Here is a 57,671-nt window from a genome sequence, read left to right as displayed (position 1 = left end):
TTAGCACCTGGATAATCCGTGCCTATGAATTTAAAGGGACGCCGTTCAAAATATCAAATACCGCTTATCAGAATATGTCGTTTGCCATACGTAACCTGTTTTTGGAAACCTCCAAGGGTACATTAATTCCAAATTCGGCCTCGGGTAGGGCACCATTTCAGTCCAGCATATCTGTTGCTGCTTTAAACGTGAGGCAGCTTGTTGAGGTTGGTGGCGATTTGACGGGTCAGGCCTACGAGCCACAACTGGCAGCATTTTATAATTACATTTTTAAAACCAATACTTATGCGGTAACCACACCCAACCTGGATGGATTTTATCAGTTAAATTATTCGCAAACCGGCATACAGCGTAAAAATAATTGGGTGGCTGTTATGCGGGGATTAACGGACCGCATGTTTGGTTCTGAGATCTATACCGGAGCAAATCGATATGGCCGTTATCAGAGTTACGGTGCACTTGAAGTATTATACGACGGTAACCTCACCTCTACAGGGTATATAAGCGCCGGTGCGGGATGGGATTGGAATATGATGCCCGGAACAACCAGTGTAAAACAAAGCTGGACGCTGTTACAGCCTCTTATTTCGGGTACAGCTTCAGAATATCAGGGCGACGCCTTTGCCGGTGCGTTAAGTATGGGCAATAATGGTATTTTTGGGATGAACTTTACGCAAAACCCCGGCACCCGTTATGCAACAAGCGGCCTCAACTTCAGGAAGTCGGTTTTTACATTTGATAGTGTAATGGTGTGTTTGGGTAGCGGAATTATTGCTTCAAATACAACAGATCCGGTAATAACAACTTTGTTTCAGAGCGTAAGTACAGCAACCGATCCGGCAATTTATATAAATTCTGCAACGGCGCAGTCTGCCGCAACAGATCAAACACTATCTACAACTTCATCATCTCAATGGCTGGTGAACGGGCAAACAACAGGCTTTTATATACCACAAGGAAACGGTAGTATCCGGGTTTTCCGGGGCACCCAAACCACACCCATAAATTCGGTAGATAATGCTACCACCACCGCTACAGCAAATGTTAGTAAATCCTGGTTTGAACATGGCACGCAGCCATCTGGCGCAAAATACCAATTTGTAGTTGTACCGGCGGTTACCCCGGCGAAGATGCAGGCACTAGCCACTTCTTTCTCGTCTGGAAGTTATTATTCAATATTAAAACAGACTGATTCTGTACATGCAGTGCTTTACATTCCGCAACAGCTTACTTCTTACGTGTGTTTTTTACCTAAGACGGATATCAATACAGGTTATTTGCAGAGTATATCAAATCGTGCGTTGGTTGGCATCCGCGAAAGTGCCGATTCTTTATTTATTTCTGTTGCAAATCCCGATCTAAAAGCTGTTGACAATGCCGCCAGTACTTGGGTATCTACCGCCAGTACAATTTCGTTGGGCATAACCGGCCTATGGCATGCAGTGGATAATGCTACTGGCGCGGGCATTACTTTAAACACTAATTCTTCAACGGTAAGCTTTACGGTACATGATGGTTTTCCGGCTACGTTAACTTTAGTTAAGAATGAGATCATACCCGGAGCAATGTTGCCCTTATCGGCTCAAAGTAAAGCCAAAGATGCTGTCCTTTCCTGGGGTGTTACGGCTAATAGCTCAACCAATAAATTTACTGTTATGCGCAGCACTGATGGTAAAAATTACAACGAGATTGCTTCGGTTAACGCCAATTCGGGTTCAAGTTATCAATACACCGATAGCCGTGTTTTATCAGATGCAACACAAGTATACTATTACATAAGAGCTGCGAATAAAGATGGGGCAACTTCTGACGGTAACGTGGCAACGGTGAAATTGAGTTTGAATAATGCTTCTTCCACCTCAACATCCAATCCTGTCAAAAGCGGCGCAACCTTTAACATATCGCCCAACCCTACTAACAGTAAGGCAACTATCAGTCTAAATGCAAAAAAAACGGAATCTGCATATGTTAAAGTTATCAATGCAAAGGGTGAAATTGTTTGGCAAGCTACTAAAATGCTGTCTGAAGGGTTAAATACCATTGAGGTCGATCTTTCAGGCCGCCCGCCAGGCACTTATGTGGTTTATTTGAGCCGCTCGGGTGTACAGGGCTTAGGGAAAATTATCAAATTGTAAACCATCGCATTTTAACGGAGGCAATAACTAAATCAACAAACATTACGATAAATAACTCGGGTTAAACTTTTTATTACACCCTGATAGTGAGACGGAATATGGTAAAACAGCCGCTACATATGGCATGTAAATTTATGACTAAAAGCACAATTTACAGAATCAGCATACTTGCAATAGCTTTCTTCCTAACCTGCAATTTAAATCTTAGGGCACAACAACCATCGGTTATTAACTGGAAACACTTTTTATCTGGAAGTGATATGGTTTATGATACTCTTACTACCGCATGGCATGAGGGTGCATTTACAGGCAACGGCTTACTTGGCACAATGATCTATCTTAATGATGCCAACTCCATCCGTATGGATATTGGCCGCACCGATGTGCGCGATCATCGTATCGATTCGATGCCCGCCTTGTTTGCCAAAGCCCGATTGCCAATAGGGCATTTTATTATAAAGCCCCTGGGGAAAATTAAAAAAATAACAGCAAGGCTTGATCTTTGGAATGCCGAACTGAGAGGTAGTATACTTACAGATAAAGGTGCTATATCGTTTACCGAGCTTACCTTTTCGCAAACTAATATCATTTATTTTGATGCTGCCTGTACCGGCCAGGAAGCAGGTTTTACCTGGGAGTGGGTTGCTGATGAACCAGTTAGTCCGCGCGCAAAGACACATGGAAGGCCAGCAAATTATACAGCAAACCCCGAAGCCATAAAAAGTGTTAGAGCTGATATAAATTTGTATAACCAGCAATTATATGCCGGCGGAGGCTTTACCACCGCATGGAAAAAAATACCCGGTAGATCAGGATGTAAATATCTCATTACCGTAGCAAATTCGCTAAAAGATAAACAATCTGTCGGTCAGGCTTTTACCCTTCTTTCCCGTTTTAATGCGGTTCAAATAAAAGCAGCTATTCAAGATCATAGGGACTGGTGGCATAACTACTATAAAAAAAGCTTTATTGCCATACCAGATAAACGTATCGAAAGCTTCTATTGGATTCAGCAATACAAACTTGCATCAGCAACTCGCGCAAATAAGCCAGCGTTGGATCTTATAGGCCCGTGGTTAAAGCCAACACCGTGGCCTGCATACTGGTATAATTTAAATATTCAGTTAACATACAGTCCGTTGTACACTTCAAATAGGTTGGATATTGCCAGTTCGCTGATTAACATGATCGATGCTAATAAAGACAATCTAGTGAAAAATGTACCTCAGGAGTACCGGTATAATTCTGCGGCTATTGGTAGGGCAGGCGGCGATGATATGCTTGCGTCAATCGATTTGAAACGTGGCAGTTTCGAAAACGTATCAGACGGATATGCTGAACTGGGCAACCTAACCTGGATACTTTATTATTATTGGGAACAATACCGGTACAGCATGGATCAAAAACTGGCCGATAATTTATTCCCGTTATTAAAACGCAGTATTAATTATTACCTGCATCTCCTTGAAAAAGATGCAACGGGGCAATGGCATTTGTCTGTAAAAACGTATTCGCCAGAATATCCCGGAGGAACAGGATATGATACCAATTATTCGCTTGCGCTGTTGCGGTGGGGATGCAAAATTTTGCTACAATTAAATAGCGAACTTAAACAGAACGATCCTCTTGCAACACAATGGAACGATGTATTGCAAAACCTCACACCTTATCCACAAGATGCCAATGGATATATGATAGCTAAAGATATACCTTTCAATCAGTCGCACCGGCATTACTCGCATTTGCTGATGATCTATCCCTTGTACGAAATTAACTGGGATAATATAGCCGACCGAGAAGTAATTAGCAAATCATTAGCACGGTGGCATAGTTTTCCGCAATCCTTGCAGGGATATTCTTATACCGGCGGCGGATCTATTTATGCCATGATGGGCGAAGGCGATAAAACACTTAACTGCCTTAATCAGCTTATAGATAAATATGTAAAGCCCAATACCATGTACCTGGAAAGTGGTCCCGTTATAGAAACGCCGTTAGCAGCTTGCGCCACTATACAAGAAATGTACCTGCAATATTGGAATAATACCGCGAGGGTTTTTCCGGCTCTGCCGGCCATCTGGAAGGATGCTTCATTTGAAAACTTGCGCACCGAGGGCGCATTCCTTCTTAGTGCGGTGCGTAAAAATGGCCTTACCAAATGGGTGAAGATAGAAAGTTTGCATGGCGGTTCACTTGATATAAAGCCCGGTATGGTTGGCGAAATAAAAGTACAAAGCAAGCAGCAGGTACAAATAACAAATAAAGGTAACGGTACTTATAGTTTAAATATGCCGCAGGGATGTGTAGCTTACTTGTATAGCCGGTCGGAAGATCTTAGCTATAAAATTGCGTATACCAATGGTGATAATATTAAGCGTAATTTTTTCGGTAAGCATAGGTAATGTTACAAGCTGCATATCCGCTCTTGTTGCGTTTAAATGTTGGCTCACATACCATTAATTATTAGTAAGCCACCTTTAAGTTATTTCATTATTCATTAAGCCTTATTATGAAGATTTTTAGAACCTTGTATTTTAGTTTATTGCTGTTTACGATAGCCGATACCTGCTGCGCCCAGCAATTAACCTGGACAGTTGTTGAACCCGGAATATGGAAAGCTGTTGCAGGTAATCCGGATGGGTTAGACCTGCTCAAAACGGCAGGGGCGGTGCCATACCATGCAGGCCTGGCCGAAATGGGAACTACGGAGTTCCCGTTGCCACAAGATGAGATCAAGGCCACAATAATAGACGGCAAAACATATCTGCGTTTTCCATTAGATACCCAAGAGCAGCTTTATGGCTTCGGCTTAAATTTTCAAACAATACATCAGCGTGGTAAAATCATAACCCTGCATGTGGATAATTATGCAGGCAGGGATGGTGGGCATACTCATTGCCCAACACCTTTTTATGTTTCTACCAAGGGCTATGGCGTTTTTATCAACAGCGCCCGTTACATTAAGGTTTATGCCGGCACCGCGGTAAGGGTGGATAGTAAAACGCCGCCGGAAATAAAGGATCGTAATTTGGATAAAGACTGGAAACCGAACCCATATTCAGACGCGGTAGAAATGCTTGTGCCAGCCTCAGGAGCAGAAATTTATGTGTTTGGCGGCCCTACTATGATGAATGTGGTACAGCGTTATAATTTACTAAACGGCGGTGGCTGTTTACCTCCGCGCTGGGGCCTTGGATTTACCCAACGGATGCAACGGTTAGCCGACGCTGCAAGTGTTGCCGCCGAAGCCCAGGCTTTTGAAGACAAAGGATATCCGCTGGATTTTATAGGACTTGAACCTGGTTGGCAAAGCAAATCTTACCCTTGTACTTTTGAGTGGGACAAAACCCGTTTCCCCCAGCCGAAGGCTTTTGTGCAAGATATGCTGAAAAAAAATATCCGCATTAATTTGTGGACCAACCCTTATGTTTCGCCACAGGCTCCCGTTTATAACAACATATTACCTTATATAGCAACCCACACCGTATGGAACGGGGCAGTTGTTGATTTAACCCTACCTAAAGCCAGGGATTTGTTTTTTGGTGCGCTGGATAAAAATAAAATAGACATAGGAGTAGGTGGTTATAAAATTGACGAGGTTGATGGTGGCGATGCTTATTTATGGCCAGATGTGGCCATTTTTCCATCTGGCAATAGTGCTGAGGAATTGCGCCAAACTTACGGGCTGATGATGCAGCGCTATGTTACAGAACTATACCACAGTCGGAACCAGCGGACTTATGGATTGGTGAGAGCATCAAACGGAGGAGGAGCATCACTGCCCTATGTGATCTATAATGATTATTATAATCACCAGGATTTTATTACCGCGCTTATCAATAGCGGATTTGCTGGGGTGTTGTGGACGCCCGAGGTGCGCTCCTCTAAAACTGCTGAAGAGTGGCTACGCAGATTTCAATCGAATATTTTTTCGCCAATGGCTATGATCAACGCCTGGGCTAGCGGCACAAAGCCCTGGAGTTATCCCGAAGTTGCCGAACAGATAAAGCAATTGGCAAACTTGAGGATGCAGATGATGCCCTATTGGTACAGCGAGTTTGCCAAATATCATTTTAAAGGCATACCTCCGTTCAGGGCGATGAATCTTGAGCCGGGCTTCCAGAGTATGCCGGCAGAAAAGCCGGTTGAAAAAGAGAAAATAAACCTGGAAGAAAATCCGTACGAAAGCGTTGTGCTGAAAGAGATAAAAGACCAGTATATGGCAGGCGAAAATATTTTGGTAGCCCCCATGTTTACCGGCGAAACAAGGCGCACTGTAATATTACCCAGAGGTAAATGGTACGATTTCTATACCGGCAAATTTGCAGGTGACGGACAGGTGATCACGGTAATACCGGGCCTTGATAAAATACCGGTTTATGTTAAAGATGGCGGTATTATTCCCATGATGCCATCTATGCTTCATGCGCCCCAAATTAACCAGCAAGTAGATATCGAGGTGCGATATTATGGCGAAATGCCGGGTTATTATAAGTTGTACGACGATGATGGCGAGACTTTTAATTATGAGAGTGGTGCATACAGTTTCAGGGAAATAAAAGTAACAAAGGCCAATGGTAAAATAATTGGCAGTATCAGCAACGCAGTTGCCGGTAAGCCTAATACGGTTGGTAAAGTAACATTTAAAATGATGACCAATTAATTGTTTTATGGTAGACATCTAAATTTTACGGTTGTTTGAGAGAACGAAGTTTTAGATAACAGGAGTGCCTGGCCGAGGCATCAATAAGAATTTGATGCAGGCCAGGTTTTTTTGAATACTAGATGAGAAACTTATACTCTTATTTGGGAAGTTAAATTTAGTTTGCCGCCGACTGGTTATTTTATAAAAGGCAATATATATGTAAAAAAAGTATCCGGAAGGTTGTAACTGTAAAATGATATCGGTAAAGCATATTGAGGCATCGGAAAAATTATAAAAAATATTGATGCCAGCCAATCGGTTTTATCAATCGCAAGCTCAAAAACTACAGAAGTTTCAATCAATCAATTAGATGAAAAATGTATAAAAAAATATTATCACTTGCTTTTATCCTCGTCAGCCTTCAGGGTATGGCCCAGAAAAAGAAAGCGCTTTTTATTATTGTGGACGGCGTTCCGGCAGATGTAATGGAAAAAATAGATCCGCCGTATATGAAAGCCATTGCCGCTGATGGCGCTTATTTACGGATGCATCAAGGTGGAGACCTGGGTACCTATAATGAAACGCCTACCATTTCTTCCCCGGGTTACGCTAATGTGGTCACCGGTGTTTGGTTGAATAAGCATAATGTGAAGGACAACCAGATCAAAGATCCCGATTATCATTATCCAACAATTTTCAAACTGTTTAAAAATCAGTATCCCGGTAAAAAAATCGGCGTTTATTCAACTTGGGAAGATAACCGGACCAAACTGTTGGGCGATGGCCTGCCGCAAACCGGTAACCTTAAAGTAGACATTCATTACGATGGTTATGAAAGAGATACGGTTAGGTTTAAAGTAGATGAGTTTGGCGACAAGTTTTACCAGATTGATAAATTGGTTGCCACTGAGGCTGCAGGTTCCATCAAACGTGATGCGCCCGATCTGTCATGGGTTTATTTGGAGGAGACGGATAGTAAGGGGCACCGTTTTGGCGATAGTCCCGGATATGTTGATGCCCTCAAACGCGTGGATAAGGAAATAGGTTTGATCTACGAAGCCATCAGATACCGCGAGCAGCATTTTCATGAAGACTGGTTGTTGCTGATCACCACAGACCACGGACGAACAGAATTGGATGGAAAAAAACATGGCGGTCAAACAGACCGCCAACGGAATACCTGGCTGGTTACCAATAAGAAAAATCTGAATGCCTATGCCACTACCTATAACCCTTCGGCAGTTGATCTGTTGCCCACCATTACAAGATTTATGAATGTTAAACCTGCTAAAGAGATACAATATGAACTGGATGGAACACCTTTAATGGGGCCTGTTTCTGTTGCGGAACTGCATTCTTATTTCGTGCAAGGTAATCTGGTTGTAACCTGGAAAGCACTTGACAAGATTGGTAACGTAAAAATTTGGGTGGCAACAACCAATAATTATAAAACGGGCGGCAAAGATAATTACATGTTGCTTGGTGAATTTCCGGTTGGACAGAAACACGCAACGGTTGATGTAAGCAGATACCCCTCATCCTTTTATAAGTTGGTGGTTGAAGCCCCGCACAATATGCTTAACACCTGGGTAACACCAGCGCCGGTGTCGGCTAAATGAAAACCACTATTGGCTAAATAGATATCTTCTTATAATAAAAGATTGGTTGGCCATCGTTCAGCCTATTGTTTTAAAGTATTTACGCACATATTTGCGAAAGCAACAAAGTAAATTTCGTTAAGCGGTTTTTGGTAATATTTAGTTGGTGTTGGTCGGTTAATAGCCTGGTAACAATGCGGCCATTCGCCTTCCTTAAATTACTATGTATTTAACTATAAATCTTTTTTAACTTTAGGGTAATAAAGGTTACAATTAACTTGCTAGCGCTGTATGAAAAAGATCTTAATTCTTATTATTTTACAGTTCATTTTAGTAAACCTATCGTTTAGCCAGTTTTCTTTTGATCATGTTTCTGTAAGTAACGGCCTTTCCCAAAGTACAGTGCTATCTGTACTTAAAGATAGCAGAGGGTACATGTGGTTTGGTACCCGCGACAGGCTTAACCGATATGACGCACGGAACATCAAAATTTACAACTATAACCCAGCCGATTCCAGTAGTATCAGCTGTAATGACTACGTTTTTTTTGTTTTTGAAGATCAAGGGAAAAATATCTGGATAGGTACATCAAGAGGCTTAAACAGGTATATTCCCGAAAGCGATTCATTTGAACGTATTTTACAAAAAAACATAGATCCGGGTAGTTTAAACAGCAACAATATTTACTGTAGCTATCAGGACGCCAGTGGGCGGCTTTGGTTTGGGGGCGATAAGGGCATTAATATGTTAAGTTCTTCAACATCGCGTAAGTTTATCCATTTTTATAAGGGTACTCTAACTAAAGCGGGTTTAGCCGGTAATCAAATATATGCCATTTGCCAGGATCGCGCTCAGAATATTTGGGTAGGAACTACAGAGGGGCTAACCCGCATTAGTTTTAAAAACGGGAAGTATGTATTTAAAAATTTCACCAGTTCGCCAACGGACCCTGATGGCTTGGATGGTAATTCCGTAAAAACGATAATTGAAGACCGTAAAGGAAACATCTGTATTGGCACCGAAACCGGCGGGCTCAATTTGTTTAACCCCAAAACGTCTAAGTTTAGTCATTTTAAGCACGAGCCTTCAAATAGCAATAGTTTGATTAATAATGATATACGTAAAATTATAACTGATAAAAACGGCGTATTATGGATAGGAACAATGGACGGGTTAAACCTGTTTGATGAGGATAAAAAGGAATTTAAACTATATCAGCACGATATCGAAAATCGCAATAGTTTAAGCGATAACTCTATTAAAGATATTTATATCGACAATTATGGCACAGTTTGGATTGGCACCATGTTCGGGGGTGTCAATATTATTCATCCTAACGCAATACCGTTTACTATTTACCAGGCAAGCAAGTATAAAAATAGTATTAGCGGAAACGTTGTTAGTACGATTATTGGAGACGCGAAACAAAATCTTTGGATAGGTACAGAAGGAAAAGGTATAAACTATTTTGATAAAAAAAACCAACTTTTTACTCATTATAACAACGACCCTAAAAATGCCGGTAGCATAAGTGCCAACTTTGTAAAGGCTATCTTTAAAGATGGCGATAATAACATTTGGATAGGTTTACACCGAGGAGGTTTAGATCTGTTTCAGCCTTCGTCCAATTCATTTAAACATCACCGCCATAACGAGTCTGACCCATATTCAATAAGCAGCGATATTGTGAGTTGTATATTTGAGGATAGCTTTCACAGATTTTGGGTTGGTACGTCCAAAGGGCTTGATATTTTCGATAAAAGGTTGCATCAATTCCGTAACTATATAAATAGCCCTTCAACACCACTACGTTTGAGCAGTTATGGTATCAGGTGTATATATGAAGATAGCCACCATAATATATGGGTGGGTACAACCGGCGGACTTAACTTAATGAAAGCCGGTTCAACCACATTTACCTGGTTTAAAATAGATGAAACGGATGAGAAAACTTTAAGAAAGGGATATATTAATTGTATTAATGAAGATAGTGATGGTGCCATTTGGGTAGGTTCTTTTCATGGTGGGTTAAGCCGCTATGATCCGCAAACACAAACCTTTAAAACCTATAAAATGCAATCCGGCTTACCCAGCGACAACGTACTGAACATACAATCATCCGAAAATCATTGTCTTTGGGTTAGTACTGATAATGGCTTAGCAAAATTTAATACAGTTACCCAAAAATTTAAAAGTTATGCCGTTGCCGATGGTTTGCCTACAAATGAATTCAGCTACAATTCATCATTCAAAGATGCAAGTGGTAATTTATATTTCGGCAGCTATAACGGATTGATCAGTTTTAATCCCAGGCAGATCAAAGAAAGCGGGATAGCGTCACCTGTTAGATTCACAAGCCTCAAGTTATTTAATCAGCCTGTCGGTATTAAAGACAATACGAACCTGCTTAAACAAGATATCAGTTTAACCCAAAGCATCACTTTTACCGCCGCGCAAAATGTTTTCAGCATCGATTTTGCCGCTCTGGATTATAACCAGCAAGGCGGCGGCCAATACATGTACAAGCTGCAAGGCTTCGAAAAAAACTGGAACTATGTTAAGGTACCCAATGCCACCTACACCAACTTACCCGCTGGCGATTACGATCTGTTGGTAAAGGCCGGTAATAATGATGGGTATTGGACTAACGACGTAACAAGTGTGCATATCGTGATATTACCACCGCTATATAAAACCTGGTGGGCATATTTTATTTATGCGATATGCTTTGCAGGAGTACTCTTCCTACTTATTCGTTTTTTTAGAAGGCAGGCGAGGCTTGAACGCGACCTTTATTACGAACACCTGAATAGCGAGCGCCAACAAGAAGTTCATCGGATGAAACTTGATTTTTTCACCAAGGTATCGCACGAAATCAGAACACCGCTTACTTTGATATTGGCACCCGTTGAAAAAATGATTGACCTAACTGTGGACAATAGTTTGATTGGCCGCCAGCTTGTATATGTAAAGCAGAATACCGACCGTTTGATGCGCCTGGTTAACGAGCTGCTTGATTTTAGAACCATTGAAACAGGGCATATGATGCTTCATGTTGCTGAGCTGGATATTGTAAAGTTTTGCTACGATGTGTATATGTCGTTTGAGAGTGTAAGTGCCGCTAAAAACATTAACTACCAATTTCATTCGCCCAGCGAAAATGTTTTCGTTTATTTTGATGCCCCTCAATTTGAAAAAGTACTATTTAATATTCTATCCAATGCCTTTAAATTCACACCGGCCGAAGGCACAATCATCATGCGGGTAGATTCTCAACCAGATTCGGTAAACATCATCATTACCGATAACGGAGATGGGATATCCTCGGCGGCACAGCAATTTATCTTCGATGAATTTTATCAGGATAAGCAATCTTCCAAGTCTTCCGGATGGGGCATAGGCTTAGCGCTGGCAAAAAATATTACCGAATTACACAAAGGAAAGATTACTGTTAAAAGTACGGTCGCTACAGAAGATAATTCAGGCAGCACATGCTTCGAGGTTTCATTATTAAAAGGGAAGGAGCATTTTTCTGAAGATGAATTTGCCGATGTATTAATACAACATCGTAAACCGCTTGAGCCCGATTACCCGGCAGCTATTTTGCACATACCTGTGCCCGAGTTTAACAACAAAGAAAAACAGTTGTTGTTAATAGTAGAGGATAATGATGAAGTAAGGGGCTTTATTAAAGAATCATTGAGCGAAGTATATGAGATAATTGAAAGTACCAACGGTTTGGACGGCTGGGATATGGCTTGCAAGATCATTCCAGATTTGATAGTGAGCGATGTAACTATGCCTGTAATGGATGGTTTGGAGTTTTGCTCCAAATTGAAAACAGACGATAGGACCAGCCATATCCCTGTAATATTGCTCACGGCCAAAGCTGCGCATTCTTATCAGTTACAGGGTTTGGAAACAGGGGCAGACGTTTATTTAACTAAGCCGTTTAGTATGCAGGTATTAAAGTTAAATATTCGTAATTTAATTTTAGCCCGGCATGCCATGCGGAAAAAATATGCCCAGCAGATTACTTTAATACCCAAAAACAAAATCATCGAATCGCCTGACGAAAAGTTTTTGAACAAGCTGATGGATATTGTTGAACGCAAAATGGAAGATCCGGACTTTGATGTGATTAGCTTAGTGAACGATATTGCAATGAGCCAAACCGTGTTATATCGCAAAATTAAAGCCCTCACGGGCTTAAACATTGCCGATTTTATTAAATCGGCACGTTTAAAACAGGCAGCTTTACTATTGGCTCAAAATAAGTTAAGCGTTGCCGATGTTGCCTACAACGTGGGTTTTAAAGACAGGAAATATTTTAGTAAAGAGTTTAAAAAGCAATTTGGCAAAGTGCCATCTGAATACGCAAGAGACGCTCAACCAACGTCTATTTGATGTTTTTTTGATGATTGGCCGATAACCCACCCTAAAAAGGTTGAAATTTCACCCCTCCCACAGTAAATAGAATCTCAAATTTGCTTTTAGGGTAATTGCTGCTTTAGTGTACTGAAATACATTATACAGTATTACCTCTATATCCAAATACTGTATAATGATGAGATCGACTATCCGCTTTAAACGTGCTACTTTAAGCATGTGTGCTTTGCTTTTTATGCTAACCTGTATGGGTTTAAAGACCGACCCTCCGATATATAAAGACGGGTGGATTGATTTAAATAAAAATGGCAAAAAAGATATATATGAAGATAGCACCCAACCTATTAACGCCCGTATTGATGACCTGTTGAAGCAGATGACACTGGAGGAGAAAACCTGCCAGCTTGCTACCTTATATGGCTATAAAAGGATATTAGCGGATTCGTTGCCGACGGCTGAATGGAAAAATGAGATCTGGAAAGATGGCATTGCCAATATTGACGAGCATTTAAACGGGTTTATTGGCTGGGGCAAAACATCAGATTCGCCATTGGTAACAGATATTAAAAAGCACGTTTGGGCCATGAACCAAACCCAGCGCTTCTTTATTGAGCAAACCAGGCTTGGCATTCCGGCGGATTTTACTAACGAGGGTATACGGGGCGTTGAGGCTTATGAATCAACGGCTTTCCCAACCCAATTAAATATGGGGATGACCTGGGATAAACCCCTGGTTAACGAAATGGGAAAAATAACCGGCTCCGAAGCAAGGGCGCTTGGCTACACCAACGTTTACGCACCCATTTTAGATGTAGCCCGCGACCAGCGTTGGGGAAGGCTTGAAGAAGTTTATGGTGAAGATCCTTATTTGGTGGCCCGCTTAGGTGTTGAGATGGCTAAGGGTATGCAGCAAAATAACCAGATAGCCGCTACCGCCAAACACTTTGCTGTATACAGCGCCAACAAAGGTGCGCGCGAAGGACTTGCCCGTACCGACCCGCAAGTAGCACCGCGCGAAGTGGAAAATATACTATTGTATCCTTTTAAAAAGGTTATACAGGAGGCTGATTTAATGGGGGTTATGAGTTCGTATAATGATTACGACGGTATTCCTATTTCGGGAAGCGAATACTGGCTTATACAACGTTTGCGGGTAGAGTTTGGATTTAAGGGCTATGTAGTGAGCGACAGCGACGCGCTTGAATACCTGTATAACAAGCACCACGTTGCTTCTGATTTAAAAGATGCGGTTTTACAAGCCTTTATGGCTGGCATGAATGTGCGTACCACATTTAGAAAACCCGATAGCATCATCATTTATGCCCGCCAACTGGTTAAAGAAGGCAAATTACCCATTGATACTGTTAACAGCCGGGTACGCGATGTATTGCGCGTTAAATTTAAACTTGGTTTGTTTGACCATCCGTACGTGAAGGATGCCAGCGCAAGCGCTAAGTTTGTTAATTCGGCAGCACATCAGGTTGTAGCGTTGCAGGCTTCAAAAGAAAGCATCGTTCTGTTAAAAAACAAAGCTAATATTTTACCTTTCTCCAAACAGTCAATAGTTGCTGTAATAGGCCCCAATGCAGTTAACGACGATTACGCTCATACGCATTATGGTCCATTGGCTTCAAAAAGTATCAACGTATTGCAGGGCATTCAAAATAAGCTCGGCGCAAACCATGTAATGTATGCGCTTGGCTGTAATTTGGTTGACAAAACCTGGCCCGAAAGCGAAATTATGCCGCAAGACCCGGATGAAAGGGAACAGGCCATGATTGATAGTGCTGCAACCGTGGCTTCACGGGCGGATGTTGCCATTGTTGTGCTCGGCGGCAACACACAAACTGCAGGCGAAAATAAAAGCCGCACCAATCTGGATCTTCCGGGTTACCAATTGCGGTTGGTTAAGGCTATAAAAGCAAAGGGCAAACCCGTTGTTGTTGTTTTAATAGGCTCCCAGCCCATGACCATTAACTGGATTGATCAAAATATTGACGGCATCGTTTACGCAGGCTACCCGGGCACACAGGGCGGAACCGCATTGGCCGATGTGTTGTTTGGTGATTATAATCCGGGTGGTAAGCTTACCTTAACCTTCCCAAAATCGGTTGGGCAGTTACCTTTTAATTTCCCAACCAAACCTAATTCGGAAACTGACGAGGGCGAACTGGCAAAAATAAAGGGTTTGTTATACCCGTTTGGCTTCGGCTTGAGCTATACCACCTTTGCATACAGTAATTTAAAAATAAGCCCTGCCGTACAGGATATCGATCATAATATTACCGTAACTTTTAATGTTACCAATACCGGCAAAATAGCCGGAGATGAAGTAGTTCAATTATATACCCGCGATGTTTTGAGCAGTGTTACAACATACGAGAAAAACCTGCGTGGTTTTGACAGGGTAAACTTAAAGCCCGGCGAAACCAAACAGGTATCGTTCACTATAGTGCCCGATGACCTGAAGCTATATAATAGGCAAATGCAGCATGTTGTTGAACCTGGAGATTTTAAAATAATGGTAGGTTCATCGTCGGACGATATTAAGTTGAACGGCAAATTTGAGATGGTAAAGAGCGGTGCTGTTATAGGGAGTGCATTGAGGTAATTATTAAAGTTATACAAAAAATAGCTATGGAAATTTCTAAAAAGCTGTTTAACAAAACTGCGTTAATATTTGTATTGAGTTTGGCAACTGTACAAGGCGCAATGGCGCAACAAGCCAAGGCAAATAAAGAGGAAGCCAACCGCATAAAAATGGAGCATGACCAGATTGGTATAACCGAGGATAAAAAATCGGGGTATACACATACCACTAATGCGGGTGCACAATGGTTTCCGCAGGCAGATTTTGGGTTATTTATACATTGGAGTATAGCTTCTATAAAAGAAGTTGACCTATCATGGCCGATGATGGCCGGTACACAAATAGGCTGGACACGGCCCATGCCCGATTCGGCAATGGTAGCCAAATTTATAAAGGATGGAGATTATTTTGCAGGGCATCACTGCGAAGTAGACAATTCGTGCTTAACACCAAACCAATACTGGGAACAGGCAAAGGATTTTAACCCGCAAAGTTACGATGCTGATAAATGGATAAAGGCCGCAAAGGAAGCCGGAATGGTTTACGCCGTATTAACTACCCGCCACCACGATGGTTTTGCCATGTGGCCGAGCCGTTACGGAAACTTCAACACCAAAAACTACATGGGAGGGCGCGACCTGGTAAAAGAGTTTGTGGCTGCCTGCCATAAATACGGCATAAAGGTGGGCCTATATTACTCGGGACCGGACTGGTATTTTAATAAGGATTATCAAAGCTTTATGTATTATGGCGTAGGTAAAAATTACCCTAACATACCCGAACTGGATGCCAACCTCAAGCCCCGCACTACTACCAGAACCGCAGAAGAAAAACAAGTACATTACGAAGCGGTAGCAGCCTATATAAAGGGCCAGGTGCAAGAGCTACTTACCAACTATGGCAAGGTAGATATGATATGGTTCGACGGTTCGCCGGACATCCCGAAAGGAAACCCGGCCTGGAAAAATTGTATCACAATGGAGCAAATACACCAATTGCAACCCGGCATAGTGGTAAGCCCACGTTTTTTTGGCTATGGCGACTATAAAACATTTGAGGGTGATAAAAGCGTACCCACAACCAAGCAAGACGGCTGGGCCGAACTTTGCATGACGAGTGCAAATGGCTGGGGATATACCAAATCCCCATTAAAAACCACCGCTTACATGTTAGATAAGCTGGTTAACTGCCGCGCGCTGAATACCAATTTGCTGTTAAACTTTGGTCCCGATAAAACCGGGGTGTTTAACAGCCAGCAATACCAACGCTTTGCCGAAATAGCGGCCTGGATGAAAGTGAACGGTGAAGCGGTTAGGGGTACGGCTGCCATAAACGCCGCAGAATATTCGTCGGTGCCGGCAACTGCTAAGGATAAATACCGTTACATTTTCCTATCGCCTAACGCAAAAGGGGCAGATGCTAAGGACGAAACCATAACTTTTAAAACAACGGCTAACCCCAAAAATGTAAAGATGCTTTTGGGCGATACAAAGCTAAATTATAAGGTACAAAACGGATTAATATCAGTGACTGTTCCGGGCAAATTACGCAGTCAATCTGTTGGTGTTGTTGCCATTGAGTTATAGGTTGTTAACAACAGGTGCAAATGGCATAAAATGCTCCGAAAACTCTAAAAATAAACACTCGACGAAATTTCAACCCCATTTACACCAATAAATCACCCCTGTTTTGAGTAAAATAATTTCACATTCGCTTTATACCAAAATTAACTTTTAAAAGCATGAAGAAATTTTACCCAAAGAGTACATTGATGATGTTGAGATACGATTTTTTTCCTTTAGTAAAAAAATCGAAACATTTCCGATCCGCTTACCACCCAGGCGGCACATTACAGGATTGTTATAATAAATAAAAAAAATCACCTAACTAAAAACCAAATAAATGGAGCCCCAAAACCTAAACTCTAACTGGAAACATTTTAAGGTGTTTCTGCATTTTAAAACACTCTTTATCTTATTGATATTTATGCTGTCGGCAGATAGCTTATTTAGTCAAACAAAAGGCATTAAAATTAGCGGTGTTGTTACCGATGCGCAAAGGCAGCCATTAATAGGCGTAACCGTAAGGGTAAAGAGCGCCCAAACGGCTACCAGTACCGATGCCAACGGGAAGTATCAAATTACCGTTGCAGATAATTCGGCAATACTGGCATTTAGCTATCTGGGTTTTGTTACACAACAGCAGGCCGTAAATGGCAAAAGCATTATTAATGTTGCCCTTGCCGAAGAATCATCGGGTTTAAACGAAGTTGTTGTAATTGGTTACGGTACATCAAAGAAAAAAGACCTTACCGGTTCGGTTGCCCAGGTTAACATGCCCGACCTTACTAAGGCTCCGGTTATGTCGATAGACCAGGCGCTTGCCGGCCGCGTTGCGGGTGTACAGGTTAACTCTTCGGATGGGCAGCCGGGCTCGGCGGTGAATATTGTTATCCGCGGTGCTAATTCAATTACCCAGGATAACTCGCCTCTATATGTTGTTGATGGTTTCCCGATAGAGGGATTTAACCTTAACACGTTTAACCCCCAGGATATTGAATCGATAGATGTGCTCAAGGATGCATCGTCAACAGCTATTTACGGTGCAAGGGGCGCAAACGGTATAATCATAATAACCACCAAAAAAGGCAAAGCAGGCAGTCCGCAAACTACTTTTACCACCACACAGAGTTTTAGTAAAAACACTAAAACCATGAAACTGATGGATGCCTACGAGTTTTTGAAATACCAGATAGAGCTTACCCCCGGTTTAGGGAGCGCGGCAGCACCAACACCAACCTACACTTACCTAACCGCACCGGGAAAAACGCTCGACGATTATAAGGATTACCCTGCAACAGACTGGCAATCGCCATTTTTTAAAACCGGGAGTCTGCGCAATTACTCGTTGGCGGTTCGTGGCGGTACTAAGGAAACATTGTACTCGGTTTCGGGCTCGGTTGATAACCTGGACGGAACAATATTAGCCACTAGCTATAAGCGCTACCAGGGCCGTATAACCTTGGATCAAAACTTAACCAACAAGGTGAAAGTTGGCGTCAACGCAAACTATGCCTATTTATCGCAAGCCGGTAACTCGGTAAGTGCCTCAACAAACAGCGGCACAACCAATATACTTTATAGTGTATGGGGCTACAACCCGCTATCGGCCTTTAGCAGCGACCAGGCCATTGATGCAACCACCGCTACCGCTAACGATTATAAATTTAACCCGGTATTGAATCAGGAAAATCTGGTTCGTAACGTTAAAACCAACAGTTTAAATGTAAACACTTACTTATTATACGCTATTACACCCGATCTGACCTTAAAGGTTACCGGTGTGTTGAATAACAGTACAGTAAATAACGAAAACTTTAACAACAGCAACACGTACTATGGTAGCCCACTAACCAATGCAGGCCAAACCAGTGGTGTAAATGGTTCGGTATTAACCTCTAAAACCAATAACTGGGCTAACGAAAACACGTTAACCTATTCGCATATCTTCAATAAGGTTCATAATATTAATGTTGTGGGCGGTTTTTCCGAACTGGGTATCACATCCAGCACTTCGGGTTTTGGCGCTAACTTTTTGCCAAACGAATCGTTAGGCATAAACGGCCTTGACGAAGGTACCATAAACCCGGCGTTAACAAAACAAACCAGTTCGTTATCTAACGGAGCTTCCTTTTTAGGTCGTATAAATTATAATTACAACTCTAAATATTACCTCACCTTGTCGTACAGGGCCGATGGCTCATCTAAGTTCAGTGAGAAAAACCATTGGAGTTATTTCCCATCGGGAGCTTTAGCATGGCGCTTTAAGCAGGAAAGCTTTTTAAAGGATGCGCAATGGTTATCTGAAGGCAAATTAAGACTGGGCTATGGCAAAACCGGGAATAACCGGGTAAGCGATTTTCCATACCTGTCAACATCGGGTGTAACGCCGGCAAAAAGCTATTCGTTTAACAATACTTATATATCCAGCATCATACCATTAACCATAGGTAACCCCGATTTAAAATGGGAAACTACCGACCAGTATAATGTTGGTATCGACGCAGGTTTTTTAAATAACCGCATCAGCTTAACCGCCGATGTGTATCGTAAAACAACTAAAAATTTGTTGCTTAACGCAACCTTACCAACATCAACCGGTTATACATCGGCATTTGAGAATGTTGGAAGCGTACAAAACCAGGGGCTGGAGTTAACCCTGAATACGGTTAATATTGACTCGAAACAATTTAAATGGACAAGCAGTATCAACATATCTTTTAACCAAAACAAGGTACTTGCATTGGCCAATAACCAGGAATCGATGACTACGGCTTTGGCATGGGATAATGGCTGGTCGGCCATACCAGGCTATATTGCTAAAGTAGGGCAACCGTTGGGTTTAATGTACGGCTACCTTGCCGATGGCGTTTACCAATACAGCGATTTTAATAAAACATCAACAGGTACCTACGTTTTAAAGGATAATGTGCCTACCAATGGCAATACCCGTACAACCATTCAGCCGGGCGATATTAAATACAAGGATATTAATGGCGACGGCGTGGTTAACGCATCTGACTATACCATTATCGGTCGTTCGTTGCCTATCCACACCGGGGGTTTCAATAATAATTTTACTTATAAAAATTTCGATCTTAATATTTTCTTCCAATGGTCATACGGTAACAATATTCAGGATGCCAATAACATTCTTTTTAATGCCAAAGGTGGTACATACCTGGAGGCCTTTGCAAGTTATGCCGACAGGTGGTCGCCAACAAACCAAAATTCTACCATTAACCGTGCGGGTGGGTATTTTGGAGGAGGATACTCTTCAAATACCGTTCAGGACGGATCGTACCTGCGTTTAAAAACTGCATCGTTGGGTTACAATATTCCCAAAAAATGGTTAAAACGCATTAATGTATCATCGTTAAGGGTATATGCTTCGGGCCAGAATTTATTGACCTGGACAAATTATACAGGCCTTGACCCGGAAGTGAGTACTTATAATTCGGTGTTAACGGGAGGGTTTGATTATAGCGCTTATCCGCGGGCCCGTACCATAGCATTTGGTGTTAACCTTACTTTGTAAAATTTAGCAATGAGCAATATGAAAAGGATATTATACATAGTGGTAATTGTGCTTGGCATTAGCGCAGTTTCGTGTAAAAAGTTTTTAAATACAGTACCAACAGATTCGCTGGTGCAAACAGAATATTACAACACCGAGGCCAAACTGAATGAGGCGCTGGCTGGGGTTTATCAGCCACTTTCGTCGTCGGGTATATATGGCGACAACATGTTCGACGAACTTGGTGCCAGTACCGATGAGGGTTTTTATGCCCGTTCGGCCCAAACTACGGGCATTATGGTTTATAATTTTGACTATGGCAACAGCGATGTCAACAACTTTTGGACACAGCTGTATGTTGGTATTGAACGTGCCAATATTTTGATCCAAAATATTAATATAGCCAAAATGGACGAAACCAAACGGCAGGTTATTTTAGGTGAGGCGTTGTTTTTGCGCGGATATTACTATTTTTTACTGGTGAGTAACTTTGGTGATGTTCCATTAAGAACGGTTCCTACACCATCGGTTTACGATGTAAATGTGATACGTAGCCCCGCCAAACAGGTTTACGCCCAAATATTGGCCGACATGACCGCTGCCGAAGGCAAGGTAAGTTCCATTACTGCTATAGGTTACGGTGGGCACGTTTCAACTACGGCGGTAGAGGGTATATTGGCCAGGGTGTGTTTAACTATGGCTGGAATGCCTTTAAATGATGAATCTAAATACGCCGATGCTTTGTTATGGGCAAAAAAGGTGCAGGCCTCGGGCATACACAGCCTTAATCCAAGCTACAAACAAATGTTTGTAAACCTGCACCAGGATGTTTACGATATTAAAGAAAGCATGTGGGAGGTTGAAAATAAAGGAACCGATGCCGATGGTTTGGGTAATACTAACAGGTTGGGTAATACAAATGGTATAGCTTATTCTGCAAATAACAACTATCCGGGATATAGTTATGCTTTCATCAATACAACGGCCAAATTATTCAACCTGTACCCGGCTGGCGATATACGCCGTGATTGGGCTATCGCACCGTACAGCTACAATGCCGCCACCACACCGGTATCATACAGTTTTTTTGCTTCTTCATCCATTTATAACCGTAATGTCGGGAAATTTCGCCGGGAGTACGAGTTAACACTTGTGAGGAGTAAAAACACTACGCCTATTAACTTCCCAATTTTGCGTTATGCCGATGTATTGCTGATGCTGGCCGAAGCTGAAAATCATATTAACGGCCCAACCAGCATAGCTTACGATGCTATAAACCAGGTGCGCAGGCGCGGTTTTGGGTTAAACCCGGCTACTCCTACAGTTTCGGTAAGTGTGGTTAACACTTTAACACTGGCTACAGCGGGCAACACGGGCTATTTAACCACTGTGCCAAACATCCCGGTAACGTTTACCGGCGGCGGCGGCACAGGGGCCACAGGTATGGCCAGCGTAGCATCAACAGGTAAAATAACCGGTATAACCGTGCTTACGCCTGGCAGCGGCTACACATCGGTACCAACCGTAAGTATAGGCACCGCGTGGGCGGCCAATACGGCATACGTTACAGGTACGCAGGTTTACAATGGCAACAACCTTTATACTGTTACCACAGCGGGCACATCAACTGCTACGGGGCCAACGCAAACTTCGGGAGCATCGGTAGCAGCTACTACGGGTGCTGTGTTTACCTATGCGGGCGCAAAGGCAACTGCTACGGCAACCATTGCAACATCGGCGGTTGATTTAATCGGGTTAAACCAGGGTTCATTTTTAACAGCTCTGCAGGATGAGCGGTCGAGAGAGCTTTGCTACGAATCGTTACGGAAACCCGATTTAATAAGGTGGGGAATTTGGGTATCAACCATGAATAATTTGGCTGCCGATATGAAAGCCAATGCGGGTACCACGTATTCGTATGGCGCGCTGGCTGGTTCAAATATTACCAGCCGCAACCTATTATTCCCGATACCAGCTTCGGAGATAACGGTTAACAATTTAGCTACGCAAAACCCGGGTTGGTAATTAAGCACAAATTAAAAAGATACTTAATCAAAATATTATGCGCAATAGATATTTTATTATAACAGCACTATTACTGGCCTGCGTGGCCTGTAGTAAACAAATAGCAGTAAAGCCCGTAACGTTTGATGCCGCCAGTTTTAAAAACAACGGCACCGCAACAACAACCTTTACCAATAAAGATACCGTTCAATTTCGTTTTACAGGTAACCCGGATGAGATCACATTTTTCTCGGGCGAGGCCGGGAAAAACTATGATTACCGGAACCGTACCAGCGTTGCAGGTACACCTAATTTACAGTTTAGCACCATCAGGGCAACGGGTGCGCAGGCTAATTCGTTAGCGGTACTGGTATCAACAGATTTTAAGGGCGTAGTGGCCAATATGGTTTATGGTGTACTAACCCGCGACACGGTTACTACCAATGCCAACATAGCAGCCGCCACCTGGACGGATATTACCGGCCGCGCAACACTTTCTACCGGAGCCACTACAGCCGTGGCCTCGGGAGTTATTGATCTGTCGGATTTTTTAACACAAGCCAAGCCCGTTTACATTGCCTTTAAATACACCGCCACAGCCGGAACCATCCAAAATAAATGGACGGTTAGTGCATTATCGGTTAACAATGTACTGGCCGACGGCAGCAGCTACGTTGTGGCCAATTTAAATGCGCCTACAACATCGTACACCAATTATGGTAATGTAACTTACGCACCGGGTTGGGCTGTATCATACGATGTGGCAAAAAACGCCAACAAATACGCCTGGGTTTTTACCGACAAAACATCGTTAGTAATAACCGGGGCAACTACCGTACCCCTTGCCACAGCCCCGGCAGAGGCATGGGCAGTAATGGGCCCGGTTGATTTAACACGTGTTACACCGGATGCAGGTGTTGCTATCAAGGCAATTTCGGCAACGTTAACTGGTTACTCCTACAATTACACTACAGCAGGTACGTATAATGCTGTATTTGTAGCATCAAACGTTACTAACAGCGGTATCAGCAGCGTTGTTAAAACAATACCTGTAACGGTTACTCCCTAATTAAAGCATATCAAAAGCCAATTAGAGCAGGATATTTTAACATATAGATGAACAAAAAAAACATTATTATAGGTTTAACAGCATTGGTTGCCACAATGCAGCCAAAAATTACCGTTGCCAACACTTTGGCAACGGTAATTGATAGCGCAGACGTAACTAAACCCGTGGCACCGCTTGTACCGTTGGATATGCAAAGGGTTGCCGAGGTTGCGGCAATGCTGCCGCTAACGCCACAAGGTTTTGGTGATACTTACCACAACCGTTTGGCATGGGGTAAGTTATATAGCAATGTAAAATACCATAAAGTTATAAGTACTGCCGAGGCGCTGTTAAACAAGCCCTTCCCGGCATGGAACGATGCTGCGTATTTGATGTACTTTACCAAAGGCACCAGGCCCGAAGGTGAGAAAATGATGGGCAACAGGTTAGGCTGGCTGGCTCCGCTGGTTTGGGCCGAGTGCCTGGAGAACAAAGGCAGGTTTGTGCCAACCATCCAAATGGTGCTGAACGAGCTGATCCATCAAAAATCGTGGTCGTTGCCGGCGCATGATAAAAAGAAACAGAATATTGACGGCCGTAATTACACGGTTGATCTTGGCGCTGCCGGGTTTGCCCACAATGTAGCACAGGCTGTTTATTTGTTAGATGACAAGCTAACGCCACAACTACGCGCCGATGTTTTAGCCGAAATGGAAAAGCATGTTTTTAAGCCCGTTCTACAGTCGGTTGCTACGGGGAATAACAATAGTTATTGGCTAACTGTAACCAGTAACTGGAACTCCGTTTGTTTGGCCGGGGTTACCGGGGCGGCTTTAGCTATCATTCCGGATAGGGAAGAGCGGGGCAAATTTGTAACCATCGCCGAAAGGTACGCTAAAAACAGTGTTGCCGGGTTTACCAACGAGGGCTATTGCACCGAAGGTTTAGGGTATTATGATTATGGCTTTAGTAAATATATTTTGCTGCGCGAAAACATTTGGCAGGCTACAAACAAAACCATAAACCTGTTTGCCGACCCTAAGATAAAACGCATTGCAAGCTATGTACCCAACCTGGAAATTATAAATAATGTTTACCCCAACATTGCCGATTGCCATGTGGGCGTAAAAGCGCCTGCCGCCCTGCTTTGGTATTGCAGCCGTAATTTAGGCTTGGGATTGCAAAAATACGACAGCCTTACCTTTGCCGGCGGAACAGCCACCCTTACCGACGATGTGATGCGCGCCTTCCCAAACTCGGCTTCCCAAAGTAAGGTTAACAGCAATACATCGGCATTAGCTTTTGGTTTGCGCTCGTACTTTAAACAGGCGGGTGTATTGATTGAACGGCCGCTTGCAGGTTCAAAAGCAAATATAGGCGCAGCTTTAAAGGGCGGTAATAATAACGAGATACATAACCATAATGATGTTGGCTCGTTTAGCGTGGTGGTAGGTGATGAAATGCTGATGGGCGACCCCGGTGGGCCATCATTTTATACAGCCAAAACCTTTGGCCCCGAAAGGTATAGTTATAAACTGCTTTCATCCTATGGGCACCCCGTGCCTTTGGTGGCAGGTGTGGAGCAACAGGAAGGCGCTGCTTCAGAAGCCAAGGTGTTAAATGCCACTTTTACCGATAAGCAGGACGAGTTTGTGATGGATATTTCGTCGGCATACCCCGTACCTGCATTGAGCAAGCTCGTGCGCACTTTTACGTATAACCGTGATGATGCGGGTTTTTTAACTGTGAAAGACGATTTTGCCTTTAAAACCAATCAGAAATTTGAGTTTACACTGATAACCCGCGCCCAGTGGAAACAAATAGCCCCAAACCAGATTGAGTTTGATGGCAAAACACAAAAAATGATAGCTACCATCAGCACCAAAAGCGGCTTCGCCGTAAAGGCCGAAACTATTGTGGAAGATGCACCTGCCTTTAAGCGGATAGGTATTGTATTGCCACCAGCAGAAGCAGGGGCAATAACGGTAACTTTTAGGCCTGTAAAATAATTAAAAATGAAAAAAATTTTGGTTTTAGTTTCTTTAATGTTGGCTTGTTGCGGCGGTTTCGCTCAAAAAAGCAAGTCTGCCAAGCATAGGTTTACGGTGTATGGTTTTATAGTTTATGCCGGGTATAGCCAAAACGGTAGCAATGTTAAAGCATCATACAAGCAATTACAGCAGTACTTGCTTCAATACGGTGTAAACACAATGGATTTGATTTATGAGCAAAAGGTGCTTGACTACCCAACAGGTGATAAAAAGAACGGCATACCAAACATTGCTCGTATTGATTCGCTGTCGCAACAAGCCCTCGGTTTTAAGGATGTCCTGGTATCGTTAGATCTGGAAGGGTGGAACAGGTGGGATACTGTTAAAACTACTGCAAGAATGATAGAAACCATTAACTACTTTAAGAAGGTAAATAGTAAATCGAAGGTTGGGTTATATGCTACCGTGCCACAAAATACGTATGCTTATTCGGAGAATATTAACAGGTATGATAAGATAAACAAAGGCTATGCAGGCGTAGCTGCTGCGGTTGATTATTTTAGTCCGTCGTTGTATAACTATGATGCCGATACTGTTAACTGGAACAAAACAGCGCTGTATAATATTAACGCCTGCAAAAAGTATAACTATCCGGATAAGCCTATTCTACCCTATATCACTCCCGAAGTAGATAACAAGGGTGTTAAAAGCATGCTCACTTATGATGAAATGATGAGCCACTTGCAAACCCTGTACAAATTGGGCGCAAATGGTTGTTTATTATGGACAAGCAGCGGTATGCGCTATGCTAACGGCCAAAAAGTATATGTTGATGTTAATAGCGGCTGGATGAAAGCTGTAAAAGATTTTATAGCGAGCCACTAATTTATGATGATGAAAAGAAGTTACAATTTATTGTTGATAGTGTTTTTGCTGTTCGGCGGATTTGGAGCGAAGGCTTCGGGGTACAATGCTGCCAAACCCGGCGATAGTGTATACGCCATAATGAAAAAAGTTGCCGACTGGCAATGGAAAAAGCTGGAAACCGATGGGTGGAAAAACCCTAAAACCGACTGGACAAACGGTGTAATGTACACCGGGATGATGGCCTGGTCCAAAATTGCTCGTAACGATAGCTATTACAAAAAGCTAATTGATGTTGGTAACAGCCTAAACTGGAAGATTGGCCCCGACAGGCATTTTGCCGATGATTATTGTATTGCGCAAATGTATGCACAACTGTACGGCATTTATAAAAACCCACTATATATTGCCGACTTTAAAAGTATGGCCGATTCGTTGGTTGCTGCACCGCATACCGAACCCTTATTATGGGTAAACAAAATATACCTGCGCGAATGGGCTTGGTGCGATGCCCTGTATATGGGCCCGGCAGGCCTGTCCAATTTAAGCAAGGTAACCGGCAACCCCCAATATTTAAACCAGGCCTGCAAGCTTTGGTGGAAAACAAGCGACTACTTGTACGACAACAACGAACATTTATTTTTTAGGGATAGCCGATATTTTACCCAAAAGGAAAAAAATGGAAAAAAGGTATTTTGGAGCAGGGGCAACGGCTGGGTAATAGCGGGTTTGGTTAATGTATTGCAAACTATGCCCAATACTAATGCCAACAAAACCAAGCTGATTAAACAATATAAAGAGTTAGCGCAAAAGATAGCCAGTTTGCAACAGCCGGACGGAACATGGCACGCCAGTTTGTTAGACCCTGAAAGCTATCCCGTGAAGGAAACCAGCGGGACGGGCTTGTTTTGCTATGCCTTAACCTGGGGTATAAACCATAATATTTTGCCGCGCAAAAAATATGCTCCGGTGGTTAAAAGGGCTTGGGTGGCCTTAACAAGTTCGGTACATCCGGATGGTAAGCTGGGTTATGTGCAGCCAATAGGCGCCTCGCCCGAAAAGGTGAGTTTTGACGATACCGAAGTTTATGGCGTTGGCGCGTTTTTGTTAGCCGGGAGCGAAATGCTAAAACTAAATAATACTAATAACCACCATTAGCAGCAGAGATAATTATGAAAAAGCTTTTATTGATTCTGTTTGTATTTGTTGAGTGTTATGCATTTGGCCAGGACTGCCCTATTATTCCACTGCCAAATCATATCCAGGCTGTGGTGGGTAATTTTAAGGTAAGCAATGCTGTGGCCATACTTTACAATGTGCAGCAATTGCAGGCACAGGCTAATTATCTGCAGCAGCAATTGCTTAAATACAGCGGGCTTACCTTGAGTGTGCAGCAGCAAGCTACGGGCCCGGCTATTAGCCTCAATATTGATGCGAAATTCAATTTAACCAAAGCCGAAGCCTACATACTTGAGGTTAAGCCAACGGGTATAAAAATTACCGCTGCAACTAACCAGGGGGTATTTTACGGCATCAGTTCGTTAATGCAACTAATACGGGTTGGCGATGTAAAGGAGAGTACCCCAACCATTAGTTGCTGGACTATTACCGACCAGCCACGTTACGCCTGGCGGGGGTTGTTATTAGATGAGTCGCGGCACTTTTGGGGCAAGCAAACCGTAAAGCAACTGCTCGACTGGATGGCTTTTTACAAGCTGAACAAACTACACTGGCACCTTACCGACGAGCCTGGCTGGCGAATGCAGATCAAGGCTTATCCTTTATTGACGCTTACGGGCGGCATAGGCAATTATACCGATAAATTTGCCCCGGCACAATATTATACCCAAGAAGATATTAAAGAGGTTATAGCCTACGCCAACGAACGCTTTATTGATGTAATACCCGAGGTTGATATGCCCGGCCATGCCAGCGCGGCAAACCGTGCTTACCCGGCGTTTAGCGGGGGAGGTTCGGCTAAAAACCCCGACTTTACCTTTAATCCCGGTAACGATTCAACCTACAGTTACCTGAGCAATATACTGAAGGAAACCGATGCTTTGTTCCCCTCTCAAATGATTCATTTGGGTGGCGACGAAGTGAACTTCGGCAACGAAAAATGGAAAACCGACGCCAACGTTAAACAGCTAATGCAAGAAAAAAAATTGCCAAACCTGTTAGCCGTTGAGCATTATTTTACCATGCGCATGGCCGATACCATTTTTAAACTGAACAATAAAGTATTGCTTTGGGACGAAGCCGCAGACTGCGACCTCCCTGCCGATAAAACGATTATTTTTTGGTGGAGGCATGATAAACCCGCACAATTAAAAAAGGCTTTGGATAAAGGATACCCGGTGGTTTTATGCCCGCGCCTGCCATTTTACTTTGATTTTGTGCAGGATACCACCCAACGCTTTGGCCGCAGATGGCAAGGCGCTTATATACCCTTAGATAAGCTTTACAGCTTTAATACCAGCACCCTGCCCATTACAGCCGCGCAACAGAAACAGGTATTGGGCGTACAGGCAGCTTTATGGACGGAGAATATTTTAACCGAAGCCAAGTTACAATACATGCTTTTCCCGCGAATTACCGCGCTGGCCGAAGTTGCCTGGGGCTTTGATGAACAAAAGGACCTTGCCAAATTCAAAGATCGTGTAAAAGAGCAATTCAAACTTTATCAAAAGGATAAGATCTATTATTACGATCCTTATGATCCGCTCAGAACCCCCGAACCCTTAACGGCAGAACAACAAACTAATAATCACTGATCAATTACGGTCAGCTACTAAACTTATATGTCACGATTAAATTTACTCGAAGAAACACGCTTTGAAAAATTACCGGTAAAGGTATTTGCGAACCAGATTGAAGCAAGCCAACGTGTTGCCCGCCGGATTGCGGACATCATCATAAAAAAACAAGAGAATAGCGAAAACGCTGTTCTGGGTTTGGCTACCGGCGTTACGCCGATCAACGTTTATAAAGAGCTGATCCGCTTACATCGCGAAGAAGGCTTAAGTTTTAAAAACGTAGTTACTTTTAACCTGGATGAGTACTTCCCGATGAAACCTGATGCGGTTCAGAGCTATGTCACTTTCATGAATGAGAATTTATTTAACCACGTGGATATCAACAAAAGCAATATCCATATACCCGACGGTAATCTCAAACAGGAATTCGTCCAGGCCTTTTGTTATGAATATGAGCAAAAAATAAATCATTTTGGTGGTCTTGATGTGCAGTTATTAGGTATAGGGCGTACCGGGCACATCGGCTTTAACGAACCCGGGTCTGCGCCAAATTCGGGCACCCGGCTGGTCACGCTCGATGACCTGACCAGAAGAGACGCCTCCCGAGATTTTGGAGGTAAGGAAAACGTTCCTAACAAAGCTGTCACTATGGGTATTGGTACCATCTTCAAAGCAAAAGAAATCATCCTGATGGCCTGGAGCGAAAAAAAAGCGGCCATCATAAAAAAAGCGGTAGAAGGCGAAATTTCATCGGATGTACCTGCGACCTATTTGCAGTTATCCGATCGCGTGGAGTTTATTTTAGATACCGGCTCAGCTTCCGAACTCACCCGTTTCAATACCCCCTGGCTTGTAAAAGATTGCCGGTGGGACGAAGTTTTGATCAAAAAAGCAGTGGTTTGGCTGGCGCAAACCTTGAATAAGCCTATCCTGAAACTAACCGAAGAAGATTACAATACGCATGGCATGGCGCAATTGGCTACCCAGCAGGGCCCTGTTTATGATATTAATATTAACATATTCAATGGAATACAGCATACCATAACCGGCTGGCCGGGTGGTAAACCCAATGCCGATGACAGCCAGCGCCCCGAACGTGCCGAACCTGCAAAAAAACGTTCTATTGTGTTTTCGCCGCACCCTGATGACGATGTGATATCAATGGGAGGGACCTTCATCCGTTTAGCCGACCAGGGACACGAGGTGCATGTAGCCTATCAAACATCGGGTAATACCGCAGTTTGGGATGATGATGCGTTGCGCTATGTTGAGTTTTCGATCGATCTGGCGAAAAGCGAGGGCCGTGAGACCTCCGAACAGGAATTATTTTATAAGCAAATGCGTTCGTTCTTCGAAGCAAAACTACCTAACCAGGCCGATACCCAACCGATTCAAACCATTAAGGGCTTGATTCGTAAAGGAGAGGCAATAGCGGGTGCGCGTTTCGCAGGTTTACCCGATGGTAATATTCATTTTCAGAACCTGCCTTTTTACGATAGGTTAAAAGCGCAGAAAACGGTAAGCTACGAGGATGACATCATCCAAACAATGGAATTACTGAATTCAGTTAAACCACAGCAGGTATTTGCCGCAGGCGATTTTGCTGATCCGCATGGCACACATAAAGTTTGCTTTGACATTATACTGCAGGCATTAACCCGTTTAAAAACTACCGAAAGCTGGGTAAAAGATTGCTGGCTGTGGCTGTACAGAGGTGCCTGGCACGAGTTTGAGATACACGAAATAGAAATGGCCGTACCGTTATCACCGCAAGAGGTTGAACGTAAGCGATTAGCGATATTTAAACACCAGTCGCAAAAAGATATACCGGTATTCCCGGGTGACGACGCACGCGAGTTTTGGGTACGTGCCGAACAGCGCACCAGTGAAACCGCCAAAGCTTACGATGGCCTTGGCTTGGCCAATTACGAAGCTATTGAAGCTTTTAAACGGTGGGAATTTTAAATAGAAAGAAACAGGCATGCTCATACCGTTGCCAATGGATGAGCTTATTTATTATCATACGGTATCAAACTATACAGCAATAAAAACAAAATATGCGTGAAAACCATCAACCATCAGCAATAGCAGCTAAACGGGTAAAAAGTAACGGCCTCCCGCCGATACTCATCATCGGTGCCTTATTTTTCATCTTCGGTTTTGTAACCTGGCTGAACTCGATATTGATACCCTATTTAAAAATGGCTTGCAGGTTAAACAATAAAGAGTCGCTGCTGGTAGCCTTTGCTTTTTACATTTCCTATTTTGTAATGGCCATACCTTCTGGTATAATTTTAAAGTATACCGGCTTTAAAAAGGGAATGGCGCTTGGTTTGTTCATTATGGCTATTGGAGCCTTGGTTTTTATACCGGCGGCTATAACCCGCATCTACCCGCTGTTTTTATTGGGGTTGTTTATCCAGGGTACAGGGCTAGCTATTTTGCAAACCGCCTCCAACCCTTATATCACGGTTTTGGGCCCGCCCGAAAGCGCGGCCAAACGCATCAGTATCATGGGTATCTGCAATAAAGTGGCCGGTGCCATAGCCCCCGTGGTTTTAGGCGCGGTTACCCTCAAAGGTGCCGATGAATTGAAAGCCAAATTAGTAAGTATGACCACTGGTCAGCAGGATGTGGCTTTAAATGAACTTTCATCGCGGGTTATTTTACCCTATATCTGTATGGCTGTGGTATTGGGGCTGCTAACCGTGCTCATTTATTTTTCTAGCCTGCCCGAGATCAACACCGAGCATGAAGACGAAAAATTAGCACTGGCAAACATTAATAAAACCAGTATCCTGCAATTTCCGCATTTGTTGCTAGGTGTACTAACGATGTTTTTATATGTTGGAGTTGAAGTTATAGCGGGCGATACCATTATTAATTACGGGGTATCGCAAGGCATTGCTTTGTCCACGGCGAAATTCTTTTCAACAATTACATTGTCATGCATGATCCTGGGTTACATTACAGGGATACTTTGCGTACCTAAGTTTTTAAAGCAGGATGTGGCACTTAAAGGCTCCGCGTTGCTGGGCGTTTTATTCGCTATCGCGGCTATTTTTACTCATGGTTATTTATCGGTTTTATTCATCGCGTTGATGGGCCTGGCCAACTCGCTGATGTGGCCAGCATTATGGCCCTTGGCCTTAAAAGGCTTGGGCAGGTTTACCAAAATAGGTTCATCATTACTCATTATGGGTATTGCCGGTGGTGCTATACTGCCCTTAGTGTATGGTGCGCTGGCCGATAAATTTAATGCGCAGCAGGGCTACTGGGTGATGGTGCCGGCTTACCTGTTTATTTGGTATTATTCGGTAAAAGGACATCAGGTTCAAAGTCACACGTCGTGATCATGAACATGATATGCTTCATCAGTTTGCAAATAAGCAATTTATTGCATTTAAAACAAATAAAGGAGGCAGTTATACCTTGCAAGGTGATTAGCGTTAAACGTAATGGCTAATTGTTTAAAAAGATATTAAAATGCCAATATCAATACTGAAGCTAATACAATGTTAATTAAATTAACTATCAATATAACTTTCATGAAAAAGTTTATCGCACCTTTTTTATTCATCCCATTATTTGCATTAGGCCAAACCCCCAAGGGTACTAATAATCAACCACCTGTTACAGTCAACAAAAAGGAGGCTCAAGACGAACACGCCGGTATTGGTATTGGGAAAGAGACGCGAAGCAACCGGCACACACAAAACCCAGATGCGCAGTGGTTCCCTGACGCGGGCCTGGGGCTGTTTCTGCATTGGGATGAAGCCTCCACCGGCCCGGTTAGCATTTCATGGCCCATTATCGCCGGACGTGGAATGTCTGACAGTGGTATCCCCTGGGAAAAGGAGATCCCTTCCGCTGATATTGACCGAATGATCCGCGAACGGAAGTACATGAAGAACCAGATCACCCCGGCGCAATATTGGGCTATGGCAAAGCAATTTAATCCCTACAACTACCATCCTGAGATCTGGCTTAAAAAGGCCAAAGAGGCTGGATTTACCTATGCCGTGCTCACTACCAAACACCATAATGGGTTTTGCATGTGGCCTTCGGCCTATAGTGATCTCACAACCAGAAACACCCCCATGGCAGGGCGTGATCTGGTGCGCGAGTATGTAAACGCCTGCCGTAAGGTGGGATTGAAAGTAGGGCTCTATTTCTCTGGTCCGGATTGGTATATTGACCGTGACTACATGAATTTTTTTCATTATACAGGGGCCAGAAAATATCCGCAAGTACCCAGGCTTGACATGAATTACGCGCCACAAAAGGAGCATACGCCTGAAGAGATTAAAGCTCACCAAAAGGACTATGCCGACAAGGTTCGAGGTCAACTGGAAGAACTGCTGACCAATTATGGAAAGATCGACATCATCTGGTTCGACGGGAAGGCGGGTGTCCCAGACTTCGCCTCCATCATGCCCATCGAACGGATCCACGAACTTCAACCGGGCATCATTATGAATTCGCGTTTCCATGGAAAAGGCGGGGACTTTGTAACGCCAGAGCGGGAGTTGCCAGCCGATTTGCACCTCAAGGCAGACGAATGGGGTGAATTTTGTACGACCTGGAACGGTGCGTGGTCATATCTGAAAAAGCCTTACCGCCCGCTTAATGATGTGCTGACGGAGATCGTCCGGTCTCGTGCGGCGGGTGTCAATACCCTGCTTGGCATCGGGCCGATGGGTAACGGCGATCTGGCGCCCGAAGCATACCAGAACATTGATAAATTAGCGTACTGGATGAAGATTAACGGCGAGGCTATCTATGGCACCCGGGCTCTGCAGGGCAGGGAAACATCCACAGTACTCGCCACTGAGAAGGGGAAAGTGCGCTACCTTTATCTTCTTCCTGATAAAACTTACGACGACATCTCGATCACTGGATTAGCCGGCTCATATCAGGCCAATCTGCTCGGTAGCAACGAAAAGCTCACCGTTACAAACGAAGGTGAAAAACTTTCGGTGTCCGTACCTGACGGTATCCCTGGCAAGGAAGTGAGAGTGGTAAAGCTTTCGCCTAAGCGTTGACCCGGTGTTGGACGGCTTCCATTTGCCCGGATCAAAAATAAAAGCCGGGCATGAAACGGCATCCAAGGCGTCCGTGCCCGAGCCTGCCAATGGCGCGATCTAAAATCATCGGGCCTGGTATTAACATAACCGTTAAGAACAATACGGTCTACCTATTTGCATGCAGTTACAAGGATACTATACGGGTACGTTTGCCACAAAATGTACCCGTATAGCCTAAATTGATCCTGGTGGTTAAGGTATTAACACACAGGTGGGTCATGAATAACAGGAGTTATCTTAATAATGACCTAGTTGTATCCCTAGTTTGGTCTCTATTTACCCCCTCTATGATCTGCCTCCTCCTAAATTTGTAAATACAACGAAGTTTACGCAGGCTGAACCAGCCTTTACGTTAGGTAAACCACAGAAAAATTAACGCTATAAATTGTATTTATGAAAAGAAAATTACCCCTTATTTTTTTCTGATACTGGTAAGTTTAAACCTGGTAAAAGCGCAGAATTATTACAAGTAAAGCATATACAAGCGACGCATTTTTATTTGTTTTTAGCGGTGCTTTGTATTCTAATAGTTTTCCAAATGTTTCTTATCAAAAATTAGTATTTAATTCTTTTCAACGGTTCGCTGATCAAACATCAAAGTACTTAACAATAAAAAAGAACAAAAAACGAGCAACCATTTAAATTTAAAAATTGCCAGCAAAAAGGTGTTACCAGCATCATTATCAACTATTGCTAAAATTGCGTATGCGGCAAATAATCCGGCTATTATTCCTAATGCAGCAAGCAAATTAAACCTGATGTCACTTCTTTTTTTCAATTTTAGTTTTAGCTGACCGGTGACTTTGGCGGAAAAATTAAATGGCAAACCCTGCTCAGGTTCTGTTTTTAGTTTTTTAAACAAAGACTGGTAGCTATCCATCTGTTCTTTTTCTGAACTATTCGAAATCTCGTCAGCAGGGTTTAATCCGCTTTCTAATAGCGCCTGTATCTGTTCATCGGTTAATTTTTTCATAATTCTTTAATGTTTAAGATCGTGTTCTATTTTTTCTTTTAACAGTTTTCGTGCCCTAAAAAGGTGGCTCTTAACCGTTCCCTCAGGTATGCCGGTAATTTGTTCAATTTCGGGGCAGGTAAATTCGTTTAAGTGATACAGCGTTAAAACGGTGCGGTATTGTAAAGGCATTTGTTCTATGAGCAAATTAACATAGGCCGCAGTATCTTTTTTTACCAGTTCCACTTCCGGGCTCTGCTCTGTAAAATGATAATGATCTATATTTTCCGGATAATCTGCCTGCCGTTCTGCCTTGTTTTTTTTAACATGGTCAACAGCGGTTAAATAGGCTATTCGTGCTATCCAGGTAGATAGTTTAGATTGAAACTGAAACTTAGCAAGGCTTTGATGTACTTTTATAAAAACTTCCTGGCAAATATCTTCCTTATCCTGCAGGTGGTGTACCAGCCGGTTCACTACAAAGAAAACCAGCTTTTCATACTGTTTTACCAATAGTTCAAAAGCGCGGAAATCTCCTTTTAATATCCTGGTTACAACCTCCTTTTCATTAAACATAGTATAGTAGTCGGCTTCGGCCTGCTAACGGTTGCAAAAAATAAAAAAAATATTTGCAACCGTTGTGTTATTTTTAAAGACTACTGTATCAAAATCATTTAAATTAAAACATCATGAAACAGTTAATGCCATTTATAATCGTAATCGTATTTTTTATCCTTATCGCGATTTTCATTCTTGCCTTGTATAATTACCGTTTAAAGAAACGCATTATTGATGCTGGACCTTTAGACGAAACCGGACTTAAATTTTTACAACAGCTTTCGGGCTTTGGTACCGAAGCTATGAAATGGGCCATCATAATGATGACTACCGGTTTAGGTTTAATAGTAATGCAATTTATCCCTTACAGTGCCGAAGATTCACCGTTACCTTACGGAGTGGAAATGCTATTTGTAGCAGCCGGTTTCTTCCTTTATTACCTTTTTATCCGCAATCACCGCGATAAGCAGTCGCTTTAATCAAAACTTAGGGGTAACATACCCTTAAAAGCAATCCCTGTAAATACAGCAAAATTTTTAAAGGCCTCCGGTCTTTACGGGGATTGCTTTGCTCAAATTTACCATAATCAAATCTTAAATATCATGAAAACCAAACAACATACATTAAGAATAATTTTATTATTTGCCTTTTTTTTAGCACAAACCAGTAGCATACTTGCGCAAACCAACACGGGTAAATTGATGCTAAAAGGCACCATAGCCGATTCGGCCTCGCGTAACAAATTAGCTTTTATCACGATAAAGTTAAACAACGACAAAGGTGAAACCATTAGGGCAGGGGTAACCAAAGAAGATGGTTCATTTGCTTTTTCGTCACTTGCCCCGGCAACTTATCATATCGTAATTGTAGCTATTGGCTACCAGCCGAAAATATTTTCGCTTGATCTGCAAAAAGATTCTGACCTGGGCACGGTTGTTTTGAAGCAGCAATCGAATAGTTTAAAAGAAGTGAGTGTAACGGCAACAAAGCCTATTATTAAACAGAAAGCAGATCGTATTATATACGATTTATCAGCCGACCCTGAAAGCAAATCCAGCAGCGTTTTAGCAATGATGCATAAAATTCCTTATATTACTTTGGATGGGCAGGATAACATTCTGTTAAAGGGAAATTCGAGTTTTAAAGTACTAATTAACGGTAAACCATCTGCCAGTGTGGAAAGCAATTTAAATGCGATACTTAAAAGTATGCCTGCCTCCACTATAGAAAGAATAGAAGTTATCACCATTCCACCATCTAAATATGATGGCGAAGGTCTTGCGGGTATCATCAATATCATCACTGTAAAGAAAGTAAGCAATGGTTACACAGGCACACTCAATGCTAACGAAAGTTTCCCTGTTGGCGGCCCGGGAGCAGGTGGCTCTTTTACTGCTAAAAGCGGCAAGTTCGTTATCTCTGCTTTCGCTGGCGCAAGTATAGTTAACAACCCGCAAACCAGTTTTACCAACAGCAGGGAAACCTTTGATGCGGCCCCTACCAGCCTGCTGCAAACCGGAGAGCGGCGGGCAAACAATAAAACGGCCTATTTTGGTACCGAAATGAGTTATGAGATAGATTCGCTTCATTTAATCTCGGGCCAGATTAACCTGAATGGCAGCCGGGCTACCGATTATATGAGCCAGGCATCCCAACTAAATGGCAGCCCCGTAGTTACTCAGGCTTATGATCTGTTAAACAACAATAAAGGAACAAGCTATGGAGGCGATGCCGCCATTAATTACCAAATTGGATTTAAAGCGGTTAAAAACAGGTTGCTCACTTTTTCTTATCAATACTCCGGCAACCGTAACAACCGCAATGGCGACGTAGCTATTACCAACCCGGTAAATTTTAACACCCCCAATTATACCCAAAACGACAAACAAAATTTTAACGAACATACTTTACAGGCTGATTTTGTAACCCCAATTAAACATATAAACATTGAGGCTGGTGTAAAAGGCATCCTGCGCACCAGTAACAGCAACTTTGGCTACAACAGTTTTAACAGTACTACCGGGCAGTTTGATCTCAATACGGCGCTTTCCAACCAATATACCAATAAACAAAATGTTTTCAGCACCTACAATTTTTACCAAATCAATTTAAAAAGCTGGAACATCAACGCCGGGGTGAGGGTAGAGGAAACCGTTATCAGGGCAGATTTCATCAGCACCGCTACTACCGCCGATCAGGATTATTTTAATGTGCTGCCATCCATCTCGGTGGGTAAAAACTTAAGCGATCAAACCGCACTTAACTTTGGTTTCTCACAACGCATCCGCAGGCCGGGCATCAACAGGCTTAACCCCTACATCAACCGCTCGAACCCTAACTTTGAGGTAACGGGCAACCCCAACCTGCGCCCTGTATTGTTAAACGATATTCAGGCAGGGTACAGCAGTAACAAAAAATTATCTTTAAACATAGGGCTTGATTATTCGTTTATGAACAACCTGGATTTGCAGGTAGCCGACTTTGACCCTGCAACTCAAATTACACGAACCACTTATGAAAATACAGGCAAATCAAGCAGCGCGGGGAGCAACCTGTCGGTATCTTATCCGGTTAGCAAAGTTTATAATGTAAGCCTTAATGGCAACGTAATGTATTTATGGCTACAGGGGATTTCTGATGGTGTTGTTGTGCATAACAATATGCTGATGTATTCTTTTTCCTTTTCAAACGGCTTCCGTTTCGATAAAGGTTGGGCCGTAAATGCCGACCTTAATATAGTGAGCCGTAACCCTACCGGCTTGCAGGGATATTCGAATGGTTTTTTTGGTACAGCTTTTAGCGCGAATAAGGAATTGATTAAAAACAAACTGGGGTTTGCAGTGCGAGTAAATAACCCCTTTACCGGTTATAGGAATAATGTTGCCCGTACATTCGGTCCCGACTTTAACCAGTTGTATAATTCCCGCGATTATTACCGGTCATTCGGCATTAGCCTGAATTATAAATTTGGCGGCCTCAATGATGGAGTTAATAAAAGCCGGAGGTCTATCGAGAATAATGATGTGGCAAATTAATGATGATCTTATAAGTGTTATTTTGAAGATTATGAGGCTGTCTCACCAAGTATTGGGAACAGCCTCTTTTCTTTAATTTATTCTGGTAGGTGACTGAGGTCGTTTTCGTATAAGCAATTCTTAGAGCCTTGAATTTACTTTTGAGACGACCTCATAAAGAATTAAGTTACCATAAAACCTTTTCTTCTTTGTTAAGTATCTTTCAGAGCTGGCCATTTTTGTTTGTTTTTCAGCTAAATCAAGGTACTAACCACCTTTGCCTTGCATTAACAAGACAGGAAGCAACATATTTACGTCCTTTGGGACGGTCGGAATTCTTATTTAAAACACTTGGTTAAGGATTTGTGTCCGGTAAAATGCTTAGCCGGGAAATACAAGAGCTGGAAATGAACGGACTTATTAAGAAAACAGTTGCCTGGGCCAAGCTATTATCCGCCAGTTACGAAATAACAGCATACGGACTTTCTCTCTAAAAGTTGTGGCTGATAGCATAGCGTATTGGGGGCTAAAACATAGTGAGCGAATTACTAAATCCTGTAAAGGATTGATGTTATCGGCAGTTGATAATTCAATTGCCGATAACAAAATGTTTTTTAAGAGCTTATTTTACATCAGGTTAACTTTTTTTGCAATATCACTTTATGGAAACTGATGTATGATACCACTAAAACCAAAAGCATAATGAGCGGTGCTACCATATTAAATACAGGGTCACCCGCGTTATAATGGGCAATGACTGCAGATGAGAAACTGAGTAAAAAACCGAAATATGCCCACTCCTTAACACGCGCAGGAACCGCCGGGATAGCTACCGCAAATGCGCCCAGCAGCTTGGCAATGCCGAGTTCGACACGGAACCAATCGGGAAATCCGAGATGCGCGAAAATCTTTTTGAAGTCGGGGTTAAAGAAATAATTGGCAAACGTGGCTAACATGCCCAGCACTAAAAGGCCGGTGGCTATCCAATAAGTGATCTTTTGAATTTTCATTTTTTTCTAAGATTATGGTTTAAGAATAATACTACCGGTAGTTTGGCGGGACTCCAGATCGGCATGTGCTTTTGCAGCATCCGCTAATGAATAAACGGTTGGTTTTTGGACATCCAATATACCTTCTCTTACCAAATTAAATATCCCGGTAACGGCTAAGGTTATCCTTTCGCGGTTTTCCAGGTATTGATAAAGGGCAGGGTTGACATATTGAATCTTCCTTTGCTCCATTTCTTCTGCGTTTATAACCGGCATGCCAGAAGGCCAGCCGTATAATATCGCACTACCTCCAGCTTTAACTAATTCGATAGATTTTTGAAAAGTTGCCTGGCCCGTGCCATCATATACGGCATCCAGGCCGTTGCCTTTCGTTACTTTATTGACTACTTCAGCAAAATTTTCGGATTGTAAATCGACGACATGCTCAAAGCCACGCTGTAAGGCCAGCTCTTTTTTGGCTGCATTTCCCACTGTCCCTATCACAATAGCCCCCAACGCCCTTGCCCAGGCACTCAATACGGTACCCACTCCACCTGTCATGGCGTGTATTAAAACAATATCGCCGGCCTTAACACGGTAACTTTGATTGAGGAGCATATGGGCAGTAAGACCCTTTACCAAAACAGCAGCAGCCTGGTCAAAGGAAATGTCATCAGGAAGCTTAAATAAACTGGTGGCTGGAATAATCCTGCTTTCAGCATATGCTCCAATAGCAAAAGGATAGGCTACGCGGTCGCCAATAGCGAAATCTTTAATCCCGGCACCAACAGCTTCGATAACACCTGCTGCCTCCGAACCTATTGGAGCAGGATAGGAGTCCATTGGAAACGTCCCGTTTCTGAAAAAAACATCTACGAAATTTACGCCGATGCTTTTTTGAGCAATTAGCACTTCTCCATCTCCGGGTTCCTTTAATACGATGGTTTGATATTTTAAAACGCCCGGTGGTCCGGTCTGTTCAACCAACACCACGGCGCTTGATTTATTTGTTTTCATTTTAATCTCCCTTTTATTTTTTATGAATTGCAAAGTTAATCGGCTAACTTTACAAAAGACATGTGTTTCCCAAAGGGAAGTAACTTTACTTTGGGAATGTATTTATAAAAGAGTTAGTTATGGAGAAGATATCAAACGATTGCCTGCAAAAATTTAAGGCGGTAAATGATGTAAAAGACATTTTAAGCGGAAAATGGAAAGTGATGATCATTGCGAGCTTATCCGTTTTTGGTGAAAAGCGATACATGGAATTGCAACGGATAATTGACGGTATCGGAACTAAGATGCTTTCCAAAGAGTTGCAGGAATTGGAAATAAACGGTTTAATTAAGAGGACCGTAATGGATACAAAACCCATTACCGTGAAGTATGAATTGACCGCTTACGGGCTCACACTTACGCCTATTATTGATGAGATGGCTTCCTGGGGGATTCAGCACCGGGAGCGGGTTATAAAAGAAATGAGCGCTAAGTAAACCATCGCAAAACATGTTAATAGAGTTTGTTACCCAGCCGCAGTTTAATTTTTTGACGGCATTTGCTGAAGCCTTGAAAGTACCTGTAGTGAATAATGAGCTACAAATTCCTTCATCCCTTGGCGAAGGGTTTGTACGCCGCGTTGATTTGAATGATGATTTCCGCTTGCTGATACACCGGTACCGGCTTAACCAGGAGTTGATTTTAAAACGGATAGGTTCAACAGAACCTGCAAGCTTCATCAGCGTAATTTTCTATAATAATGAGGAGCCAGGAAGCCTGATTACAGATGGCGAGCAAAAACAGAATTTTAGCCGTTATAACGATATGGCGATCCAGATTGCATCTAATAATTTAGATTCGTTGATCACTTTTCCGGCCAATGCCGAGATCTATTTTACTGTTATAGGCTTGAGTGCAACGCGCCTTAAAGGCTTATTGGAACTTAATCGTCCTGATTATTTAATCAATACCATTGTTAACCCCAAAGAATCTTTTCTTTTTTATGAAAGTATGGGGACTGAAACACAAATGACACTCAAGCAGCTTTCGGAAACGCAATCAGAGAACGGGTTAGGTGGCTTTTACTATCGGCTTAAAGCGGAAACGCTGCTCTATCAAGTGTTTAGTCAGCTGCACAACCGTCAATCTACCAGTCATAACCCCGTTAATAAAGCCGATGCAGAAAAGCTTGCTATTATCCGTAAAGCTATACTCAGCGATCTTAATCGGCCTCCCAGTTTGCCTGACCTGGCTAAATTAGGTGGTCTAAGCGAAACCAAAATGAAAGACCTGTTCCGCCAGGTATTTGGTGATAGCATTTACAATTACTATCAAACGGCCCGCATGGAAGAAGCGGCCTATCTACTTAAACATAAAAATTACTCGGTAAGCGAGGCTGGTTATCAATTAGGCTTTAGTAATTTAAGCCATTTTACCCGCTTATTTGAGCGGCACCATCAGCAAAAACCAAAAAAATACGCATCAGGCGGATAGGACTATTTTTCGGGCGAAGCGCGCTATTTTAAATTCGGCATCCTGCCGACCTTTGACTTATCATTTAAAATATAAAAACAAACGATATGAAAAAGTTACTCATGCCCTACAATAGCCAGTCCCTTAATTTGAAAAATCATTTAGTGATGGCCCCCATGACCCGCAGGCGTGCTATTGGCAATATACCAAACGCCCTGATGGCCGAATATTATAGCCAGCGCAGGGGCGCAGGTTTAATCATCACCGAAGGCACTGCACCCGCCCCTGAAGCTTTGGGTTACGCACGCATTCCGGGTATATTTTCGCCGGACCAAATTGAAGGTTGGAAATTAACAACAACCGCAGTACACCAAAACGATACCAAAATATTTTTGCAACTGATGCATACCGGCCGTATCGGGCACCAGGCGAACCTTCCCGAGGACGTTCAGGTGGTAGGCGCATCAGCTATAGCGGCAGCAGGGCAAATGCATACTGATACCATAGGTATGCAGGATTACCCGGTTCCTGTAGCCTTATCTACTGAGGGTGTAAAAGATGTGATCAGCGGGTATGTAACAGCCGCAAAGAATGCTATGGCAGCAGGCTTTGATGGTGTGGAATTACACGCGGCAAACGGCTACCTCATTGAGCAGTTCCTGAACCCGAATGTGAATGACCGCACGGATATATACGGTGGCAACATAGAAAACAGGGCCAGGTTTGCCCTGGAAGTGGCGCAAAGTGTAGCAGACGCTATCGGTAAGGAAAAAGTTGGCGTCAGGATATCGCCTAACTCGACCCTTGGTGACCTGCAAGCTTATGATGCCGATGCTACTGAGGAAACTTATATTCATTTAAGCCGGGAGTTTAACCGGATAGGGCTTGCTTATATACACATCAGCATTAATCCGCAGGTGCCTGCACATACCTTAACAGCGATCCGGACTGAATTTGAGGGGATAATTATTTATTGTAACACCTTTACAGCCGAAAAAGCGGAAGCTGAATTAAATAAAGGAGATGCGGACCTTATTGCTTTTGGCAGGGCCTTTTTAGCAAATCCGGACCTGGAGCAACGCATCATTAACGGAGCGGAGTTAAACGCACCTGATTTCAGTACTTTGTATACACCCGGCGCAAAAGGTTATACCGATTACCCGGTTTTATTTAACTGACCTGTTGCTGGTAATCTCATACATGTCCACAAGTTCCGGCGGTATCTTCTGCCGCCGGGGCAAAAAGTTGTTCTTTAGGCGTACTTAAAAGCTCTATTATATTGGGGTTATCCTTTGTCAATAATTTCAGAAAATGACCTATCTCAAAATAAAGGAGTTAAAAAAAATGGAAAGTATTGACTTTAGTTGTACTAAAATAAATGAGGCTTTTAGATTTTTAATCTAAAAGCCTCATTTTCAATGTGTGGAGAATATCGGATTATTAAGAGCCGTTATTGCATTACTCAAACTGCGTTTTTGATGCTCGGAGAGCGGTTTTTGATTTTTCATTTTGCAGTTTTCTAGTGTTTTTGGCAGAGTTTTGGCAGAGTTTTTTTTTGAAAATCCATATTAAAATCATCGTTTAAACTATCCCAAACAGGCATTTTTGAACTTTATCCAAATTTTCGTTCCTATGAAAATAGCGATTTCCCTTGACTTCTAAAAGTATTCACCACATAAAAATGTTATTTATGAATAAGAACTATAGTTCTGTATTAGATATTCTGTGGTCGATAATTAGTCCGATCCAACCCCGAAAAATAGTTTTTTACGGATTAGAAGATCGAATTAATCGAATCAAAGAAATCACAGTCGCTATCGCGTTAGTCAATAAACTATTGGGTGTAAAAAAGATCTGGACTGAATCGCAATTAAGCAACCTGTCCAGTATGGAGGTGGCTACTTCAAAACATGAGTTTTCTTGCCTAATTTGCTTTTTCTTGCAGATTTATGTTTATACTTTTAGTAACACGTTTTCAAAAACAGTGGCGACTCAGAAACGGCGAGAACATTTATCTTTATCAGATGGCGAAACGAGTTAGGTAATGTTTACCGAAGGTTTGATGGATGTAATAGAATTGCATATCAATAAATTAGCATCGTTGTTTACTGTCGGGCCCAGTGTAAAGTCTGCCGCGCTCTCTGCACGTTTAGTAAAATCGGTAAGTAGCAGTATTAGTTTTAGCTGCCACATTTAGTCTGAGATTATTAAAGCCTTGTTATATTCATAGTTCATCCTTGCGATATGCAATACGGAAATTTCCTGCGGGCATTCTACCTCGCAGGCCTCCATATTGGTGCAATGGCCAAAGCCTTCTGCGTCCATTCGGCCAACCATAGCAATGACCCTTTCTGTGCGTTCTACCTGACCTTGCGGTAATAAAGCAAGCTGGGTGATCTTGGCTGAAGTAAAAAGATCAGCGCTGGAATTCTTACAAGTGGCCACGCAAGCACCACAGCCGATACAGGCCGCAGCATCAAAGGCTGCTTCGGCGATTGGATGTGAGATCAGGATCCCATTTGCCTCTGGCGTTTCGCCGGTGGCTGCTGAAATATAGCCACCCGCCTGGATAATCTTATCAAAAGAACTACGGTCTACCTTTAGGTCCCGAACAATCGGGAACGCAGCAGCGCGGAATGGTTCGATGTAGATCGTGTCGCCGTCCTTAAAACTTCGCATGTGCAGCTGGCAGGTAGTGGTGTGGCTAAGCGGGCCATGTGCCCGGCCGTTGATCATCATTCCGCATTGCCCGCAAATGCCCTCTCGGCAATCATGGTCAAATTCCACAACCCGCTCACTTTTCTGGATAAGGGATTCGTTGAGCAGATCCATCATTTCTAAAAACGACATATCCGCTGAAACATCATCAAGCTCATAGTTCTTCATCGCGCCGGGTGCCGCAGGGCTATCCTGCCGCCATATCTTCAAATATATTTTCATGATCGGGGTTATTTATAGCTTCTAACAGTTAAGGATACATTTTCAAATACCAGTGGCTCTTTGTGCAATTCGTGTACGGTATTTACGCCTTTCCATTCCCAGGCCGATACATAGCAGTAGTCTTCATCATTGCGCAGTGCCTCACCATCCGGGGTCTGGTATTCTTCGCGGAAGTGGGCACCGCATGATTCTTCGCGGCTTAAAGCGTCCTCACACATTAATATACCCAGGTCAAGATAATCGGCCACACGCCCGGCTTTCTCCAGTTCGCTATTCACCGTATGGTCGCCGGTTATTTTTAATTCTTTATAGAACTGATCCCGTAGCGCTTTAATGGATACAATAGCCTTCTCTAAACTCTCTCTGGATCGGGATAAGCCACAACCATCGTATAACAGCTTTCCTAATGTTTTATGGAAATGATCTGCCGAGAGGTGCCCGTTGATATTCAAGAACTGCTGCAATTGTTCTTTTACAGTCTGTTCGGCTTCGACAAAAGCCGGGTGATCTGTAGTTATCTTTTCGGCTTTTAACTCGCCTGCCAAATAATTTGGTATACTATAGGGTGCTATAAAATAGCCATCAACAGAGGCTTGCAGTAATGAATTTGCGCCTAAGCGGTTGGCGCCATGGTCGGCAAAATTTGCTTCACCCAGGGCAAATAAACCGGGGATGGTAGTCATGAGTTCATAATCTACCCAAAGCCCGCCCATTGTAAAATGCGCCGCAGGTGAGATCAGCATCGGCTCCTCATAGGCATTCACCGCGTTGATCTTATCATACATTTTGAACAGGTTGCTATATTTCTCCTTGATCTTTTCCTTTCCCTGTTCTTTAATGGCTTTGGAGAAATCCAAAAACACGGCGTTCTTCATAACCCCAACGCCGCAACCGGCGTCAATACGTTCTTTTGCTACGCGGGAGGATATATCCCTTGGCGCCAGATTACCGAATGTGGGGTAACGGCGTTCCAAATAATAATCCCGCTCTTCTTCCGGAATCTCATTTGGCTTGCGTTCGTCGTGTGCCTTTTTGGGTACCCAGATTCGACCGTCATTACGCAATGACTCGGACATTAAAGTCAGTTTAGACTGATGTTCGCCGGATTGCGGTAAACAGGTTGGGTGAAACTGGATCCAGCTTACGCCCGACATATAAGCGCCCTTTTTATGCGCCCGCCAAATGGCGGAAGTATTACAACCCATTGCCAGCGTAGAGAGGTAGTAAACTTTACCGTAGCCGCCGCTGGCCAGTACCACTGCGTTTGCCGCGTGGCGCTCTATTTCGCCTGTGACCAAATCACGGGTGATTATGCCTTTTGCCTTACCATCTATCACCACCAGGTCCAGCATCTCGTGCCTGCTGTAGGTCTTTACTTTGTTGGCTCCCACCTGCCGCATTAAGGCCTGGTATGCGCCTAACAATAGCTGCTGACCGGTTTGCCCGCGTGCATAAAAGGTACGCGATACCTGTACACCGCCAAAAGAACGGTTATTTAAATAGCCGCTGTACTCCCTGGCGAACGGTACACCCTGCGCAACGGCCTGGTCGATCAGGTTGGCCGAACATTCGGCCAGCCGGTAAACGTTGGCCTCGCGGGAGCGAAAATCGCCGCCTTTAATGGTATCTGAAAACATGCGGAACACGCTGTCGCCGTCGTTCTTATAATTCTTGGCCGCGTTAACACCGCCTTGTGCAGCCACGCTATGCGCCCTGCGTGGGGAATCCTGGAAACAGAAGGATTTAACATTATAACCCAGTTCGCCCAATGATGCGGCGCAGGAAGCGCCGGCAAGTCCGGTCCCCACCACGATAACGTCTAATTTCTTTCTGTTAGCAGGGTTCACCAGCTTAACGTGTTCTTTATAGTTATCCCATTTATCGGCCAGATTGCCTTCGGGTATTTTTGAGTTTAACATGATGATAAGTTATTAAAGTAAACAACAATGGGTATCAGCATAAAACCACCGGTAATAAAAGCGGTATACAGCCAGCCCACATAACGCACGACCTTTACATATTTCGGATGGTACAACCCCAGCGTACGGGCGGCGCTGAAAAAGCCATGCAGCAGGTGGAAACCCAGGGCGATAAAGGAAATCTCATAGATAAGCACATACCACCATTGATGAAAGGTTAATACCACAACGGTATACATATCCTTATAACCCTGCTTATCCAGTCCCATAGTGGTAAAATCAGATACGTACCAAAAGTCCTTTAAGTGGATTACCAGGAACGTCAGGATAACAGTGCCCAGCAAACCCATGTTGCGGCTGTTCCAGGGACTGGCATCAGCGCGTTTATCGTACACGTATTTGGTGCCATTAGCCTTTTTGGTTTTTCGGGCCAGTACCAACGCATAAATCGCATGGGCGATGATCGAGATAAGCAGTACCCACGAAATGATCTTTATAAGCATATTGCCGGCAAGCAAATGCGAGTACCAGTTAAATTGCTCTTTAGCTTCGTCGGCAGGCAACAACAATTGCAGGTTGCCCAGCAAATGAATCACCAGGAAAAAGCAAAGGAACAAGCCTGTGCCGGCCATTACGAGTTTATATTGAATGGTTGTTTGTTTCATAAGTTGGATTTTATCGGCAATTATTATTTAATCAGATTCATTCGTTGGCTACCACGAGCCGATAACCTTCCACCAAAGTCCACCGACAATGAACCAAACCAAGAGGAACAGTACGCTCATGAAAAAGCCCTGTTTCCACCAGTCCTTCATATCCACATAAGTACTGCCGAAGAATATAGGTGCAGGTCCGTGGCCGTAGTGCGTTAGCGAACCCATCAGTGTGGGGCAGGCACCTAAAAAAATAGCTAGCATCGGCCCTGGTACGCCCACGGCTATACCCACCGCTAAAAACACAGAGTACATAGCCGCCACCTGCGCAGTTGCACTGGCGAATAGGTAATGGCAATAAGAATAAACGAGAATGATTAAAGGAAATGCCAATTGCCAGCTGAATTGCTTCATGCTGCCGCCTACCAGATGGCCGAACCAACCGATCAATCCCAAAGAGTTCAAATATGAGCCCATCATCACCAGGGCCGAGAACCACACAATGGTATCCCATGCGCCTTTTTCAGCTTTGACATCTTCCCAGCTTAGTACACCGCAAAGCAGCAGGATACAAAGGCCGATAAGCGCGCCGGTAGTGGCATCGATAGACATCAGGTTACCAAAGATCCAAAGCACCAGCAGGACGATGAACGTAGCCACCATCAGCCATTCCTGCAGCGAGATCTTACCCATTTCCTTCAGTTTAGCGGCCGCCATGGCAGGCGCTTCTTTGGTCTGCTTGAGCTCGGGCGGGTAGAATTTATAAAGGAATAAAGGCACCAGTAAAAAGCAAACCAAACCCGGTATCGCGGCTGCCATTGCCCAGCTACCCCAGGTGATGTCGACCCCCAAATCATGAGCAAACTTTTGCGCCATGGGGTTACTGGCCGTAGCGGTTAGGAACATCACTGAAGTGATCATATTGGCATTATAACTGCTCAATGTGAGGAATGCGCCTATTTTGCGATGCGTTTCCGGCTTTTCCGGCTCTGAACCCATGTTTACCGCGATAGATTTCATGATCGGGAAGATCACCCCTCCGGCCCTTGCCGTATTACTGGGTATGGCCGGTGCAAGTATCAGATCGGCGGTATTGAGTCCGTAAGCTAAACCCAGCGTGCTTTTCCCAAACAATTTGATAAAATTATAAGCGAGCCGGTTACCCAAACCTGTTTTAATAAAGCCGCGGGCAATAAAAAATGCCAGTCCGATTAGCCAGATGGTGGAATTGCCAAAACCGCTTAAGGCATTGGTAATGGATTTAACCGGGTTGCCCGGGGCCAGTACCTGCGTACCGGCGCAGAGCGTAATACCCAGCATCGCCATGGTACCCATGGGCGCGGCTTTTAATATGATGCCGACTATGGTGGCTACAAATATGGCCAGCAAATGCCAGGCATTGGGCTTAACGCCTTCGGGCACCGGAATGAACCAAATGATGAGGCCTACCACAAGCGTAATGGCGAAGGCTTTTAAATTGATCTCTTTCATGATTAAAAATTAAAAGCGTACCTGTAATTGGAGATAAGCCAGGTTGTGGTTATAAGCCGTAGTAAACGGAACGTTTTTTTGATAGAGGTCGATGGACACGCCTAATTGCAGTGCGGCATAGAAATCATCCGCAAAAATGAGGGATACGTTGGGTATAACGGTTTGCCTGGAGTTGTGATCAAACCTGTAGTTCTCGTTGAAATATTCGTAGCGGGAAGAGAACTCGATACCTCTGATCCTGCTCATATTAGTATTGTAGCGCACTATCGGGAATATATAAAAACCCTGCATCCGCACATCGCTTAATCGGGGTTTCACCATTAAGGCATTGTATAAGGCAAAATTTGTCCCGGTTTTATATTCGCCGCCCAACGACAATTCCCATCGTTCATTTAAGGTAAGACCTCCCTTTACATCAATACCCAGTGCATTACCGTTACCGTTGCCCAAGCTGCCCTGTGCGGCGTTAACACCCAGGGTCAGCCCTTTAAATACATCTGCTTCCAGCCTGCCATATACGTTCTTGGCATTGTCGTTATCATTGGCCTGGTTGCGGTTGTTTCCGTTATAAGCTCCTGCATAATAGCGCAACCGGCCGCCTTTATTAATATTGCCGAATATGGCAACACCAGTCTGGAAACTTTGCCAGCCGCTCGCACCGAAGGCATAATACTGGTTAGAATAATCCAGCGTACGGATGATATCGTTAGGGACCACATCTTCGATGCCGAAAAACGGCCGGAACTGGCCGGCCTGTACGTTCAGATAGTTGCTGAGCGTATATTTGACGTAGGCATTCTCCAATACTTTATTGGCCGGATCGCTGTTAAATTCCGCGAAGTTGACCAGCAGGTTGGCGGAGAAGTGATCATTTACCGTACCTTTTACAACAAAACGCACGCGCTTCAGCATAAAGCTGTTGGTGATCTGGCCCGTAGTGGCCGTAGCAGCCGGATCGAAATTCTTGCCGTTAATATCCACATCTTTGGTCAGTGAGCAGAGGAACCGGGTTTGTAAAAGCCCGGCAAAAGTGATAGATCTTTTGTAGGCAGAGAAATTCCTGATGGTATCGGTATTGACTTGCGGCGTTGCTGCCGTTTGCTGCGCTGAAACCTGAAAACAGGCAAACAGCATCAGGACTTGTAAGGTAAGATGTTTCACATGGTGATGATAGAGAACGTTTGATTAAATGCTGTAAAGACGATCCTACAGTAGATTAAAACATTGCCCGGAATATTTGTAAAAACGATCCGGGCAATTCATGAGTGATTTTATCAGAGAGTGCCCACCATATTAGCGGGTTTTACCCATTCGTCGAATTGTTTACTGGTCATTAGTTTTAAACCAATGGCCGATTCCCGCAGCGATAAATTCTCTTTCATTGCTTTTTGAGCTATCCGGGCAGAATTTTCATACCCTATATGCGGATTCAATGCGGTTACCAGCATCAGTGATTCTTCAAGGTGTTTTTTTATACCTCCGTAATTGGGTTCGATTCCCATCGCGCAATGCTCATCAAAGGATGTGCAAGCCTCGCCGATGAGGCGGGCGGATTGCAGGAAGTTGGCGGCCATTACCGGCTTAAATACATTGAGCTGAAATTGCCCATTAGATCCCGCGATAGTAATAGCCACATCGTTCCCCATCACCTGTGCGGCCACCATGGTAACTGCTTCGTTTTGTGTAGGGTTGATCTTACCCGGCATGATTGATGAGCCAGGTTCGTTCTCCGGCAAATGCAGTTCGCCTATACCACAGCGTGGGCCTGATGCTAGCATGCGAATGTTATTGGCTATCATCATTAAAGATACCGCGATCTGTTTCAGTGCACCATGACTTTCTACAATAGCATCGTGGGCCGATAGTGCTTCAAACTTATTATCGGCTGTGCGGAATGGAAGGTCAGTGAATTGGGCGATATACTCCGCCACTTTCACATCATATCCCTTTGGTGTGTTCATGCCCGTGCCTACAGCAGAGCCGCCAAGGGCTAATTCAGCCAGATGATCCAGGGTATTTCGTAAGGCTTTCAGGCCATGATCCAATTGGGATACATAGCCGGATATTTCCTGGCCCAGCGTCAAGGGCGTCGCATCCATCAGGTGGGTACGGCCAATTTTTACCACATCTTTAAAAGCTTCCGATTTCGTTTTTAACGTATCACGCAGTTTTTCGATACCCGGTATGGTCATATCGATCAGTATTTTATAAGCTGCTATATGCATAGCAGTAGGAAAAGTATCATTGGATGACTGTGATTTGTTTACATCATCATTGGGATGGATCACCATTTTACTATCGCCCAGCGCACCGCCGTGAATTACATGCGCACGGTTGGCAATAACCTCGTTCAGGTTCATGTTGGATTGCGTGCCCGAGCCGGTTTGCCATATCACCAACGGAAACTCATTCGGGAGTTTTCCATGCAATATCTCATCGCAAACCATCGCGATCAGATCACGCTTATCTGCAGGTAATACATTTAAATCGGTATTGGCATAGGCGGCTGCTTTTTTCAAATATGCAAACGCTTCGATAATCTCAACCGGCATAGAAGCTTTGGGGCCGATCTTAAAGTTATTACGGGAGCGTTCTGTTTGTGCGCCCCAGTATTTTTCTGCAGGCACCTGCACATCACCCATCGAGTCATGTTCGGTTCTGAAATGTAGTTCGGTATCGGGAATGTTTAACAATAATGTTGACATAGGAGGTGTAGTTTAATAGATGTGGTGTAATGGTGGACTATTGCGAAAGAAACTATTGTGATAAGCAACCGCTTTAAAATGATGATGATCACTAATTCACGTAACACTGTTATTCCCACCTGGCAGGCTTAATTTTTCAGGAGAACCGGAACGGCGTTATTGTTCCGGAATGGGTAGTGCTGTAACAAGCACCGGAAAGGTTAAATGTTTCGATTTCATAAATTATAATTTTTCACTGAAGGCATCCGGTTGGCAACAGTCACTAATGTTCTTATAAAATTGTTTCATAAATTATTGAGAACGCGACATTCGACACGTACCATATTGACAACCGTGATATTCAATAACTTAAAATCGATAATATTAAAACTCTGCCATGCGAATTTCAAAGGAATTTGTGCCAAATTAACTCCTAGTGGAGAATGTAAATCCGCAATTTCTAAAGCTTATAACAATGATATTCAAACAGTTAAGTGAAGCGGGTGTTTTATTGGCAGACTTTGCAAAAAACCATTGGTTTTTATTTACAAGTATTTAAAAATCAATTACTTGCAATGCATCATGAAGATATCGGAGAGGAGAGCGCCGTTATTGCGTTACTCAAACTGCGTTTTTGATGCTCTGAGAGCGGTTCTTGATTTTTCATTTTGCAGTTTTTAGTGTTTTTTGTCACTCTTTTGACAGAGTTTTTCTTATCCAAATTTACGAAAAAGCGAACTTTTTACGCAAAAAAAAGACGATTTTTTCCGTTTCGTCGAGAAAGAAATATTCTCCATTTTTTGTAGACATTTATTGCTCCACGCTTTAGAAACGCATTGTTTTTGTCGTGAAGAAAAACCAATTCTCCACGGAAAAAATTGGGTCAAATGCAATATTCTCCATTTTTTGTGGTGATTTTTGTATTCTCCATCGCTCAAAAAAACATAAGAAAAACAAAAAAAGCTTGCCAAAAGACTGGCTAATACTCCGTCAAAAGTGTGGCAAAAGTGTGGCAAAACTCTACCAAAACACCTTGATAAATGCCATTAATCAGCAGTAAAAAATCAATTATTCTCCACATAGCAAAGGGGTATGTTAATGCGCAAATACAGATGCATTCGCAAAGAAGTCTCGTTGGTTATTAAAATTTCCTAATTTGCATAAACCTAAATTTGTAATGCAAGTAAGATTTACTCAAGCTCAACTAACTAATCTTTTTAAAACGTCGAGTGACACTGCCCTTCGGTCTTTAGCCTGGGCCTTGACTTGGTTCACCCTGTTCTTTGTCAACAAGATACTTTCGATAATAATCACAAAGTAAATCTAAAGGGCCTTGACATTTCGCCCGGCGCGTGCTCTTGGTTGCTTAAGCGGTAAATATGGGATGGTGTGTTCAATAATTTATTCCACTACGGGCGTTAGCGATATGCATTTCGACTAAAAAAACTTACTGTTTTTGTTTTTCAGGCAGATTGTAGCGAAGAAAACGCGATAAAAATAAAGGAAAGTGTTGTACCTATGTTGTTCCCTCAAAAAAAACAGGCCTTCAGAGGTTAATCTAAAAGCCTGATAATCAATATGTGGAGAATATCGGATTACTTAAAGCCGTTATTGCATTACTCAAACTGCGTTTTTGAGGCTCTGAGAGCGGTTTTTTAATTTTCATTTTGCAGCTTTTTAGTGTTTTTTGGCAGACTTTTGACAGAGTTTTTCGCCGGAAATTATTCCCAAAATCCTTGTTTAGGATATCAAAAATGCGGTTTTTAAACTTTTTTCAAAATTGCCTTTTATAAAAATACTGACTTTTTTTGTGATTTTAGGCCTTTTTCATCTATTCTCCACTAAAAATTCAGGTATTTTAACCACTCTTTTAATTTTAAATCCTTTTTTCTTTTACGACTTATCACAACTTCTCTTGGTCGTTATCCCTCTTGTCAATTTCCTTTTTAACCTCTGCAATTAATTGTTGTTCGGTAGGTAAATACAATTTATACTCACTTGCAAAAATGGTTTTGTTATCTTCCGGAAGGGAAATCTTCACAACGGCATTGTTCTTTTCTGCACATAATAAAATACCTATTGTTGGATTTTCAAAGTCCTTCTTTTCGTACCGGTCATAATAGTTTACGTACATCTGTAGCTGACCTATATCCTGATGGGTGAATTTTGTCGTCTTTATCTCTATGATTACAAAGCATTGCAAAAGCCGGTTGTAAAAAACAAGGTCAATAAAGAACTCGTCACCTTCAATATGTAACCTCTTTTGCCTTGCAACGAATGCAAAACCGTTACCCATTTCTAATAGAAAATCATGCAAATGTGTAATGATCGCTTGCTCCAGGTCTTTTTCATAATAGGATGCCTCACGGTGTAATCCTAAAAATTCCAAGTACATTGGGTCTTTGATGATCTCTTTAGCATCAGACGGTTGCTTTTCGTTTCGGGCCACAGCCAATACGCTATTTTTGTCGTTGCTCATTAATAACCTTTCCCATAAACTGCTATGGATTTGACGTTCTAATTGGCGTACGGTCCAGTTATTCTTAATAGTTTCAGCTATATAAAAATCACGTTTATCTTGGCTGTCAAGCCTGATGATAACTTTATACTGGCTCCAACCCAATTGCGAATACAGTGTATTCGCAATTGGGAATGTGCGATAAAATTGGCGGAATAATTCTATCTGCCGCTTCGAGAATCCGCTACCGTATTCGGGTTCTAATTGATCAGCAATAAATTTAGTGAGATAATTACCATAATCCGCCCGGTCTTTCCCTTGTTGTTCTTCTTCGAAAATGCGTTGCCCTATTTGCCAGTACATTAATGTACGCTCATGGTCAACCAACCTGATCGCCTTGTCTTTAGCATCATGAATAATGGCTTGAATATCAGCTATGACAGATTGATTAATAAGCATTGTATAAAGAATTATGGTTCACTCGCAAAACTACAAAAATAGAGGATGTATTAAAAAAGATGAAATCCTAACTAAAACCGTGGTTACTCAAATCAATTAGAACGGGAATAATTTGTTTCCTAAATTTGGACGAGGCTAAATTTCTATGTTAAATGAAAGATGACCGATTAAATCTATACAAGTCCTTATTCAAAGGCAGGGAAGATGTGTTTGCTTTAAGATGGGAGAAAAGTGGTAAAAGCAGCTATATGCCTGCTTATAGTTTTGATCCTCACCGATATCGACTGCATCAAATGAAAGGCGGTACTTTTCAAACCTTTACCGATAAATCATATCAAACGTTAACAGACGATCATTTAATTAAGCATTTAAAAGGTGAGCAAGTTGTAGGCCTCTACCCATTATTACAAGATAATACATCCTGGTTCATTGCGGCTGATTTTGATGAAGCGGACTGGATTAAAGAATGCAGGGCATTTATCAAAATCTGTGAGGAACATGATATACCTACTTACTTAGAGCGCTCACGTTCCGGCAAAGGTGGCCACGTATGGATATTTTTTGAAGAGCCCTATGAAGCATTTCGGAGCAGAAAGATAATGATGGCCCTGCTACAGAAAGCAGGCTTGATTTCTGTTTTCGATAAAAACTCAAGCTTTGACCGGCTTTTTCCCAATCAGGACTACCATTCAAAGAAAGGCTTAGGAAACCTTATTGCTTTACCCTTAAACAAAACGAGCCTAAACGATGGCAATAGCTGTTTCGTTGATCCTGAAACCTTACAGCCCTTTGATGACCAGTGGTCTTTTTTAAAAACAATCAAAAGGATTCAGATAAGCCAACTCAATTACATTTACAAAGAACAAACTGCCCACGACGAACTTTCAACAGGGCTATTTCAAAAAGATCAGCCTATAGCTGGTAAGTTAGCCATATTATTAAACAATGAAATTCATATTAGCCGCATAGGATTACCTGCTTCGGTTGTTGGCTTTTTGAAAGAGGAACTAAACTTTCCCAACAATGAATACCAGGTAAAAAAGAATATCAATAAAAACACTTTTGGCGTAAAACGCTACTTTAAACTATTGAATGAAACACCGGATTCTATTTCAATCCCCCGTGGATTTATTGGTAGGTTATTACGGTTTTGTAAAGAGCTGCAAATTGAATATGTACTCGAAGATCAAAGAAAGAAAGCAGAGTTAATCAGTTTTAAAGGCACTATTTCATTAAGGGAGTATCAATTACCCGCGCAGCAGGCAGCTACTAAAAAAGATTTTGGAGTTATTGTCGCTCCGCCTGGTTCTGGTAAAACAGTATTGAGTTTGGCTATTATAAAAGACAAGCAGCAACCGGCACTCATTTTAGTTCATCGCAAGCAACTGGCAGACCAATGGATAGAACGCATAGAATCCTTCCTGGGGATTCCTAAAAAGGATATTGGACGTATTGGTCAAGGAAAGAACAAGCCCGGTAAACACATTACTGTTGCCATGATCCAAAGTATGGAAAAAGCACTGGCAACAGCTGAAAATGTAGAGTTGATGAATGCGTTTGGTACCATCATCATTGATGAGTGCCACCATGTTCCGGCTGAAACTTATCAGCGTGTTATTGGGAAACTGAGTAGCTACTATATGTACGGGCTCACCGCTACACCATTTAGAAAGTATAATGATGGCAAGTTAATATTTATTCATTTGGGAGAAATCATCCATGAGGTTAAAGCACCGGATGTGCAAAATCAAACTGGTACGCAGATTATCATTAGGGATACCGATCTGTTTGTTCCCTTTAATACCAAAACAGACAAGTTCGAAACACTATTTAAGATCTTGATCCATGATTCGGCAAGAAATCAACTCATTTTAAATGATGTGGTATCAAAATTAAATACCGGTAGAAAAGCTGTTATCATCACAGAACGGAAAGAGCATATCACTTCTCTGCAACAATATTTAAAACAAAATTACGATACCATAGCATTAAGTGGCGAAGATTCTGACTTATCTAAAAAGTCTAAATGGGCAGCTATAAATAAAGGTGACTTACAGGTGCTGATTACAACAGGCCAGTATTTTGGCGAAGGAACCGACATCCAGAATATAGAGTGCCTGTTCTTAGTTTACCCATTTGCTTTTGAGGGTAAGCTGATTCAATATATCGGCAGGGTACAACGATCAGAAGTATTACCTGTCATTTACGATTACCGTGACCACAAGATTAGCTATCTGGAAAGACTCTTTCAGAAAAGAAACCAGTATTATAAAAAGCTCGATCAAAATGGACTAACGAGCTTGTTAGATGAAAGCGAAGTAGTAAGCGGTCAAATCAATGAGAAAATTGAGGTGCCCATTGAGAATTTGGAATTTAGATTTGGTAGTATTGCTTTTAAACGCCCCTTAGCCGCTTTTAATAATAAAGAAGTTGAATTTGAAATAGAGAACCTAAATATCAGGCCCGAGTTTACCGTACTTAAACCCTACTTTATCAGGTTTCTAAAAAGCACAACTGTATTGATAAATATCCGGGCCACTTTTCAACATAATAGGCTGGTGTTTAAATCAGCAACCTCAATTGATCTTGATAAGATAAACCGCGAGGTTATTGAAAGTGTAAAGTTCCGGTTCTTGAGTAAAGAGATCATTAAAGGCATTCCTGCTGGTGAAGAAAATCTATTGGATGCCGGGCAAGTGCAAGGCGGTAGTGAACAATTGATTTATACAAATGAGGATGATCTATTGGAAAACATACTGACTCTCAAGCAGTATAAGCATCATCGTCATCTCCGTTACCTTTCCCAAAAACATGAACGATCTATATTAAAGCTCCGCTTTGTATTAGAGCCTTTTTCATTTGTGTTCTTGCTCTCTGGCAATAATCAATATCATTTGGTTTG

Annotated in this window: 36 protein-coding genes (2 of these 36 running past the window's edge); 24 read left to right on the top strand and 12 right to left on the bottom strand. The window is 42.8% G+C overall.

Going from position 1 to position 57,671, the window contains the following annotated elements; all coding sequences use genetic code 11:
- From BDD43_RS01125 to BDD43_RS01045, 17 genes are all read left to right on the top strand, one after another.
- Nucleotides 1-2,135: the 3' portion of a polysaccharide lyase family 8 super-sandwich domain-containing protein gene (locus BDD43_RS01125; protein ID WP_162846952.1), read on the top strand. It extends 2,176 nt beyond the left edge of the window; the window shows 2,135 of its 4,311 coding nt (coding positions 2,177-4,311); its start codon lies off the left edge, out of view; it ends in the stop codon at nucleotides 2,133-2,135.
- A gap of 134 nt (nucleotides 2,136-2,269) precedes the next feature.
- Entirely contained in the window at nucleotides 2,270-4,537 is a 2,268-nt protein-coding gene (locus BDD43_RS01120; RefSeq protein WP_147425539.1) for a glycosyl hydrolase family 95 catalytic domain-containing protein, read from the top strand.
- A 107-nt stretch (nucleotides 4,538-4,644) separates the two neighbouring features.
- On the top strand, nucleotides 4,645-6,798 hold the full coding sequence (locus BDD43_RS01115) for a glycoside hydrolase family 31 protein (RefSeq protein WP_121195809.1): 2,154 nt from the start codon (nucleotides 4,645-4,647) through the stop codon (nucleotides 6,796-6,798).
- 359 nt (nucleotides 6,799-7,157) lie between these two features.
- On the top strand, nucleotides 7,158-8,399 hold the full coding sequence (locus tag BDD43_RS01110; protein WP_121195807.1) for an alkaline phosphatase family protein: 1,242 nt from the start codon (nucleotides 7,158-7,160) through the stop codon (nucleotides 8,397-8,399).
- A 270-nt stretch (nucleotides 8,400-8,669) separates the two neighbouring features.
- Nucleotides 8,670-12,785, top strand: coding sequence for a hybrid sensor histidine kinase/response regulator transcription factor (locus tag BDD43_RS01105; RefSeq protein WP_121195806.1), 4,116 nt, complete (start codon nucleotides 8,670-8,672; stop codon nucleotides 12,783-12,785).
- Between the two features lie 157 nt (nucleotides 12,786-12,942).
- Nucleotides 12,943-15,378, top strand: a complete 2,436-nt coding sequence (locus BDD43_RS01100; protein WP_246001396.1) for a glycoside hydrolase family 3 N-terminal domain-containing protein — start codon at nucleotides 12,943-12,945, stop codon at nucleotides 15,376-15,378.
- A 26-nt stretch (nucleotides 15,379-15,404) separates the two neighbouring features.
- Nucleotides 15,405-16,943 (top strand): alpha-L-fucosidase, encoded by a 1,539-nt coding sequence (locus tag BDD43_RS01095; RefSeq protein WP_211339641.1) that lies wholly within the window; start codon nucleotides 15,405-15,407, stop codon nucleotides 16,941-16,943.
- A 316-nt stretch (nucleotides 16,944-17,259) separates the two neighbouring features.
- Nucleotides 17,260-20,454, top strand: coding sequence for a SusC/RagA family TonB-linked outer membrane protein (locus BDD43_RS01090; RefSeq protein WP_246001394.1), 3,195 nt, complete (start codon nucleotides 17,260-17,262; stop codon nucleotides 20,452-20,454).
- A gap of 18 nt (nucleotides 20,455-20,472) precedes the next feature.
- The gene (locus BDD43_RS01085) at nucleotides 20,473-22,458 is read left to right on the top strand and encodes a RagB/SusD family nutrient uptake outer membrane protein (protein ID WP_121201835.1); all 1,986 of its coding nucleotides are present in this window, start codon (nucleotides 20,473-20,475) and stop codon (nucleotides 22,456-22,458) included.
- Nucleotides 22,459-22,495: 37 nt separating this feature from the next.
- Nucleotides 22,496-23,506 (top strand): DUF5017 domain-containing protein, encoded by a 1,011-nt coding sequence (locus BDD43_RS01080; RefSeq protein WP_121195803.1) that lies wholly within the window; start codon nucleotides 22,496-22,498, stop codon nucleotides 23,504-23,506.
- A 47-nt stretch (nucleotides 23,507-23,553) separates the two neighbouring features.
- Nucleotides 23,554-25,494 (top strand): heparinase II/III family protein, encoded by a 1,941-nt coding sequence (locus BDD43_RS01075; RefSeq protein ID WP_121195801.1) that lies wholly within the window; start codon nucleotides 23,554-23,556, stop codon nucleotides 25,492-25,494.
- Between the two features lie 6 nt (nucleotides 25,495-25,500).
- The gene (locus tag BDD43_RS30475; protein WP_246001392.1) at nucleotides 25,501-26,361 is read left to right on the top strand and encodes a hypothetical protein; all 861 of its coding nucleotides are present in this window, start codon (nucleotides 25,501-25,503) and stop codon (nucleotides 26,359-26,361) included.
- A 3-nt stretch (nucleotides 26,362-26,364) separates the two neighbouring features.
- Nucleotides 26,365-27,498 carry a glycoside hydrolase family 88/105 protein gene (locus BDD43_RS01065; RefSeq protein WP_246001390.1) on the top strand — a complete coding sequence of 378 codons (1,134 nt, stop codon included), beginning with the start codon at nucleotides 26,365-26,367 and terminating at the stop codon, nucleotides 27,496-27,498.
- A 14-nt stretch (nucleotides 27,499-27,512) separates the two neighbouring features.
- The gene (locus tag BDD43_RS01060) at nucleotides 27,513-29,114 is read left to right on the top strand and encodes a beta-N-acetylhexosaminidase (RefSeq protein ID WP_121195797.1); all 1,602 of its coding nucleotides are present in this window, start codon (nucleotides 27,513-27,515) and stop codon (nucleotides 29,112-29,114) included.
- 27 nt (nucleotides 29,115-29,141) lie between these two features.
- Nucleotides 29,142-31,061, top strand: coding sequence for a glucosamine-6-phosphate deaminase (gene nagB, locus BDD43_RS01055; protein ID WP_121195795.1), 1,920 nt, complete (start codon nucleotides 29,142-29,144; stop codon nucleotides 31,059-31,061).
- 92 nt (nucleotides 31,062-31,153) lie between these two features.
- Entirely contained in the window at nucleotides 31,154-32,449 is a 1,296-nt protein-coding gene (locus tag BDD43_RS01050; RefSeq protein ID WP_121195794.1) for a sugar MFS transporter, read from the top strand.
- A gap of 195 nt (nucleotides 32,450-32,644) precedes the next feature.
- Nucleotides 32,645-34,141 (top strand): alpha-L-fucosidase, encoded by a 1,497-nt coding sequence (locus BDD43_RS01045; RefSeq protein WP_162846951.1) that lies wholly within the window; start codon nucleotides 32,645-32,647, stop codon nucleotides 34,139-34,141.
- Nucleotides 34,142-34,745: 604 nt separating this feature from the next.
- On the opposite strand, the gene BDD43_RS01040 is transcribed toward BDD43_RS01045, so the two are convergent.
- Entirely contained in the window at nucleotides 34,746-35,156 is a 411-nt protein-coding gene (locus BDD43_RS01040; RefSeq protein ID WP_121195791.1) for a hypothetical protein, read from the bottom strand.
- Between the two features lie 6 nt (nucleotides 35,157-35,162).
- Nucleotides 35,163-35,711, bottom strand: coding sequence for an RNA polymerase sigma factor (locus BDD43_RS01035; protein WP_121195790.1), 549 nt, complete (start codon nucleotides 35,709-35,711; stop codon nucleotides 35,163-35,165).
- A 113-nt stretch (nucleotides 35,712-35,824) separates the two neighbouring features.
- Here BDD43_RS01035 and BDD43_RS01030 point away from each other — a divergent pair, with 113 nt between their 5' ends.
- The 3 genes from BDD43_RS01030 (at nucleotide 35,825) to BDD43_RS31005 (ending at nucleotide 39,201) form a co-directional block, all read left to right on the top strand.
- A complete protein-coding gene (locus tag BDD43_RS01030) occupies nucleotides 35,825-36,172 on the top strand; it encodes a hypothetical protein (protein ID WP_121195789.1) in 348 nt (115 codons plus the stop codon).
- Between the two features lie 123 nt (nucleotides 36,173-36,295).
- A complete protein-coding gene (locus BDD43_RS01025; protein WP_121195787.1) occupies nucleotides 36,296-38,728 on the top strand; it encodes a TonB-dependent receptor domain-containing protein in 2,433 nt (810 codons plus the stop codon).
- A gap of 356 nt (nucleotides 38,729-39,084) precedes the next feature.
- The gene (locus tag BDD43_RS31005; protein ID WP_121195786.1) at nucleotides 39,085-39,201 is read left to right on the top strand and encodes a hypothetical protein; all 117 of its coding nucleotides are present in this window, start codon (nucleotides 39,085-39,087) and stop codon (nucleotides 39,199-39,201) included.
- Between the two features lie 138 nt (nucleotides 39,202-39,339).
- On the opposite strand, the gene BDD43_RS01015 is transcribed toward BDD43_RS31005, so the two are convergent.
- The gene (locus BDD43_RS01015; protein WP_121195784.1) at nucleotides 39,340-39,717 is read right to left on the bottom strand and encodes a DoxX family protein; all 378 of its coding nucleotides are present in this window, start codon (nucleotides 39,715-39,717) and stop codon (nucleotides 39,340-39,342) included.
- Nucleotides 39,718-39,729: 12 nt separating this feature from the next.
- Complete coding sequence (locus BDD43_RS01010) at nucleotides 39,730-40,713, bottom strand: quinone oxidoreductase family protein (RefSeq protein ID WP_121195782.1); 984 nt, start codon at nucleotides 40,711-40,713, stop codon at nucleotides 39,730-39,732.
- A 119-nt stretch (nucleotides 40,714-40,832) separates the two neighbouring features.
- Here BDD43_RS01010 and BDD43_RS01005 point away from each other — a divergent pair, with 119 nt between their 5' ends.
- The 3 genes from BDD43_RS01005 to BDD43_RS00995 all read left to right on the top strand — a co-directional run bounded on the left by BDD43_RS01005 (nucleotide 40,833) and on the right by BDD43_RS00995 (nucleotide 43,343).
- Nucleotides 40,833-41,189, top strand: a complete 357-nt coding sequence (locus tag BDD43_RS01005; RefSeq protein WP_121195780.1) for a winged helix-turn-helix transcriptional regulator — start codon at nucleotides 40,833-40,835, stop codon at nucleotides 41,187-41,189.
- A 13-nt stretch (nucleotides 41,190-41,202) separates the two neighbouring features.
- Nucleotides 41,203-42,186, top strand: coding sequence for a helix-turn-helix domain-containing protein (locus BDD43_RS01000; RefSeq protein WP_121195778.1), 984 nt, complete (start codon nucleotides 41,203-41,205; stop codon nucleotides 42,184-42,186).
- Between the two features lie 86 nt (nucleotides 42,187-42,272).
- Entirely contained in the window at nucleotides 42,273-43,343 is a 1,071-nt protein-coding gene (locus tag BDD43_RS00995) for an alkene reductase (RefSeq protein ID WP_121195777.1), read from the top strand.
- 859 nt (nucleotides 43,344-44,202) lie between these two features.
- Here BDD43_RS00995 and BDD43_RS29850 read toward each other — a convergent pair.
- The 8 genes from BDD43_RS29850 to BDD43_RS00955 form a co-directional block, all read right to left on the bottom strand.
- Nucleotides 44,203-44,358, bottom strand: a complete 156-nt coding sequence (locus BDD43_RS29850; protein ID WP_162846950.1) for a hypothetical protein — start codon at nucleotides 44,356-44,358, stop codon at nucleotides 44,203-44,205.
- Nucleotides 44,359-45,105, bottom strand: a complete 747-nt coding sequence (locus tag BDD43_RS00985; protein ID WP_121195773.1) for a succinate dehydrogenase/fumarate reductase iron-sulfur subunit — start codon at nucleotides 45,103-45,105, stop codon at nucleotides 44,359-44,361.
- Between the two features lie 8 nt (nucleotides 45,106-45,113).
- Complete coding sequence (locus BDD43_RS00980; protein ID WP_211339640.1) at nucleotides 45,114-47,024, bottom strand: fumarate reductase/succinate dehydrogenase flavoprotein subunit; 1,911 nt, start codon at nucleotides 47,022-47,024, stop codon at nucleotides 45,114-45,116.
- A complete protein-coding gene (locus tag BDD43_RS00975) occupies nucleotides 47,018-47,689 on the bottom strand; it encodes a succinate dehydrogenase cytochrome b subunit (protein WP_121195770.1) in 672 nt (223 codons plus the stop codon). The genes BDD43_RS00980 and BDD43_RS00975 overlap by 7 nt, the downstream gene beginning before the upstream one ends.
- Nucleotides 47,690-47,737: 48 nt before the next feature.
- Complete coding sequence (locus tag BDD43_RS00970; RefSeq protein WP_121195769.1) at nucleotides 47,738-49,168, bottom strand: anion permease; 1,431 nt, start codon at nucleotides 49,166-49,168, stop codon at nucleotides 47,738-47,740.
- Nucleotides 49,169-49,177: 9 nt separating this feature from the next.
- Nucleotides 49,178-50,329: a porin gene (locus tag BDD43_RS00965; protein ID WP_246001388.1), complete on the bottom strand. Its 1,152-nt coding sequence runs from the start codon at nucleotides 50,327-50,329 to the stop codon at nucleotides 49,178-49,180.
- Nucleotides 50,330-50,442: 113 nt separating this feature from the next.
- Nucleotides 50,443-51,873, bottom strand: a complete 1,431-nt coding sequence (gene fumC, locus BDD43_RS00960) for a class II fumarate hydratase (protein ID WP_121195767.1) — start codon at nucleotides 51,871-51,873, stop codon at nucleotides 50,443-50,445.
- A 1,882-nt stretch (nucleotides 51,874-53,755) separates the two neighbouring features.
- The gene (locus BDD43_RS00955; protein WP_121195766.1) at nucleotides 53,756-54,769 is read right to left on the bottom strand and encodes a PDDEXK nuclease domain-containing protein; all 1,014 of its coding nucleotides are present in this window, start codon (nucleotides 54,767-54,769) and stop codon (nucleotides 53,756-53,758) included.
- Nucleotides 54,770-54,921: 152 nt separating this feature from the next.
- Here BDD43_RS00955 and BDD43_RS00950 point away from each other — a divergent pair, with 152 nt between their 5' ends.
- Nucleotides 54,922-57,671 carry the 5' portion of a DEAD/DEAH box helicase gene (locus BDD43_RS00950; RefSeq protein ID WP_246001385.1) on the top strand. It continues 232 nt past the right edge of the window, so the window shows 2,750 of its 2,982 coding nt (coding positions 1-2,750); the start codon lies at nucleotides 54,922-54,924; its stop codon lies off the right edge, out of view.

Source organism: Mucilaginibacter gracilis, assembly GCF_003633615.1.
Taxonomy (GTDB): domain Bacteria; phylum Bacteroidota; class Bacteroidia; order Sphingobacteriales; family Sphingobacteriaceae; genus Mucilaginibacter; species Mucilaginibacter gracilis.
Note: the sequence above shows the minus strand (reverse complement) of the source record. Positions and strands in the feature narration are given on the sequence as shown.

Coding starts and splice junctions, on each gene's coding strand:
- BDD43_RS01015 (WP_121195784.1), bottom strand. CDS start 39,717: ATGAAAATTCAAAAGATCACTTATTGGATAGCCACCGGCCTTTTAGTG.
- BDD43_RS00980 (WP_211339640.1), bottom strand. CDS start 47,024: ATGTTAAACTCAAAAATACCCGAAGGCAATCTGGCCGATAAATGGGAT.
- BDD43_RS01010 (WP_121195782.1), bottom strand. CDS start 40,713: ATGAAAACAAATAAATCAAGCGCCGTGGTGTTGGTTGAACAGACCGGA.
- BDD43_RS01090 (WP_246001394.1), top strand. CDS start 17,260: ATGGAGCCCCAAAACCTAAACTCTAACTGGAAACATTTTAAGGTGTTT.
- BDD43_RS01075 (WP_121195801.1), top strand. CDS start 23,554: ATGAACAAAAAAAACATTATTATAGGTTTAACAGCATTGGTTGCCACA.
- BDD43_RS01025 (WP_121195787.1), top strand. CDS start 36,296: ATGAAAACCAAACAACATACATTAAGAATAATTTTATTATTTGCCTTT.
- BDD43_RS01065 (WP_246001390.1), top strand. CDS start 26,365: ATGATGATGAAAAGAAGTTACAATTTATTGTTGATAGTGTTTTTGCTG.
- BDD43_RS01005 (WP_121195780.1), top strand. CDS start 40,833: ATGGAGAAGATATCAAACGATTGCCTGCAAAAATTTAAGGCGGTAAAT.
- BDD43_RS01095 (WP_211339641.1), top strand. CDS start 15,405: ATGGAAATTTCTAAAAAGCTGTTTAACAAAACTGCGTTAATATTTGTA.
- BDD43_RS31005 (WP_121195786.1), top strand. CDS start 39,085: ATGCTTAGCCGGGAAATACAAGAGCTGGAAATGAACGGACTTATTAAG.
- BDD43_RS00975 (WP_121195770.1), bottom strand. CDS start 47,689: ATGAAACAAACAACCATTCAATATAAACTCGTAATGGCCGGCACAGGC.
- BDD43_RS00995 (WP_121195777.1), top strand. CDS start 42,273: ATGAAAAAGTTACTCATGCCCTACAATAGCCAGTCCCTTAATTTGAAA.
- BDD43_RS00955 (WP_121195766.1), bottom strand. CDS start 54,769: ATGCTTATTAATCAATCTGTCATAGCTGATATTCAAGCCATTATTCAT.
- BDD43_RS01110 (WP_121195807.1), top strand. CDS start 7,158: ATGTATAAAAAAATATTATCACTTGCTTTTATCCTCGTCAGCCTTCAG.
- BDD43_RS01120 (WP_147425539.1), top strand. CDS start 2,270: ATGACTAAAAGCACAATTTACAGAATCAGCATACTTGCAATAGCTTTC.
- BDD43_RS01040 (WP_121195791.1), bottom strand. CDS start 35,156: ATGAAAAAATTAACCGATGAACAGATACAGGCGCTATTAGAAAGCGGA.
- BDD43_RS30475 (WP_246001392.1), top strand. CDS start 25,501: ATGAAAAAAATTTTGGTTTTAGTTTCTTTAATGTTGGCTTGTTGCGGC.
- BDD43_RS01045 (WP_162846951.1), top strand. CDS start 32,645: ATGAAAAAGTTTATCGCACCTTTTTTATTCATCCCATTATTTGCATTA.
- BDD43_RS01035 (WP_121195790.1), bottom strand. CDS start 35,711: ATGTTTAATGAAAAGGAGGTTGTAACCAGGATATTAAAAGGAGATTTC.
- BDD43_RS29850 (WP_162846950.1), bottom strand. CDS start 44,358: ATGTGGCAGCTAAAACTAATACTGCTACTTACCGATTTTACTAAACGT.
- BDD43_RS00970 (WP_121195769.1), bottom strand. CDS start 49,168: ATGAAAGAGATCAATTTAAAAGCCTTCGCCATTACGCTTGTGGTAGGC.
- BDD43_RS01105 (WP_121195806.1), top strand. CDS start 8,670: ATGAAAAAGATCTTAATTCTTATTATTTTACAGTTCATTTTAGTAAAC.
- BDD43_RS01085 (WP_121201835.1), top strand. CDS start 20,473: ATGAAAAGGATATTATACATAGTGGTAATTGTGCTTGGCATTAGCGCA.
- BDD43_RS01050 (WP_121195794.1), top strand. CDS start 31,154: ATGCGTGAAAACCATCAACCATCAGCAATAGCAGCTAAACGGGTAAAA.
- fumC (WP_121195767.1), bottom strand. CDS start 51,873: ATGTCAACATTATTGTTAAACATTCCCGATACCGAACTACATTTCAGA.
- BDD43_RS01115 (WP_121195809.1), top strand. CDS start 4,645: ATGAAGATTTTTAGAACCTTGTATTTTAGTTTATTGCTGTTTACGATA.
- BDD43_RS00985 (WP_121195773.1), bottom strand. CDS start 45,105: ATGAAAATATATTTGAAGATATGGCGGCAGGATAGCCCTGCGGCACCC.
- BDD43_RS01100 (WP_246001396.1), top strand. CDS start 12,943: ATGATGAGATCGACTATCCGCTTTAAACGTGCTACTTTAAGCATGTGT.
- BDD43_RS01000 (WP_121195778.1), top strand. CDS start 41,203: ATGTTAATAGAGTTTGTTACCCAGCCGCAGTTTAATTTTTTGACGGCA.
- BDD43_RS01060 (WP_121195797.1), top strand. CDS start 27,513: ATGAAAAAGCTTTTATTGATTCTGTTTGTATTTGTTGAGTGTTATGCA.
- BDD43_RS01030 (WP_121195789.1), top strand. CDS start 35,825: ATGAAACAGTTAATGCCATTTATAATCGTAATCGTATTTTTTATCCTT.
- nagB (WP_121195795.1), top strand. CDS start 29,142: ATGTCACGATTAAATTTACTCGAAGAAACACGCTTTGAAAAATTACCG.
- BDD43_RS01080 (WP_121195803.1), top strand. CDS start 22,496: ATGCGCAATAGATATTTTATTATAACAGCACTATTACTGGCCTGCGTG.